The organism is Pseudomonas frederiksbergensis (assembly GCF_003732705.1).
In the GTDB taxonomy this organism is placed as follows: Bacteria; Pseudomonadota; Gammaproteobacteria; order Pseudomonadales; family Pseudomonadaceae; genus Aquipseudomonas; species Aquipseudomonas frederiksbergensis_F.
On the sequence record NZ_MOBR01000006.1, the window covers coordinates 466499 to 521052 of the forward strand.

Consider the following 54554-nt stretch of genomic DNA (forward strand, 5'->3'; position numbering starts at 1 on the left):
GCTTACGCCGGGCAACGTCGCCAGCAGGCTGGGGATGTTGCTCGGTTGATGGCGGTCGATGTCGGCCTGGGTCAGGGTCGAGCGGCCGACGGTGCTGGAATCGACCTCGGTGCCGCTGCCGATCACGCTCAAGGCGTCGAGCTGAATCCCGTCGCTGCTGCTGGTGACCGGTTCTTCGGGGCGTACCACGTAGGTTTGGTTGACCTTGATCAGGCCAAACTGACTGTTGTCGAGCAACTGGCGGATCGCCGCTTCGGCGCTGTAATCGCCATCGATGGCCGGGGCCTTGAGGTTGCGCAATTGCGCTTCGTCGAACAGCAACTGGATGTTCGCCTGCCGGGCAATCTGGCTCAGGGACGTGGCCAGCGACTGCGCCGGCAGGTGCAGGTTGATGGACTCGGCGTGGGCTTGCAGGCTGAACGACAGGCAGGCGGCGAGCAGGGTCGGGCGAAGGCAAACGAGCGGATAAGGCGAAGACGCGCGAAACATTGAATCCCCCAGGGCGGCGAAAAAGGCCAAAAAGGCCTGCATACAACGCAGACCGGAGGAAGACGCGGCAGGCAAAAAAAACCTCACATGCGAATGCAAAATATTCTCATGTGAGGTTTTTTCAGCGCGCTTCGATCCGTATTTGGCCGTCGGCGAGTGCGACGGTTTTCACCGGAATCAGCGCCGGGAGCGCGTTAAGCAATGCATCGGGATCATTCACGTCGAGGTTGCCGGATACCCTGAAACGCCCCAGTTTCCCATCGGCCAATAGCACCGGACGGGGGCGATAGAGGTTCAATTCGTCGATCAGGCTGGCCAGTTCGCGATTGCGAAACGACAAGTGACCGCTGCGCCAGTCCGCCACTTGCGCGTCAGTCAATGTCTGCTGTTGCAGGGTGCCGCTGGCCAGGTCGAACGCGGCTTGCTGCTGCGCGCCGAGCAGGGTTTGCGTCTTGCGGTCGGGGGCAAACGCGACCTGGCCGTGGGCGACGGTCACCACCACTTGCTTGTCATTGCGCCGCACATCAAAACCGGTGCCGACCACCCGTACCGTGGCTTCGCCGGTATGCACCCACAGTGGGCGCTCTTTATCCGGCGCCACGTCGAGATAGAACTGGCCCTGATCGAGGTAAATCTGCCGTTGCTGACCGTCGAAAGCGATGCGTAGCCGGGTGTTGGCGTTGACCGACAAGGTGCTGCCGTCGGGCAAATTGAAGGTGCGCGCGCCTTTGGCCTGGGCTGCGATCTGTTGCTGATAGACGCCGTGGGGCGTGCCGAGATTGAACGCCAGCACCGCACAGACCAGCGCCGCCGCAATCGCCAGGGCCGGACGCCAGGCATTCGGTTTGCGCTTCACAACGAGCAGCACCGGTTTGTTCTGTTGCTGGAGTTCGGCCAGATCGGCCCACAGTTCTTCGAACGCCCGGTAGGCCTTGGCCTGTTCGGGCACGCTCATCCACAGCTCGAATGCCTTGCGGTCGGCGCTGCCCTGATCCTGGCGGTTGCGCACAAACCAGCTCGCGGCCTGGGCGTCGATGCCGTCATCCGGCCGATCAATGTCGCGATTCATTCTGGCTGCTCCATGCCGGTCTCGTGGTCCAGGCGTTGCTTGCAATGCAACAGGGCGAAGGCGATGTGTTTTTCCACCATGCTCAGGGAAATGCCCATGCGCTCGGCAATCTGTGCCTGACTCAGGCCTTCAAAGCGGTGCAGCATAAGGGCTTCTCGACGGCGCGGCGAGAGTTCGGCGAGAACACCTTTAAGTTGCTCCAGACGTTGCAGGCGTTGGGCGCCCGCCAACGGGTCATGCTGATCGTCGGTGAGCGGTTCCGGGGCGGTGTCGTGATTGGGCTGCACGATGTGCCGCACCTTCTGCCGACGCCAGTGATCGCGTAGCAGATTGCGCGCCATCTGGAATAGAAATGCCCGCGGCTGTTCGACTTTGGCGCGCTCTCCATAGTCGAGCCATTGGGTGAACACGTCCTGGGTCATGTCCGCTGCGTCGCTGGGGTTATCCGTGCGTTTGCGCAGGTAATGCAGGATGTCCCCGTAGAACCGGCGAAAGGAGTCAGCCGACAACGGGTCGGGCGTGAGACGAGGCATGGATATCCTTCTTGACGAAGCGTATGCAGAAAGGTCGCGAATGATATCGAGAATTATTGCTATTTGTCTGCCGGCACGTGAGGTCTATTCTTTGACAGTGGATAAACCGTGTGGAGGGTCTTTACTGTCAGGCAACGTTGGCGGGATCAATCGACAGGAGAAGCACCATGTCTGGATGGTATGAATTGAGCAAAACCAGCACCGGTCAGTTTCGCTTTGTGCTCAAAGCAGCCAATGCCGAAACCATTCTGAACAGCGAGCACTACACCACCCGTGCCGCCGCCGATGGCGGCATCGCCTCGGTGCAGAAAAACAGCCCGCTGGATGAACGCTACGAAAAAAAGACTACCAAGGATGGTCATCCTTACTTCAACCTCAAGGCCGGTAATCACGAAATCATTGGCAGCAGTGAGGCGTACTCCAACGATGCCGCGCGGGAGAAGGGGATTGCCAGTGTGAAGGCGAACGGACCGACGACCGTGATCAAGGACAAGACGTTGCCGGTGCTTTGAACCCCAACACAAATCCCCCTGTGGGAGCGAGCCTGCTCGCGAAGGCTGCTTAACATTCGATAAATATGCTGAATGTCAGATTGCTTTCGCGAGCAGGCTCGCTCCCACATGGGTTTTGTGTGTATCTGATGATCAGCGCAATGCTTTCAGCAGTCCCTGCAACTGGTTGCAACCCGCTTCGCTCAACGGAAACACCGGCAACCTTGGATCCCCCACTTCCAGCCCGGTCGCACGCAACCCGGCCTTGATGGTTGCCGGCAAGCCACCCTTGAGGATGAAGTCCAGCAGCGGCAACTGGCGATAGAACAATTCCCGCGCCTTACCCAAATCGTTGGCCAACACCGCTTCATACAAATCCAGATTGAGCTGCGGGATCAGGTTCGGCGCCGCCGTGCACCAACCTTTCGCTCCCGCCGCAAACGCTTCCAGCGCCAACGGATTGCAACCGTTATAGAACGGCACTTGCCCTTCACCGAGCAGTTGCAGCTTGTGCATGCGCTGGATGTCGCCGGTGCTTTCCTTGACCATCGTGACGTTGTCCACGGCGTTGAATATCCGCAGGATCAACTCCACCGACATGTCCGTGCCGCTGGTGGCCGGGTTGTTGTAGAGCATGATCGGCACGCCGATGCTTTCGCCGATGGCGCGGTAGTGGGCGAGGATTTCCGCTTCGCTGAGTTTCCAGTAGGACGCCGGCAATACCATCACCACATCGGCGCCATGGGCTTCAGCGAAACGCGCGCGGCGCACGGCTTTGGCGGTGGTCAGGTCGGAGACGCTGACGATGGTCGGCACTCGTTTCGCCACGTGCTTGATGCTGAACTCGCTGACCTGATCCCACTCAGCGTCGCTCAGATAAGCGCCTTCACCTGTACTGCCCAGCGGCGCGATGGCGTGGACGCCGCTGTCGATCAGGCGATCGATGGAGCGTCCGAGGGCTTCAAGATCGACGCCATTGGCGCTGAACGGGGTGATGGTGTAGCCGATGATGCCGTGAATATTTGGGGTCGACATGGGGTCGCTCCTTTTGAAAATGAGTAGGGTCAGTTCAGGCAATCGGCGTGTTGGCGCAGGTTCTGCCGAGCGTAGTAGTTGAACGCGGCGGCGTGGCGTTTCGGTTTGGAAATCCAGTCATGGGCTTCGCGGCCCAGCTCCGGCAGGATCGGTTTGATCGTCCCGGCGCTCATGGCCAGCAACTGCAACTTCGCCGCGCGCTCGATCAATTGCGCAATCACACAGGCTTCCTCGATGCTCGCGCCGGTGGACAACTGACCGTGGTGGGAAAGCAGGATCGCGCGTTTGTCGCCCAATGCGGCGGAGATGATTTCGCCTTCTTCATTGCCCACCGGCACCCCCGGCCAGGCTTCAAGAAACGCACAATCTTCATAGAGCGGGCACAGGTCCATGTGCGACACCTGCAGCGGCACTTCGAGCATCGACAGCGCGGCCACGTGGGTCGGATGCGTATGAATGATGCAGTTCACATCCGGCCGGGCGCGGTACACCCAACTGTGAAAACGGTTGGCCGGGTTCGGCATGCCGTGGCCTTCGAGCACTTCCAGGTCTTCGTTGACCAGCAGTAGATTGCCGGCAGTGATTTCATCGAAACCCAGGCCCAATTGTTGGGTGTAATAAGTCCCTGGCTGCGGGCCGCGAGCGGTGATTTGCCCGGCCAGGCCTGAGTCGTGGCCGTTCTCGAACAGGATGCGGCAGGTCAGGGCCAGCTTTTGCCGGTCGGTCCACGTATTATCCGCCAGGGTGTTTTGCATCTGGATCAGCGCTTGCTTGACCAGTTGGTCTTTGGGTAGTGCTAAGGTCTTGGCCATATCGGTGTCCTTTGGCTGGTTCAATGGACGTCGGGTTTGCGGTTTACCCGTTGCTTGCAAGGTCGTGGGTGAGTGCAAATGACACTAAAGAGGCTATATGACACTTTGTGTCATTAGCAAGGACAAATCGTCGGCTCCTTGATGGATTAATCGCTGCACATGTCTATCCGTTTGAAATTACTCAGAAAAAAACTTGGCGTGACCCTGGAAGCCCTGGCCGAAAAATCCGGCATGACCAAGAGTTATCTGTCGAAAGTCGAGCGCGGGCTGAACACCCCGTCGATTGCCGCTGCCTTGAAACTGGCCAAGGCGCTGAACGTGAAGGTCGAGGAGTTGTTCTCCGAAGACAACGTCAGCCTCGACAGCTACAGCCTGGTGCGCAGCGACGAGCGCCAGTCCCTGGCCGCCAATGATCACAGCCCCGGTTATGCGGTGCTGGCCCATCAGGTCAGTGAACGCAGCCTGTTGCCGTTCATCATCTACCCGCCGAGGGAATTCACCGACAAGACCTTCAAGGAGCATCTGGGGGAAGAGTTTCTGTTCGTCCACGAAGGACAGGTGGAAGTGGACTTCATGAACGAGCGGGTGCTGCTCAATCGCGGGGATGCGCTGCACTTCAACGCGCAGAAGCCGCATCGGATCCGGTCAGTGGGGGAGGTTCAGGCGCAGTTGTTGGTGGTGGTGCATAGCAGCGAAGAAAGCTGACCCCGATCGTTCCCACGCTCTGCGTGGAAATGCCTCTAGGGACGCTCCGCGTTCCAATGGGACGCGGAGCGTCCCGGGCTGCATTCCCACGCAGAGCGTGGGAACGATCCTTACAGGTTCGGTGTTCTCTTCAGACCTCAACCGGAACCCTAAGCTTCGTGCTCCCCAACGCATGGGTCTTCGAATCAAAAAACTTCAGCTCAACCCCCGTCCCCTCAAACACCTTCGCGTAATGCCGCTTCTGATGCTGGATAAACGCCTTGCTGCGCGGATAAATCGACACCGCCACCACCTTCGGTTTCGCCTGGCGCAACGCATGGATGATGTGGCTGTCCTGCTCACCCAACGCATGCCCGAAAATACATAACCCCTCGCCATGTCCCAATAGCTGGTCATAGCAAAACGACAAATAATCCGAACTGCGAATGGTCTTGAGCTTGTCCTGGGCCGGCCCTTCGTTGACGAACAGCGGCACGTCATCCAGGGTTTTGATCGTGTTGTTGATGGCAAAACTGCCGAGCAACGTGCCTTCGGTGGACATCAATTTGCGCGCCGTACCGTCCTGATTGCGCACCAGGTGCAGACCACCGTGCAGGTACAGCAAACGGGTTTTGTCGGTAGCGCTGGCGCTCAAGTCGAAGCTCGGCTCGGTGCCGTGGAACAGGTCGGTAAGCGCCTCAGGCTGGTGCTGGATCGCCCAGTTGCCGAGCAAATCGTAGTTGGTGGTGAACACCGTTTGATAGCGGCCCATCTCTTGATTGATCGTCGCCAGGGTCGCAGGTACCACCAGCCGCCACGGGATATGCACCGCGTGCACGGTGTTGATCAGCGCTTCCTTGATCGCGTAGTAGCGATTGCGCGGCGCGGCGGAGCTGACGGCCAGGGCCTTGTTGACGCGGCTGGTGATTTTCAGCGCGCTCAGGGCCTGCTCGAAACTGCGGGTTTGCAGCGCATCGAACACGCTCAACTCGGATTGGCTCAGGGGTTTTTCTTCGACGGTGCGCGCATTTTCGAACAGCGAGTCGTAGCCGAAGTCGTCCCACACCGCGCGGCTGGCGCCGTTGCCCAGTAGCAGGCCGCTGAACGAAGCGGTGGTGCGCAAGGCGTTCCAGTCTTCAAGTTGGGCATCAACATCCTGGAAATCGGTCATTGCGTTGGTCGTCTCAAAAGCGAAAGGTCTGATGGGCGGCGACTTTATCACGACCGGGGGTTGAGCCAGATCAACATGCGCCGTGACTGATGGGTCGATCCTGTGCTCATCCGCTGAATCGACGCTGTCGATTCGCCCCCGTCAGGAGATTCGCTCATGAGCAGCACGTTTTTCATTCCCGCCGTGAACATCATGGGCACCGGTTGCCTCGACGAAGCCATGGACGCCATTCGCAAGTACGGTTTCCGCAAGGCGCTGATCGTCACCGACGCCGGGCTGGCCAAGGCCGGCGTGGCGGCGATGATTGCCGAGAAACTGGCGATGCAGGACATCGACTCGGTGATTTTCGACGGTGCCAAGCCGAACCCGAGCATCGCCAACGTTGAACGTGGCCTGGGCCTGCTCAAGGAAAGTCGCTGTGATTTTGTCGTGTCCCTGGGCGGCGGTTCGCCCCACGACTGCGCCAAAGGTATCGCTCTGTGCGCGACCAACGGCGGACATATCCGCGACTACGAAGGCGTCGATCAATCCGAAAAGCCCCAACTGCCACTGATCGCGATCAACACCACCGCCGGCACTGCCAGCGAAATGACCCGGTTTTGCATCATCACCGACGAATCGCGCCACGTGAAAATGGCCATCGTCGATCGCAACGTCACGCCGCTGCTGTCGGTCAATGACCCGGCACTGATGGTCGCGATGCCCAAGGGCCTGACCGCCGCCACCGGCATGGACGCGCTGACCCATGCCATCGAAGCCTACGTCTCCACCGCCGCCAACCCGATCACCGATGCCTGCGCGCTGAAAGCCATGACCTTGATCAGCAACAACCTGCGCCTGGCCGTGCGCGATGGCAGCGACATGGCCGCCCGGGAAAACATGGCGTATGCGCAGTTCCTCGCCGGCATGGCCTTCAACAACGCGTCCCTCGGTTACGTCCACGCCATGGCCCACCAATTGGGCGGTTTCTACGACTTGCCCCACGGCGTGTGTAACGCGGTGCTGTTGCCCCACGTGCAAAGTTTTAATGCGCTGGTGTGCGCCGATCGCCTCACCGACGTGGCCCACGCCATGGGTGCCGACATTCGCGGTTTCAGCCAGGAAGAGGGCGCACAAGCGGCCATCACGGCGATCCGCAGCCTGGCCAGGGACGTGGAAATCCCCGGCGGCTTGCGCGACCTCGGCGCCAAGCTCAACGACATCCCGATCCTCGCCACCAATGCCCTGAAAGACGCCTGCGGCCTGACCAACCCGCGTGCGGCGGATCAGCGGCAGATCGAGGAGATTTTCCGCAGCGCGTTCTAAACCGTTTTGCGGCCCGGCGCGAACCTCACGCAGAGCATCGCGCCCAAGGCCAGCAAGGTGCACAACAACGATAACGGCCAGGCCTGCTGACTGGCGATCAGACTGGCAATGCCACCAATCATCGCGGCCATCAGTTGATGGATGAAGCCGCTCAGCGCCATCGCGTAAGCCCCGCTGACCGGCGACCCTTCGTTGGCCAGCGACAGGCTGATCGGATAATTCAACGACTGGCCGAACACCGCAAAGCAGTAGGGCAGCCAGAACAGCAACGCCACCGACGTCGCCGCGACACTCCCCAGCCACATCACCGCGCTGCCGGCCAGCACCAGCCCAACGCCCAACGCCATCAGCCGATGCTGGCCGGTGCGCACCACAAAGCGATTAACCGCCAATGCGCCGAGAAAATACGCCGCGCTGATCGGCCAGCCCAACAATCCGTATTCCACAGCCGACCAGTTGAACGGCCCTTGCAGGATCAACGGCGCCGCCGTGTTGAACGCGATGATCACGCCGTAACCGAGGCCGCCAGCGAGGGCCGGCAGCAGGAAGGCGCGATGTCGCAGGATGCGCCCATAGCTCGACCAACTGGAGGCTGGACTGCTCTCGTCGGTCAGCACCGGGAACGCGACCCGCGCCACAATCCCGGCCATCACCAGGCTCACGGCCCCCAACATATAAAAGATCGAGGGCCAGCCAAACGCGACCTGAATAATCGACCCCAGGTACTGGCCAATCCCCAGCGCCACGACGAAGGAAATCGAAATCCACGACAACGCCTTGGCCAGCAACTCACCACGGAAACTGTCGCGAATCAGCACCCGGGCCATCACCGAAATCCCGCTGGCGCCAATCCCCTGAAGCAACCGAAAAAACAGGAATGACTCCAGGGTTTGGCCCAAGGGCAAGGCCAGGTTGCCCACGCCATAAATGCCGAGCGCCGCCAGCAACACCGGTTTACGCCCGATGCGCTGGCCAAGGCTGCCCCAGAACAACATCGGCAGCGCCATGCCGATCAGGTACACCGCCAACCCCCAGGACACCTGCGACGCATCAGCAGACAAATGCCGGGCAATCTCCGGCAATGCCGGCAAGTAAATGCTCATGCCCAATTGCGCGAGAAAAACCGTGCTGCAGGTAACGAGGAGGGTGGTGCGGTTTTTCATCGAATCTTTCCTTGGGTTCAGCGGCCGACGTCCCGGTCGTGAGTGCGCAAAAGCTCGGTGACGAGTTCGCAAAAGTGCCGAATCAGCGCGGGCTCCATGTCGGCTCGCAGAGTAATCCTGATGGCCGCCTGACCTTGGGCGACCACCGGGAAAAACACCGCCGAGGTGAAGAAACCGAGGGTGGCTAACTCGGTCGCCACGCTGTTGGCCAGCGCCGCTTCACCGCAACGGATCAAGCGAATCGCCATGGTGCTGCCGTGCTGATCGGTCTGGATCAGGCTGTCAAAGAGCTGGATATTAACCTGAAGTTTTTCCTGCAATCCGACGAATTCCGGGGTCAGGTGCAACTTGATCGAGGCCCTGCCGGCGCCGATGGCTGCACTGTTGAGGCTTTGCGACCAATTGCTCGGGCCGCCGTAACGCTGAATCAGCTTCCTTTGCCGTTCATTGCCGAGCATCACCAGGCCTCCGCTGGCACCAAACGACTTGGCCAGTGACGCGACGATCAGGCAATCATCCTCCAGGGCTTGCAACCGGGGCCGCACCAGGCCGGCACCAAGTGTTCCGACGGCAGAGAGTGCATGGGAATCGTCCAGGTAGAGAAACAGCCCATAGCGATCCTTCAGGTACAACAGACTGTCCAGGTCCGCCACCCCGCCCATGCTGTAGGCGCCGTCGGCGACATAGGCGACCGTGCTGTTTTGCTGACACTGGGTTTCCAGAAAATCCATGTCGTTGTGGGGACTGGTCACCACCCGGGTTTCATCCGCGCACGCGGCTTTGAGGTGATTCATCGAATAATGCGCCAATCGGTCGAACACCATCACCGGCGGGCGGTTTTCGGTAAATATTCCGCTGGCCAGCAGCGGCAGGATCCCGGCACTCGCCGCGCTGCACGACAAAGTGCTGAGGCAATGGGCGCCGAACAACTCGGACAGTTCACTTTCGTACTGTTCCAGGATCGCCAGTTTGCAGCGGTTTTTCGAGTTGGCGATACGCAGGGTGCCGGTTTCCCATAACGTGGTCATGGCGCCTTTGAGCAGGTCGGGATGGTGGTCAAGGCCCAGGTACGACGTGGTGCAAAAGTGATGAAACGCTCGCCCGTGTTGATCGACCATGCGGTTGGCGCTGCGGATGACGACATTCAAGTCGGCGACTTTCCCGGCTTCGGCGGTTTCCCAGTCGTGATCGGCCAGGGCGATCAGTTTTCGATAATTGGTGAAGGTGTTTGCTGTGCGGGCTGTCTGGTCCATATAAACGTGTTGCTCCTTGTGTGGTTGTGGCTGTCCTTGTGTGTCGAGATTTTACGGAGCGCGGTGTCGGCGTTGAATCGGCCGATTCCTGCATGCTTGAGTGTTACAAGAGATTTATGTGTAGGAAGGTGTCGTGTGAGGCTGTGGGCCAAAACCGGCTATCCTGCCGACTCAGCCGAACCCGAGCATCGAGCCCCCCATGCTGCAAAAAAGCCTGATCCGCCGCCTCGACCTAATCACCCTCCAACTCTTCGTCGCCGTCCACGAAGAAGGCACGCTGACCCGTGCGGCCACGCGGGAAGCGATCGCGGTGTCGGCGGCGAGCAAGCGCTTGATGGAGCTGGAGGAAGCGTTCGGCATCAGCCTGTTCGTGCGTCAGGCCAAGGGCATGACCCTGACGCCGGCCGGGGAAACCCTGCTGCACCATGCCCGACAAATGCTGTTCAACGTCGAGAAAATGGGGCTGGAACTGGGCGAGCACAGCCACGGCATTCGCGGCTATGTGCGGATGCTGGCGAACCTGTCGGCGATCATTCAGTTCTTGCCCGAAGACCTGCGGGACTTTTCCGAGCGTCATCCGCAAGTCAAAACCGATCTTGAAGAACGGCCCAGCAGCGGCGTGATTCAAGGGGTGCTGGATGGCGTGGCGGACCTCGGGATTTGCTCCAGTGACAGCGACGTCAAGGGGCTACACCGCGTGCTGTATCGCCAGGACAAACTGGTGGTGTTGATGCCGCCGGACCATCCGTTGGCCAGTCGCCAAACCCTGGCCTTCGCCGATACGTTGGGCAGCGACTACGTCGGCCTGCATGCGGCCAGCTCGATCAACATGCGCACCCACGCAGCCGCGCGCAAGGCCGGGAAGGTGCTGCGGTTGCGGATTCATGTGCCGGGGTTCGATGCGATGTGCCGGATGGTCCAGGCCAACATGGGCATCGGCATCTTGCCGCAAAAAGCCTATGAGCTGTTTGGCCGGGCGCTGGGGTTACACGCGGTGCCGTTGACGGATGACTGGTCGGATCGGGCGTTGATTCTGGTGGTGCGCGATGAAGTGGGGTTGTCGCCGGTAAGCCGGATGTTGTTTGAGCAGTTGCGCGGGGCGGTCTGATAAATTTTTGTTGAATGGGCTGGCGTCTTCGCGAGCAGGCTCGCTCCCACAATGGATCTTCAGTGGACGTGAATGTTGTGCACGCAAGAGATCCCCTGTGGGAGCGAGCCTGCTCGCGAAGGCTGACCTGAGGTCGCGGTAATTTCGGCCGAGCATTCGCGTTTCACGAACGCCCCTTGCCAACTGAAGGTTGGATTCCCCACCCCTCGCTCCTCTAGCCTTGGCCACATATTCCAAGAACAAGAGGTACCCCGCGATGACTGCCCCCCTGAGTGCAATCAAGGTGATCGAGATCGGTACGCTGATCGCCGCGCCGTTTGCCGCGCGCATGCTTGCTGAATTCGGCGCCGAGGTGATCAAGATCGAAGCCATGGGCCAGGGCGATCCCCTGCGTAAATGGCGCAAGCTGCACGAGGGCACCTCGCTGTGGTGGTACCTGCAATCGCGCAACAAGAAATCCCTGGCGCTCAATCTCAAATCCCCTGAAGGCATCGAACTGGTCAAGCAACTGGCGACCAGCGCTGACGTGCTGATCGAAAACCTGCGCCCCGGCGCCCTGGAAAAACTCGGCCTTGGCTGGGACGTGTTGCACGCCCTTAACCCCAACCTGACACTGGTGCGAATTTCCGGTTACGGCCAGACCGGCCCGTACCGCGACCGTCCGGGCTTCGGCGCCATCGGCGAGGCCATGGGCGGGATTCGCTACACCACCGGCACCCCCGGTTCGCCACCGGCCCGGGTCGGGGTCAGCCTCGGCGATTCCCTGGCGTCGTTGCACGCAGTGATCGGCGCGCTGATGTCGTTGCTGCGGGTCAAGACCGGGCAGGGCGGCGGGCAAGTGGTGGATGTGTCACTGGCCGAAAGCGTGTTCAACGTCATGGAAAGCCTGGTGCCGGAATACGACATGCAGGGCCACATCCGCGAACGCAGCGGCGGCGCGCTGCCGGGCATCGCGCCGTCGAATACCTACCTGACCGCCGACGGCGCTTATGTGGTGATTGCCGGTAACAGCGATCCGATCTACAAGCGCTTGATGAATGTGATCGGTCGCAGCGATCTGGCCGACGCGCCGGAATTCGCCCACAACGACGGCCGCGCCTTGAAAAGCAATGTGCTCGACGCCGCCATCACCCACTGGACCAGCAGCCTGCCCATCGATGACGTGCTGGCCGCGCTCGAAGCCGCCGAAGTCCCGGCCGGGCGCATCTATTCGGTAGCCGACATCGTCGCCGATCCGCACTACCAGGCGCGGGACATGCTGCTCAACGCCGACCTGCCCGGCGGCGCCACGGTGAAAATGCCGGGCATCGTGCCCAAACTCTCCGAAACCCCCGGTGGCGTGAACTGGTCGGGGCCGCAATTGGGTCAGCACACCGACGGCATCCTCGCCGGGCTGGGCCTGACCGGTTCCGACATCGAACGGCTGAAAGCCGCAGGAGTGGTGCAATGATCACTGACTTTTCCCAGACGCTGATCGTGCAGGAAGTCTCGCCTCGGGACGGTTTGCAGATTGAGCCAACGTGGGTGGAAACCACCGACAAGATTGCCCTGATCGATCAACTGTCGTTGGCCGGGTTCAGCCGCATCGAGGCGGGTTCGTTCGTCTCTCCGAAAGCCATTCCGGCGTTGCGCGACGGCGAGTTGGTGTTCAAGGGCATCACCCGGCAACCGAGCGTGATTTACGTTGCACTGATCCCCAACCTCAAAGGCGCGCAACGGGCGCTGGCGACCGGGGCCGACGAGTTGAATCTGGTGATGTCCGCCAGCCAGACCCACAACCTGGCCAACATGCGTATGCGTTGTGAAGCGTCATTGGCCGCGTTCGGCGAAATCGTGCAATACGTTGGCGGCACGCAGGTGCGACTCAACGGCAGCATCGCCACCACGTTCGGTTGCCCGTTCGAAGGCAAGATCGATGAGGATCGCGTGCTGCAAATCGTCGAGGCGTATCAGGAACTCGGGATTCAAGGCATCACCCTGGCCGACACCACCGGCATGGCCAATCCACGACAGGTGGATCGGCTGGTGCGGCGAGTGTTGCAGCGGGTTTCGCCCGCGGACCTGACCCTGCATTTCCATAACACCCGCGGCCTCGGCTTGTGCAACGTACTCGCTGCCTATGAGGCCGGCGCCCGGCGTTTCGACGCGGCGCTCGGCGGGCTCGGTGGTTGCCCGTTTGCCCCAGGAGCCTCGGGCAATATCTGCACGGAAGACCTGGTCAACCTGTGCGATGAAATCGGCATTCACACCGGCATCGATCTGCCGCTGCTGCTGAAACTGTCCCGAGGCTTGCCGGCGCTGCTGGGCCACGAAGTGCCCGGACAACTGGCCAAGGCCGGGCGCAATTGCGATTTGCATCCATCGCCCTCCTGACCACCACACACCGCCTGTAGGAGCAAAGCTTGCTCGCGATGACGGCCTCCCATCCAACATCGATGTCGACTGAACGACCGCTATCGCGGGCAAGCCTTGCTCCTACAGAACAAGCGTATTAACGAACGCACACCAGACAACAAAAACAATCGGACACCCACGGGAAGTCCGCCTGGAGGAAACACATGAGCCTTAATGTACTGGAGGCGGGCGCGAGCCCGTCCGTAAGCCTCGACGCCGAAAAAGCCCTGGTCAGCAAAGTAGCCTGGCGCCTGATGCCGCTGATCATGGTCTGCTACCTGTTCGCGTTTTTCGACCGCATCAACATCAGCTTCGCCAAGTTCCAGTTGCAAACCGACCTGAGCCTGAGCGATACCGCCTACGGCCTCGGCGCCGGGCTGTTCGTGGTCGGTTACGTGCTGTTCGAAGTGCCGAGCAACATGATGCTGTACAAGGTCGGCGCCCGGCGCTGGATCGCCCGGATCATGATGTCCTGGGGCGTCGCCACCGCCGCCATGGTCTTCGTCAACAGCGAATGGCAGTTCTATGCGCTGCGCTTTGTGATCGGCGCGATGGAGGCCGGTTTCGCACCGGGCGTGCTGTATTACCTGACGCTGTGGTTCCCGCAGCACTATCGCGGGCGCATCACCTCGATGCTGTTTTTGTCGTCGGCGTTTGCCGGTCTGGTGGGGGCACCGTTTTCCGGTCTGGTGCTGCAACACCTCGACGGCGTGATGGACATGCGCGGCTGGCACTGGCTGTTCCTGCTTGGCGGCGTACCCTGCGTCGGCCTCGGTTTTCTGGTGTTGAAGCTGCTTAAAGATCGTATTGAAGATGCCCATTGGCTGACCGCTTCGGAGAAAACCTTGCTGGCCAGCCGCATTGCTCACCATGAACCGCACAAGGGCGGCGGCTCGCTGCTCGCGGCGCTGAAGATTCCGGGGTTCCTGACCTTGGGGCTGATCTACTTCCTGATCCAGGTCGCGTCCTACGGCTTGAATTTCTGGGCGCCACAATTGATCCGCAGCGCCGGCACGGAAAGCCCGGTGATGATTGGTTTGCTGACGGCGATTCCTTACATCTGCGGCGCGATCAGCATGGTGGTGATCGGGCGCTTGTCCGACTCCACCGGTGAACGCCGCAAGTTTGTCGCCGGCCTGGTGACGTTGGGCGCGGTCGGATTCTTCTGCGCCGGGATCTTCGCCAACCACACAACCTTCCTGATTGTCGCGCTGGGCTTGCTCGGTGCCGGGATCATTGCCTGCATCCCGAGCTTCTGGACCCTGCCGCCGAAACTGCTGGCCGGCGCGGGTGCCGGTGCAGCGGGCGGGATCGCGGTGATCAACACCCTCGGGCAGTTTGGCGGCATCGTCAGCCCGGTGATGGTGGGGCGGATCAAGGACCTCACCGGCAGCACCACTCCGGCGCTGTACGTCATCGGCGTCGCCGCGTTGATTGCTGCTGCGCTGTTGCTGTGGGGCTTGCCGCAGAAGTTGCGCACCCTCGATAAGTTCTGATACCTGCGCGCATAACCTGTGGGAGCGAGCCTGCTCGCGAAGGGGGCCTGACAGTCAACATTGATGTGACTGACAGACCGCTTTCGCGAGCAGGCTCGCTCCCACAAGTTTCTGCTTCGGCCCCCAGCATCTTCATCCTGGCGCCACCAGGCTCTTGCCCGGCACCGCACTCATCTGAATCAACACCACCCCAGCCACTACCAGCAACGCACCCGCCAACCGGGGCAAGGTCACCTCCCGCTCCACCAACCCAAACAACCCAAAATGGTCGAGCACCATCGAGGCCATCACTTGCCCGGTCAGGGCCAGCACCACAAACCCCGACGCGCCGAGTTTCGGCAGCAACATCACCGCCAGCGCCACAAAGCACACACCGAAAACGCCACCGGCCCACATCCACAGCGGTGCCTTGCTGAAAAACGCCAACGACGGCAACGGCAGGCGCAGGGCAATGATGATCGGCAGCAGCACCAGCAAACTCACCAATAACGAAGCCAGGGTCGCCCATAACGGATGCCCGAGGCCTCGGCTCAAATTGGCGTTGATCGCACTCTGAAATGGCACCACCGCCCCGGCAATCACCGCCAGTAGTAACAGACCGCTCCACTGCAATGTATTCATGATCATGACTCCAACAGGTTTTGCTGGACTGTAGGGTATTCGTCGCGCAGATTTAAATTCCGTTTTGCTATCTGGAACATGCATCAGATGAATGATCTTCGGCGCATCGACCTCAACCTGTTGGTGATCCTCGACGCTTTGCTCAGTGAGCAACACGTGACCCGCGCCGCCGAGCGCCTGCACCTGAGTCAACCGGCGGTCAGTCATGCGTTGGGACGCTTGCGCGATCTGCTCGGTGATCCATTGCTGGTCCGCGCGGGAGCCACGCTCGTGCCGACACCGAGGGCGCTGGAGTTGATCGCGCCGCTGGCCGAAGCCCTGGCCCAGGTGCAATCGCTGCTGGCGCCCAACACCTTCGATCCCGCCACCGCCAAGCGCACCTTTCGTCTGGCCATGTCCGACTACGGCGCGGCCATCGTCCTGCCGGGGCTGATTCGCACCTTGCGCCGGGAAGCGCCGGGCATCGACCTGCAAATCAGCCACGCCAGCCGCGAAGGCATGCTCGACGGCGTGCTCAACGGCGACATCGACGTCGCGGCGGGGGTGTTTCCCGAATTGCCAAACGAATTGCGCAGCACGCCCCTGTTCGACGAGCGCTACGCCTGCCTCGTCGACCGCCACAGCCTGCCCGCCGACGGCACCCTCGACCTGCCGACCTACCTGGCCCGCCCCCACGTCCTGCTGGAAATGCGCGGCAGCGGCACCCCGGAAATCGAACGGGCGCTAACGGCGTTAAGGGAGCGCCGACGCGTGGCGATCAGCCTGCCGCACTGGAGCGTTGCGCCGGAATTTATCGCCGGGACGGATTTGATCCTGACGGTGGCCTCGCGTGGGTTGCGGGGTATTGATGAACAATCATTGATCGTCGTGGCGCCGCCGTTTCATATTCCATCGTTTACCTTTGTGCTGGTCTGGCATAAACGGCGGGGCGGGGATCAGGCGTTGAATTGGTTGAATGGGCGGATTGAGCAGGGGATAAATCCAGTCATTAATTAATTTCCGGCACTGGGCGTAATGCCAGTCAGTTAAGCCGATGAGTCACTTGTGGCGAGGGAGCTTGCTCCCGCTGGACTGCACAGCAGTCCCCTTCTTTTTAGGTAAAGAGAGGGCCGCTTCGCAGCCCAGCGCGAGCAAGCTCCCTCGCCACAGGTTCGGTGTCAGGCCTGAATGATCGGTATTAGGCACTGGGCGCCATTTTTCGGCGATTGCGTTCAACTCCTCGGTTGTAGCGAAGTCACCTGCATCGGCTTCTTTGATCGCGGCCCGTATCTCCTCTACTTCCCAGGCATGGTTCGTTGAAATATAGGTGGTGTTAAGTGGTAGATGCTCTGAAAGGTTAGGCATGGAGGTCTCGATTTCACGGCTTGTAGCACGAACATACAGCGTGGCCGCGTCGAGTAGCGGTCCGGTCCGTTTCTCTTGTCGTAACAATTTGTTGAGCGGACGCCGCGTACCGGGGATAGTGCGCCGCAGAATTTGACTGGCTTGAAACTCACAAGGAACAGGGAATGACATTGAAGTCTGGCTGGATGGGTTGTGCAGCGCTGTGCAGTTTGGCGATGACGACCCAGGCATTTGCGCAGTGTGAGAAGCCGCCGTTTTATGGGGATTTCGGGTATTCGGTGTGCAAGGACTGGCCGGCTTATCCGGGGCTGACGATTACGGCGTTGTCGCAGTTTGAATCGGGGTATTCGGCGAGTGATTCTGGCCCCGAGGGGAAGTATGATCTTGACCTGGCCGTTGTCTCGGCGGGTGCTTCGCAGCCGCTGGCGACGTATCGCAAGTCAGCTGCTTTTGAGTCGGATGCCATTGAATATAAAGACCTGCAACTCGATACCGCGCGCTACAAGCTCACGCCAGAGCTGCGAGCCTTTGGTGTGCTCGTCACCTTTAGTGGATCGTCACGGGTTAATCCTGTCAGTGAAAAGATGCTCTCGCTCTTCGTCAAAGAAGGCGACAAACTGCGGCCGGTTCTGGATAAGCTCCTGATCGATGAGTACGGTGGCGAATGGGATGGCAGTTGCGCCGGTGAGCTTTATCACCACACCCGAACCGTCGACATCGGTAAGACCAGCTCACATGGATACGCGGATTTGATCGTCAAAACGGTCACCACCCGTGATGTCGGAAAAGGTGAGGGGGACGCTTGTGAATCCAAGTCCACTACGGCCAAACCGGTGCTCACGACGCTTCGATACGACGGTAAAAGCTACGTACTGCCACAAGGCTTCAAGGGACTTCAATAGTTGGTGCGTTCAACTATCAAACCATACGTCGTGCCTGAAGCACTCAAAGGTTAATCACCCATGCTCACCGGCCTCAACCACCTGACCCTCGCGGTTACCGACCTGAACCGCAGCGTGGCGTTCTATCAAGGCCTGTTGCAGCTGCGCCTCGACGCGACCTGGGACAGCGGCGCCTATCTCTCGCTGCCGGGCCTGTGGTTGTGTCTTTCCCTGGATCCATTACGCCAATCCGGGCCTGCCGCCGACTACACCCATTACGCCTTCACCCTCAGCGCTGTGGATTTCCCGCCGTTCGTCGAGCACCTGCGCTCTGCCGGCGTGAGGGAATGGCGCGACAACCGCAGCGAAGGCGCGTCGTTCTACTTCCTCGACCCGGACGGCCACAAACTCGAAGTCCATGTCGGGGATCTGGCTTCGCGGCTGGAGGCCTGTCGGCAAAAGCCCTATGCAGGCATGAAGTTCTTCGACGATCAGTCCGTTGAGCCCCAGGACCTGAGATAGACTTGCGACCCATCGCCTCAAACAGGACTTCCCCATGACCCCATCGCTGCTAATGGCCGTGCTCGCCTCCGGCTTCATCTACGGCATCACACCCGGCCCGGGCGTGCTGGCGGTGTTCGGGATTGGCGCGGCTCGCGGTCGGCGCGCTGGGGCGGGTTTCCTGTGCGGGCATTTGCTCGGGGATGTGGTCTGGTGCAGCACGGCGTTGATCGCGATTGTCGGTGCTCGGGAAATCGGCAGTACGGCGTTCGATGTGTTGGGCATGCTCAGCGGGCTCTATCTGTTCTGGCTCGGCCTGCGGGCGATTCGTGCTCGCCGCAGTAGCGCCGATGCGCCGCAAGGACCGGCGCGGCAGCCGTTCTGGCACGGCATTCTGTTCGGTTTGACCAACCCGAAAGCCTATCCGGTGGCCGTGGCGACATTCACTGCGCTGCTGTCCAGCCGCGCCGAATTGCTCCATTGGTCGATGCTGCCCTGGCTGATTGCCCTGAGCTTCGTGGGCGGATTGCTGGCGTACGCTATTCTGATTGGCATCGTCGGTGCGCGGCGGGTACGCACCTTGTATCAGCGCCATGAATTGTTGATCACCCGGTTGTGCGGAGTGATGTTTATCGGTTTTGCCATTAATGCCCTGGCCCATGCCTTGCCGGGGTTGGTGACGAACAAGGCTTGAGGCTGATCGCAAGGACGCGTCAGCGGCACCGGTCAGGGACGGTTTTTTATCGCTGCATTGTCCGGACACGCGCCCTGCACCATGGCCACCAGAAATTCCGCGCCTTTGGCGAGCTACATCGACCTATTGCTGGACGCCGTCTGTGCGGTGGACAAACAAGGCCGCTTTGTATTTGTCAGTGCAGCATGCGAGCGTATTTTCGGCTACACCCCGGATGAGTTGGTCGGCCAGCCGATGATCGACCTGGTACACCCCGCCGACCGCCAGCGCACCCTCGATGCCGCGCGAGAAATCATGGGTGGCGAGCCCAAGCTCAACTTCGAAAACCGCTACCTGCGCAAGGACGGCGGGGTGGTGCATATCCTCTGGTCGGCGCGCTGGTCGGAAGTCGATCAACTGCGCATCGCCGTGGCCCGGGACATCACCGAACGCAAACAGGCCGAGTCGCGACAAGCGGCGCTGTATGCGATCTCCGAAGCGGCCCATGCGGCGGAAGATTTGCTGGCACTGTTCAAGCGCATCCACACAATCATCGGCGAATGGCTGCCGGCGCTGAATTTTTCCGTGGCGCTGTACGACGAACACTGCGCGCAGCTGAATTTCCCCTATCACGTCGATGACCGCGAGCATCAACCAGAACTGCCCGGCACCGTCACCGGACGTTTGTGCGCCGAGGTCATTCGCAGCGGTCAGCCGATCTTGCTGACCCCGGACCAGGACGAACTGCCTGAAGGTTTCGAAGTGCTGGTGGCCGGGCAAGACTCGCCCTGTTGGCTCGGCGTGCCGCTGAATTCGCAAAACGGCACCATCGGCGCGCTGATCGTCAAAAGCGAGGCCGGCGGCGAGCGCTACACCGAGCAGGACAAAGAACTGCTGCAATACGTCTGCGCCCAAGTCGCGACCGCCATCGAGCGCAAGCAATTGCACGCGCGGCTGCAACACATGGCCCAATACGATCAACTGACCCAACTGCCCAACCGCGAATTGCTACGTGACCGGCTCAAGGCATCGCTGGCGCTGGCGCGGTCAGAGGGCGGACGCATGGCGTTGCTGTATGTCGATCTCGACCGTTTCAAACAGGTCAACGACACCCACGGCCATGCGGTCGGCGACATGTTGCTGCAGGCAGTGGCCAATCGCATCAAGGGGTGCGTGCGCGATACCGACACGGTGGCGCGCATTGGCGGCGACGAGTTCGTGGTGCTGCTGCACAGCATTCAAGCCGCAGAAGATGCCGACAGCGTCGCCGGAAAAATCCGTCAGGTACTGGTGCAGCCATTACGCCTGGATGGCCACAGCCTGAACATCGAACCGAGCATCGGTGCTGCGCTCTACCCTGAGCACGGCACGGAAGAAAAGCAGTTGTTTCGCTATGCCGACGAGGCGATGTACGCGGTCAAACGCCTTCGTCACCGACCGCTTGAAGCCTGAGTTTTCACCACCGTTCGTCGCAATTTCCCCGATTTTTTCTAAACCTTTGGCCGGATCTGAATTCTGATCCTATGCGGGCGTTTGCTCGCCGCAATCATCACCAAGAGGATGAGAATCATGCCTAATTCAAGAAACTCGAACTCGGGAAACTTCGCCAACGATCGAACGAAGGCGTCTGAAGCGGGTCGCAAAGGTGGGAAAACTACCACCACGACTGTCGACAAAGACCCTGCGAAACCCGATATGGGCCGCAAAGGTGGGCAGAAATCCAAGTAGTGGATGAAGGTGGTTTTGATTGAGAGGCGGGAGCGAAAGCTCCCGTTTGAATTTTATTTCGAGGAGGGCGCGACCATGAGCCGGATGGCCACCCGTTTACGCAATGCCAGTTTTGCCACGTTACTGGGCCTGTGCGCCAGCAGCGCCTTTGCCCAGTCGCCTGCCGACTTCATCAACGAGGCGTCCGCCAAAGGCATGGCCGACATCGAAGCCAGTCGCCTGGCGCACCAGAAAACCGAATCCAAAGAGGTCAAGGACTACACCGTCGTGGTCATCAACGACCTGACCACCGCCAACCAGCACCTGGCGAAAATCGCCAAGAAGCTCGACTTGCCGGTCGCGCCTCGGGAAGAAGTGATCGATAAGTCCAAAACGATGATCCCCGAAGTGAAGGATGGCCCGACGTTCGACCAGGCCTACGCGGCCAGTCAGGTGCAAAACACCCAGGCTGCTATCGACCAGATCCAGCAGGAAGCGCAGACCACCGACGTTCCGGAAATCAAAGCGTTTGCCGAGGAAACCTTGCCCAAACTGCAAAACCATCTGCAGATGGCCAAGGCCTTGCAAGCCAGCCGCTAACCGTTATCGCGCGCGGGTGACCTCAGTCACCCGCAGAGGTTTTTTAGCATTGATCCAGGTTTGATTTCGGCTTGTCGCCGCTGGGGGCGACGTCCATGGAAATCGTCTCGCCTTCGCCGATCTTGCGGTACTGCTTGCGCAACTCCTCCAACTGCTTCAAATCCAGCGACTCCAGCCCCAGCATCGCGTTCTGCGCCTCTTTCGTCACCCGCAGCAACTCATCGATCTTCAAATGCAAAATATCCGTATCGCGGTTCTGGGTGTTCTGGATCAGGAACACCATCAGGAAGGTGATGATGGTGGTCGAGGTATTGATGATCAGCTGCCAGGTGTCGTTGTAATGAAAAATCGGCCCGGTTAACCCCCACACAGCAATCAGAATGATCGCGATCAAAAACGTCGTGGGACTGCCGGCCCACAGCGCGAGTTTCTGCGAGACTTTTGCGAATTTCATTGCCGTGTTCCTTATAGGGATGCGCCTGAAGTTCAGACAGCGACGGCTTGCTGAAAATTCTATTGATCTATCGACACAGCAACCATTGTGGGAGCGAGCTTGCTCGCGATAGCTGACTGGCAGACAACACACGTGTTGAATGTAAGACCGCTATCGCGAGCAAGCTCGCTCCCACAGGGTTTTGCGTTTTTTTTGTGGGATCTATTCAAGCCGAAAGCTTCACCTCAACCTCCCACCTGAAATACCCCACCACTTCACAATTCTGATTAACCAGCATGAAACTCAACTCGCAGGCTGCAACGCCTGGGGTCAGGTGCGTGCATTCCCAATAATGATCATCGGCCTGGTGGCTGCCGGGTTGGGTCGGGTTTTCCGGGTTGGGGGCGGGCACGGTGAGGTCGCTGCTGACTTGCAGTTTTGGCGGCGAAAGCACTTTGGTATCGCCCACGGCCATGTCGTAGAAAACCACGCTGTGTTCGGCGATCAGGCTCACGGTTCTACCGCGAATGTGGAAGGTTTTTCCGTTGCTTGCGGTTAATGTCAATTTACTGTCATTTTTAGCATTTTTTTCGGAAGACGATCCGCTGGCGACAAAGATAAACCCATCGCTGATAGTCGTCGGTTTTTCGGCTTCCATGCTGGGTGTCGGATACTTTTCGAGCAGCGATTCCGCATCGACGATCAGCAGCACATTGTTGGCCGCCGCGACACTGGATGAAGGCGATTTGATCGGTTCGGAAGTCATCATGGATTCCTTTCATGATGTTGGCACGAGACGACAGCCGCTTCGGTTCATGCAAGACATCCTGTTCCTGCCGAAACGGCAACGAACGGGGAAGGCCCCTTGTTACCAAGGGGCCAGCCTTCGTCAGTTGCTGATGGTGATGAACGGATCCCATGAGCAGCAGCCGACAACTTTGCAGTCGCGATCGACAATCAGGAAATGGAAGTGATAGGTCACGCTGCCGGTCTTGAGTGTTTCCGAGGACCAGTAATGGTTAGTGACCTTCTGGCAGCTCGGCACCGACGGGTTTTCAGGGTTGGGCACGGCAACGCAGGCTTCAGCCTCGCGCGGGGTAGGGGTGGAGATCAGGTTGTTGCCCTGGTTGGCGATAAATTTGTAGAAAATCACCGCGGTCTCGAAGCTCTGCGACAGGCTGGTTTCACGCCAGCGAACCAGGTCGCCCACCCGGGCCTTCAAGTTGAGTTCGCCACCGGCCTGGCCATTGATCACGTTGTCGCGGTTGGTCACCATGTACACATGGTTGACGTCGATCAGCGTTGGCGACGCGGGGTTTTTGCTGATGTTCGGGTAGTTTTTCAGAATGGTTTCGGTGTCGATAGAGACCAGCACATCCGTGACTCGAGACATAGTAAAGCTCCTTGTTCATAGTGATTGCCCGGACTTTCCAGGCATGACAACGCTTGCTTGCCTTACGGCCGTTGCTGAAACACTACGGGCGGAACCCTGCTTGCACGAGGCACGAGTTGGCCTTGCTCCTTGCGTGCAAATTAACAGGTCGGGTTCCTTCCGACTGGCCGCGATTAGGACTATAGATGCGATATGTAGGCTGTCAAAATTGCTTGGCTGTTCCCAAGACGAACGGTCGATTTGGTTATGATTCGCGATCATTTGGCGATAAGAAAATCCCGCTTCAGATCCACCGTGTTACATAAGTCGAATAGGGCTGGCGCGTGGGTCGGGGTATCGTAGCGAACCGGTTGTCCGGCCATGCCAGGGCACCCCTTCGACAGGAGAACGCAATGAGTTGGTCCGCCAAGCAATACGTCGCTTTTGAAGATGAACGCACCCGTCCGGCCCGGGATCTGCTCGCAGCGATCCCGCCGGTGGACGCGCGCTCGGCCATCGACATCGGCTGCGGCCCCGGCAATTCCACAGAGTTGCTGGTGGAACGCTTCGACAATGCATGGGTGCGCGGCGTGGACAGTTCGCCCGACATGATTGAAGCCGCCCGCAAGCGCCTGCCACAAGTGAAGTTCGACACCGTTGACATCGGAACCTGGAACGATAGCGGCCCGTTCGACGTGATCTTCGCCAACGCGGTGTTGCAGTGGTTGCCCGATCACGCGACGTTATTGCCCTCACTGGCCGGCAGATTGACCAAGGGTGGCAGCCTCGCTATTCAAATGCCGGATAACCTCAACGAACCGTCCCATCGTCTGATGCGCGAAGTCGCCGCCAATGGCCCGTGGGCCAGCAAACTGGCGGACGCCGCCGGGCAACGGACGGAAATGGCCAGCGCCAGCGCTTACTATTCGATGCTGCGACCGCACTGTAAGCGCGTCGATGTGTGGCGCACGACTTACCATCATCCGCTGGCGGGTGGGGCTTCGGGCGTGGTGGAGTGGTTCAAGGGGAGCGGGTTGCGGCCGTTTCTCGATCCGCTGGATGAGGGCGAGCGGGCGGAGTATCTGAAGCGGTATTTGACTGAGATTGAACAGGCTTATCCGGCGTTGGAGGATGGGACGGTGTTGCTTCCGTTTCCTCGGTTGTTCATCGTCGCAACGCGGTAAAAAAGCCAATGAGCTAGTCATCTGAAACACTGAACCTGTGGGAGCGAGCTTGCTCGCGATAGCGGTCCAACATTCAACAATGTGTTGTCTGGCAGTCCGCCATCGCGAGCAAGCTCGCTCCCACAATGGATTGTGGTGTTCTTTAACTAATTGGCATCAAGCAGATAATTTCAACGCTCAACCGCCACCAACATCATCATCGGCCGCTCACGCTCCTCCGCCAGCGCTGGCTGCGCTGCAACCTGCGCATCGCTCGGCCCCCATTCATTGACGTGCCGAATCGTGAATCCCGCCGCAATCAGCGTATTCAGCAACGTCCCCATCGTCCGGTGCTGTTTGATCACACCCTCCGCCAGCCAATTCGTCACCCGCTCACCTTCCAGCTGATAACTGTCCAGTGGCCAACGCTTGTGACCTTCGCCATCAATCAACCAACCCGGATTACGCGGCGCCATGAAAATCGGGTGTTCGATGGAAAATACAAAACGCGAACCGGGTTTCAGTGCTGCGTAAATGTTGGCAAACAGGCCGGGCAGATCCTTGATGTAGTGCAGCGCCAGAGAGCTGTAGGCCAAATCGAAACTGCCTGCGGGCAGGTCAAGTTGCTCCAGATCAGCGCGGGCATATTGGATATTGGCAGCGGAGGTCGTCTTGCGCGCCTGCTCCAGCATCTTCTCCGACACATCGAGACCGAGCACGCTGTCGGCACCTTGCTCACTGGCCCAGCGGCTGAACCAGCCGTAACCGCAGCCCAGGTCCACCACTTTCAGACCTTTCATCGGCGGCAGCATGGATTGAAGCGCCGGCCATTCAGGCGCGGCATCCAGTCCACCGATGGAACGGCCCATCTGGCTATAGCCCTGGAAAAATTCCGGATCGTCGTAAATGTTTTGCGTCATGTTCAAATTGCTCTGTTGAGTTCGTCACGGGCGGCACCGGTGGTGCGGCCGATTGGTTTCCCTCGAAGAGTTGTGGCGCGTATTCGTTGATGGCCGCGCAGGGGGAGGGTGGTTGTAGATGGAAGAGATGCTAGCGGGGGCAGCGGAGAAGGGAAATGGTATGTGCGTTGGGGATTTGTAAGCACTGCGGCGGTTAACGCCGATCAGTTAAGGCGTGAACACCAAAATCCCTGTGGGAGCGAGCTTGCTCGCGATGACGGTTTAACATTCAACAGAAGTATTGCCAGGCAGTCCGCTATCGCGAGCAAGCTCGCTCCCACAGGTTTGACCTTTGGCTGATCGGGATTAGCCATTCGTGGGCGGTCAATGCCAACGAAAAGGGCGCCCCAAAAGGCGCCCGATCTAACCGTCAGAACTATTCCGCATCCATGCGTCGAGCGATCACGTCCAGCACATCGCAACCGTCGCGCAAGGGCACGCAGCAGAGCAATGCAAAGTCGCTGAGGACCACCGAATCAGACGTGATGTCACCGCGCATCGCGAGGTTTTCCAGGAGCTGCGTCACGGCCCGGATTCTGTAACTGGCCGTACTGAGCAGTGAGTGCAGCGGTTGAGTGGTGTTGACGAACAGGGAAGGTAGGTCGTCGGCGTTGCTGGTTAGAGCCATGTATTCGTTCATGAGTGATTACCGGTTGTAGGTTAAAGACCTACCACTCAATCGTCGCCAAACAATAGGGTGGTAGCTGTACGCGGGTTGGCGAACCGGACAACGGTAAAACCGGCAGACCCGAAGATCTCCCACGCACAGCCACCAAAAAAAGCGCAGCAAAGTGCAGTCAGAAAACTCCGCAAAATCTCGAAGCTCTCTGGGTCGTTGTCATCAAGTCGCCAAACTCGATACGCCATTTGGGCGCGGATCGACTATAGGCCTCGTGACAAAGACACAGCAATCCGCAAGTCTACGGACAATTCCTAGAGTAGTGTAGGACGTTGCTTTTTTGAAAAATCGACTGATAAAGAGAGAGCTGAGTAGGGGGAGGAGGATGTGAACCGTGAGTAAAAAATTACAGCGTTTTATAAAGACCTGAGCATTTTATTCACTGGCGTCGAGAGCTCTCAAACGCTTCACCCATCTAGGTCCAGCTATGGTGCATATTCAGGATTCAATTGAGTAACGCTATGAAGATTGAATTTCGAACAAAAATCTACCTTGGTGTGGCCCTGCTGATGTTTTCCACGGCAGTCCTTGCCGAGTCCTGTGAAACGATCCTTGCTGCACTCAAGGAGGAGCGTCACTTAACGCAAATAAAACAGGCAGTAGATAAACAAAATACTGAATATCGAGATGGCCCGAATATCACGCTGTCCGTAAATTGCGCGCTCGGTAAGCCTAATGTGTACGTATTGTGGGACGGCCCAAATCCCGATCAGCAGTTCTATGAGTTGCTCGGTCGTGTTGGCGTTCTGGTTTCGTCGCGATCTGCGGCTGACGTTGTTAAGTTTTCGAAGCAATGCCGTCAGCAGGCAATTGAGGATAGCGGCGAAATCGCAACGGTTGAGGACAAAGGATTAGCTATTGAATGTCAGGCGTTTGCCCGAGAGGGTGGTGGAACTAGCATTTCTCTGTTTGCTGAGTGACCCTACACTCTGATCCCCCAGAACTATGATCAAGCCCAGCTCGTTGAGCTGTTAACAGAGGCATGAAATTGATGTGTACAGCCAAGCTTGAGAAGACCAGTGCTTTGACAGAGTTTTTCTCTAAAACCTCCCCTGAGACCCGGCGTGACATTTTGATGGACGTCATCAGCAAGGCTAACGCCTCTCAACGAGAAGTCGTACAGAAAGCTGAGGCAATCAAAGCCGCAAGGAATGAATCTCCGGCGATTTAATTTTTCGTATTGCCTAAACTCCAGACACAAAAAAACCGGCCACCTGGACCGGTTTTTTTCTATCTCTACATCCCCCGCCAAAAACCTTCAACGTGAGACCAAAATTCGATTGGAGCGGGTGAAGGGAATCGAACCCTCGTTATCAGCTTGGGAAGCTGGAGTAATGCCATTATACGACACCCGCTCAGAGCGGCTGACTTTGTACCAGATGTGCGCGCGGATTTGAAGTTTTTCTTTGTGTGCGATGCGTTTAGCGTGAGTGGCACGAAGGCATGGACCGTGTGATGGCCATTCGCGGGCAAGCCTCGCTCCTACAGGATTGCGTTAGCAGTGCAGGAGTGGGCTGCTCGCGATGACTCTGTTTCAGATTGCCAGTGCATGGTGGTCCTGGACGTAGTGGTAACGCGGTCGGCTGGCGTATTGCTCGGGTTTCAGGAAGCCCAGCAGTGCGTTTTGGCTGTCTCGGCAGGCGGCTTTGTGTTCCATGTCGAGAAAGTGACCGGTGGCTTGCAGGGTGCTGAAAGTGGCGTGTTGCACGTGGTTGGCGAATAGCCGGGCGCCGTCGGCGGCGGTGTATTCGTCCCATTCTCCGTTCATGAACAACACCGGCACGTTGATTTTTTCGGCAGCCTTGAGGAAGCACTGGCGATCGCTGTGCAGCAGGTCGCTGATGTGGAAGTGCATCTGCCCGTATTCGTGCTCGGCCAGGTTGCTCACGTGGCGATAGTTGAAGCGCTTGAACAGCGACGGCAGGTGTTTGCCGATGGTGCTGTTGACCAGCGTGCCCACCCGGTCACCGTCCCGGCTGCCGAGGTAGTCGACGCCGCGTTCAAGGTAGTCGCGCATGTGCTCGTTGATCTCCGGGGAGAACGAGCTGATCACGGCTTTTTCGATGCGCCGTGGCCGTTGGGCGAGGGCGACCAGGGTGGCGGCGCCGCCCCAGGAAAACGACAGCACGTGTTCGGCGGCGAAGTGGTCGATCAGCTCCAGCAGGATCTGTCCTTCGACTTCCTTTGTCAGCAATTTCTCATGCCGGTTGTGGGCTTTTGACTTGCCCGCGTAGGGCTGGTCGTAGCACACCACATTGAACTGCGGATGGAGGTTTTTCACGGTCTGAGCAAACGACGCAGTCGTGGCCATCGAGCCGTTGACCAGAATAATGGTCTTCTCTGCGGCGTCTGCGCGATAGAACTCCGTGTAAACCCGATACTGACCCTGTATATCCAGCACAGCGATTTCTGGCCTCATGTCATAAGACTCCTGGGCAAGCGGGTATGCGCGCAAATGAGATTGCACGAGCTTTGTGACAGGTAGGCATACGCCTGGAATTTGGAGCCCATGTCGATCCATTGAAGGCCGGTCGACGGGTTTTATTATTGGCGGGCAATCTGCCGGGGGAAGGCGGAACCTGAGGGTTCTCTGCCGGCAAAAAGTTTCTTAGAAGTATGTTGTGACTCATCGGTCACAATCTGGCCGACGTCCTGATTCAAGCAGGGGCGGTGGCATCGCGCAAGTGTCATTCGTAAATTGTTCGACAACTTCTGCTGAGCGGTCGCCTGCTTAGATCAATTGAATCTCTTCGGTGCGCAAGGCGCGGTACTCGCCCGGTTTTAGCGCGTTATCGAGCCGCAGCGGGCCCATGCTTTCGCGGTGCAGGCGCAGGACCTTGTTGTCGAAATGGCCGAACATGCGCTTCACCTGGTGGTAACGGCCTTCGACGATGCTCAACCGCGCCGCCTTCGCCCCGAGCAACACCAGCTCGGCGGGTTGAGTCGTCAGGTCTTCGAAAGCGAAGTACAGCCCTTCGTTGAAGGTCACTGCATACTCCGGGCCGATGTCCTGTTCGGTCTCGACGTAATACACCTTGGGCAGTTTGGTCTGCGGTTGGGTCAGGCGACGCGACCAGCTGCCATCGTTGGTGATGATCATCAGTCCGGTGGTGTTGAAATCCAGGCGCCCGGCGATGTGCAAGTCGTCCTTGTCCGGCTCGTGGATCAGGTCGAGCACGGTCGGGTGTTGCGGATCGCGGGTGGCGCTGACGCAGCCGGACGGCTTGTTCAGCATGAAGTAGCGCGCGGGTTTGCCGACTTGCAGTACTTCATCGTCGACTTCGACGCGGCTGAATTCCAACACTTCACTGTGAGGATCGCTGACGACTTTTCCGTCGATGCGCACACGTTTTTCCACCAGCAACAGACGAACCTGCTTACGGTTGAAGCGCGGCAGGTTGCTGAGGAAACGGTCTACACGCATGGGTTAAAAATCGGACGGCAAAGGGGCGCGCATCTTATGTGATCGGCCGGGCGGCTGCTTGCAGCTGCGCCTCGACCTGAGCGCATCGCGGGCACAGGCAGGAGAGGTCACGCAGTTCCGCCGGCAGCGCTTCAAGCACCGCCGGGTCGATGCTGACGCCAAAGCACCAGCAGGCGCGGTCGGCGGTTCGTGGGTCGGCCAGGCTGCAGTCGTTGGGGGCGCCGCAGGCCGGGCAGGTTTCAGGCTTGGTCATCAAGGTTATTCATAAACGGAGTGAGGCATTTCCACGCAGGTGCGGTTGCGGCCGGCTTGCTTGGCCCGATACATCGCATGATCGGCCCGGGACAGCAGGGTATGCAAGGTTTCATCCGGTTGCAGGGTGGTCAGGCCGATGCTGACTGTCAGCCGCAGCTCCTTGCCGTTGTAGGCATAACGCTGTTTTTCCACATGCTGGCGAATTTTCTCAGCGATTTTCTGACCGGTTTCACCGTCGGTGTCCTTGAGCAGCACGATAAATTCCTCGCCGCCCCAACGGCAGACAATGTCGGAATGGCGCAGGCAGCTTTCCAGGTCCCGGGCGAAACCGATCAGCACCTGATCACCGGCCAAGTGGCCGTAGGTGTCGTTCAACACCTTGAAGTGGTCCAGATCGAGCAGCAACGCGGTCAGAGGTTTCGGTTCGCGTCGGGCTTCGTGCATGGCTTGCGCGGCCAACAGGTCGAAACCACGGCGGTTGGGCAATTCGGTCAGACTGTCGAGGGTGGCCTGGGCCTGGATCTTACTCTGATAGCGTTTGATCACCCGGTTGAGCAGGGCCAGCACAATCAAGGTGACGAGCAGGCAGATCAGCAGGTTGAGGTACAGCGACTGGCGGATTTCACTGAGGGCGCCGTCTTCGCGTTTATCCACGAACAGGTACCAATTCAGCTCCGGAATAAACCGCACGTTGAGGAAATGTCCCTGGCCGTGGACGGAATATTCGTAGCTGCCGCTGTGGGGTTTGGGCAACTGGCTGACCAGGCCTTTCATGCTGTCGAGCTCGCCCAGGCTCCGGCCGGCCCGCGCACCTTCGGGGCCGCCCTCGGCGCCGGTTAGCACCAGCCGGCCGAAAGTGTCGACGAAGTACACGCTGCGTTGATAACGCTGCTGATACTTGTCGATCAACTTGATCACCGCATCCACCGTCAGCCCGACGCCGGCCGCGCCGATGAAGCGTTTGTTGTAGTCGTAGACCTTGTAGTTGATGAAGAACGTCAGGTTGTCCTTGTTGGCCAGGTCCGGGTCGACGTTGATCTCGTAGGGTTCTTTCATGTCGCGAACGCGGAAGTACCAGGCGTCCCGCGGTTCGTCGATCTTGACCTGCTTGAGCACGCCTTTGGCGTGGTAGTAGGTCAGGCTGCTGTTGGAGATGAAAAACGCGGTGTAGGCGCCGTAGTGGGTCATGACCTCGTTGAGGTAGCGGGTCATCTGGTCGGGGTCGTGCTCGCCGTTGACCACCCAGTCGCGCATGAAGGTGTCGCGGGACATCATCGAGGAAATCAGGATCGGTCTGACGAGGTCTTTCTGGATTTCCGAGTAGACCGTGTCGGACGTCAGCGGCAGCTCGGTGTTGACGATGTTGTCACGGATCGACGCTCGCGAGGCGTAGTAACTGAGAAACGAGGTGGCGAGGAAACCGGCGCCCAGCAACGCAATCAGCGTGAGGACCAACGAACGTTGGGAATACAGCGGCGAGCGAAGTGGCATGGTGGTTCCGTTGGCAGTGACCCGATGGCATGCATTCTAGTGGCCCCGAGCGGAAATAACCGCTGCATTTACGCGGGGTGATCGTTCCCACGCTCCGCGTGGGAATGCATCCAGTGACGCTCTGCGTCACACTTGCGAAGGGACGCGGAGCGTCCCGGGCGGCATTCCCACGCGGAGCGTGGGAACGATCAGACTGGTGTCAGCCGAGACTTTTCAGGTATGCCCGCCACCCGCCGAAGTGGCTGATATCCACCGCGCCCTCAAGCCCGTAAGCCTCACAAATAAACCCACTCTCCCAACGCCCATCCGCCAGTTGCACCTTGCCCAACCCCAGCGGCGCCGGAATCCCGGTCAAAAACGAGCCCAATTCACTGCTCGGCAATTCCCAAACCTCCACCGCAATCGCCACGCCACCGTCCTTCACCCGCACCATTCCCGGACGAAACGGCGGACCACCGGCCAATGCAAACAACTGATAATCCGGCGAACTGAACGTCGTCTCCACCAGCCGCGCCCCGCGCTGCTTCAGTTGCCAGTTCAACGCCAGCCCCTCCAGGTGCGCGCCACACACCACCAGCCGTGCACGGTCATGGCGGGCAACGGTTGTCGGCGCAGGCGAAGCGTGTTGCCGTTGAAACGCATCCGCCACGCTCAACAAATACTGATCGGTAAACGCCCGGCCAAACAGCGTCACGCCCCACGGCAAACCGTTACCCATGAAACCGCTGGGCACAGCGACGGCGGCGTAGTCCAGCAGGTTCATGAAGTTGGTGTAGTAGCCCAGTTCCGAATTGCGCAGCACCGGTTCCACCGCCAATTCCGCCAACGTCACGGGACGGCCGATGGTCGGCGTGAGCACACAATCGAGGCCTTCCAGCGCCTGATCGCACAGCGCCTTCAATTCTTGCAATCGATACTGCGCGCGGAAGGTCTGCACGCCAGTCACCGCTGGAGCCTTGGCCAGCACAGCGCGGATCACCGGCAGTACCGCTTGCGGATTTTGCTCCATCAACTCGCCGGCCACGCTATAGCGCTCGGCCACCCACGGGCCTTCATACAGCAACTGCGCGGCTTCGAGGAACGGTGACAGATCCAGCTCCACCGCATCACCGCCCATGGCTTTGAGCTGGTCGATGGCATCGCCAAACAACAACGGGCCTTCAGGGCAGCCGAAAAATTCCAGGTCCTGGGCCCGCGGCACGCCGAAACGGAAGGGGCGAGGCGCACCGAATGCCGAGCCGTCATTCCACAACGGATTGCGGCGGCTGTAGGCGTCCCGTGGGTCGAGATGCGCCGTCAACGCCAGCAATTGACTGGCTTCGCGAGCCGTGGCGGTGAAGGTCGTAACGCAATCAAGCGTGCGACACGCCGGCACCACACCACCCGTGGAAATCAATCCTTTGGTGGCTTTCAACCCCACCAGGTTATTCAACGCCGCCGGCACCCGACCGGAACCCGCCGTGTCCGTCCCCAGGGAAAAACTCGCCACGCCCAGCGCCACCGCCAACGAAGACCCGGCACTGGAACCGCCCGCCGGATACTCCGATAACACGCTGTTCGGGCACGCACCATACGGCGAGCGACTGCCGTTCAATCCCGTGGCGAACTGGTCAAGATTGGTCTTGCCCAACGGAATCGCCCCCAGCGCCAGCAATTGCTCGACGATGGTCGCCGAACGTTCCGGTACATAGGCAAACGCCGGGCACGCTGCCGTGGTGGGAATGCCCGCCAGGTCAATGTTGTCCTTGATCGCAAACGGCACGCCGTACAGCGGCAAGCTATCGAGGTCGCGGCCGTCGAGCGCGGCGAGGTACGGTTCCAGTTCCTCGACACTGAGCAAATGAATGAACAAGTGATAGTCGGGGTTCAGCGCCGCGGCTTTGTCCCGCAGGCTCAGCAGCAGTTGCCGAGGCGTGGTGTGACCGTCGCGATAAGCGCTGCGCAGGGCGTCGAGTTGCAGATTGAAATTCATGACTTGATCCTTTTCAAAATGAGTTCAGTCGAGGTCCAGCACCACGACCCGCTGCCCGGCGCGCACCGCCGAACCCGGTTGCACGCGAATTTCCCGCACCACCCCGGCCATCGGCGCCAGCAGCGGGATTTCCATCTTCATCGACTCCAGAATCACCAGCACATCCCCGGCCTCAACCCGTGCGCCGGTTTCAACCTGAACCTGCCAGAGGTTGCCGGCGATGTGGCTGTCGACACTCTGTTGACCGGCGGCCAGCGGCGCGTCTTCGGTGGTTTCCGGGATCAGTTCTTCACTGTCGAAATGTGCCTGGCCGCTGGCGATCCAGCGTTCGCGCTCGGCGTTGAATGCGCCTTTTTGCTGATCGCGAAACGCCGCAATGCTCTGGGCTTCTTTCGCCAAAAACGTCTGGTAATCCGCCAGATTCAACTGACTGTGCTCGATGTTCAGTTCGAAGCGCCCGAGAGGGAAATCCCGGCGAATGCGCAGCAGCTCATCGGCGCTTACCGGGTAGAAACGAATCTGATCAAAGAACCTTAGCAGCCACGGTTTGCCGTCGAACGCCGCCACTTCGCGGTAGCGATTCCACATCTGCAACGTGCGCCCGACAAACTGATAACCACCGGGGCCTTCCATGCCGTACACGCACATGTAGGCACCGCCGATACCCACCGAGTTCTCGGCGGTCCAGGTGCGCGCCGGGTTGTACTTGGTGGTCACCAGACGATGGCGCGGATCGAGCGGGGTGGCGACCGGTGCGCCGAGGTAAACATCGCCCAGGCCCATCACCAGATAACTGGCGTCGAACACCGTGCGCTGCACTTCGTCGAGGTTCGGCAGGTCGTTGATGCGGCGGATGAACTCCAGGTTGCTCGGGCACCACGGCGCGTCTTTGCGCACGGTGGTCATGTATTTTTCGATGGCCAATTGGCAGGCCGGGTCATCCCAGGACAGCGGCAGATGGACGATGCGCGACGGCACTTGCAAGTCCTTGGCGGCGCACACTGCGTCCCATTCACCGGCGATGATGCCGAGCAGATCGGTCAGCGGTAGTTGCTCGGGTTGGTAGTGGATTTGCAGGGAGCGGATGCCTGGGGTCAGGTCGATCACGCCGTGCAGGTGTTTGGACTCCAGGGCTTGCATCAACGCGTGGGCGCGGAAGCGCAGGACCAGGTCGAGTTCGGGGGCGCCGATCTCCAGCAGCAGGTGAGTGTCCCCCGACAGCCGGGCAACCAACCGCGTATCTGACTGACCGATATCCAACACCACAGGCGACACAACCCCTTGTGGGAGCGAGCCTGCTCGCGAAGAAGTTGATGCGGTGTCTGATCTGGCCCCTTCGCGAGCAGGCTCGCTCCCACAGGGGTTATTCCATTTCAGGGCTAGATTTCGGGCGGTTTTGAGATCGACCGGGAGGAACTGCACTTTGTCCCCGGCCTTAAGCTGCCCCAACTGCCAAAGATCCGCCTCGATCACCGTCACCGGGCACACAAACCCGCCCAGGCTCGGCCCGTCCGGCCCGAGGATCACCGGCATGTCCCCGGTAAAATCCACCGCACCAATCGCATATGGATTGTCATGAATATTCGACGGATGCAATCCAGCCTCACCGCCATCGGCCCGCACCCATTCCGGCTTCGGCCCGATCAACCGCACACCGGTGCGACTGGAGTTGAAATGCACTTCCCACTGGGTGGCAAAGAAAGTCCCGATATAGTTTTCGGTGAAATATTCCGGTGCACCGTGGGGGCCGTAAATCACCCGAACCTGCCGCACAGCCGGCAACTCAGCGATTTCAGACAGTTGCCCACCAACGCTGCGGTCGCTCAGCGCCGGCACATGCAACACATCCCCGGCCCGCAACGCCCGACCGCCATGCCCACCAAACTGGCCGAGGGTAAAAGTGCTTTTGCTGCCCAGATAATCCGGCACTTGCAGCCCACCGCGCAGGCTCAGATAGCTACGGGCGCCCGCACCCGCGATGGTGCCGAGACTTAACGTAGAATCTGCGGGAATCAGCAGGGCGGTATTCATCGGCACCGCTTCACCGTTCAACGTCAGCGGAATCACCGCCCCGGTCACCGCCACCACCGCCTCGCAATTGAAGCGCAGCAACGGTCCGCTCATGGTGATTTCCAGTGCCGCAAAACCCTCGTCATTTCCCAGCAATCGGTTGCCCAAACGCAGCGCCCGACTGTCCATCGGTCCCGACGGCGGCACGCCCACGGCCCAATAACCGAGACGACCGGGATAATCCTGAACACTGGTTTGCGTGCCGGCACTGAGCACTTCAAAGGTGTTGGCCTGATACACCAGATGTTCCAGGCAGCGCGTCCATGGCTGGCCGCTGGCGAACGGTGCGTCGAGCAAAATCTGCCGCAAATAATCGCGATTGGTTTCCACCCCGTAGAGCAAGCTGTCGCCCAGGGCCTGATGCAAATCTTTAAGCGCCTGCTCCCGGCTAGGCGCCCAACTGATGACTTTGGCAATCATCGGATCGAAGTACGGCGGGATCTCGCAACCGGCCTCGACCCACGTATCGATGCGCAATTTTTCGCCATCGGCAGCGGGGAAATTCACCGCCGTCAGCAGGCCCGGACTCGGCTGGAAATCCCGGCCCGGATCTTCCGCGTAAAGCCGCGCCTGAATCGCATGACCCTCGGCTTTTAAACCCCGGCTCAACTCGCTCAGCGGCGGCAAATCACCGGCCGCCAATTCCACCATCCAGCGCACCAGGTCCACGCCCCATACCTGTTCGGTGACGCCGTGCTCTACCTGCAATCGCGTGTTCACTTCCAGAAAGTAGAAGCGCTGATCTTCACTGTCGAAGACAAACTCCACCGTCCCGGCGCTGCGGTAATTCACCGCTTTCGCCAGTTTGATTGCCGCCGCACACAACTCATCCGCCATACCCTCCGGCAGGTTCGGTGCCGGGGTTTCTTCGAGGACTTTCTGATTGCGCCGCTGCACCGAACAGTCGCGCACGCCGAGGGCGATCACCTCGCCCAAGCCATCGCCAAACACCTGAACTTCCAGATGCCGGGCGCGCTGGATGTACTTCTCGATGAACACCCCGGCGTCGCTGAAATTGTTCTGGCCCAGGCGTTTGACGGCTTCGAAGGATTCACTTAGTTCGGCAGCGCTGCGGCACACGCGCATGCCGATGCCGCCACCGCCGGCGGTGCTTTTGAGCATCACCGGGTAACCGACCTGTTCGCCGGCAATCAGCGCCGCGTCTAGGCTGTCGAGCAGCTCGGTGCCTTCGAGCATCGGCACGCCGTGCTGTTTGGCCAAGGCGCGGGCGGTGTGCTTGAGGCCGAACACTCGCAGCTGTTCTGGCGTCGGGCCGATGAAGGCAATGTTGACCGCTTCACAGGCTTCGGCGAAGGCAGCGTTTTCCGAAAGAAAACCGTAACCGGGATGGATCGCCGTGGCGCCGGTGACCTGGGCGATGGCGAGGATTTTATCCACCGCCAGATAGGTGCCGGCGGCAGCACCTTCACCGAGGCTGTGGGCTTCATCGGCCTGCAGAATGTGCAGGCTTGCGGCATCGGCTTCGGAGTACACGGCAACGCCCTTGACCTGCAAATCACCCAAGGTGCGCAGGATGCGGCAGGCAATGGCGCCACGGTTGGCAATCAGGACTTTTTCGAACATGGCAAAACCCCCGGAGGCGATAACGCATCAGCCTCGACCTGGGATGCGGGCCGTCCCGCAGTTTTTCGATAGGCGCCGAGGTCGTCCCCGACTGCAAAATCAATGGCCTTGCAAACACTGGAGACCCCTTGTGGGAGCGAGCCTGCTCGCGAAAGCGGTGTATCAGTCGACATCAAGGGTGAATGTGCTGATGCCTTCGCGAGCAGGCTCGCTCCCACAGGGTGGGTTTAGTGGTGTTTGGAGGGTTTTAGGCACTGCCCGGAGCGCGCCTGGCACAGAGCAAACAACCACCGCCGCAACCGCGTCAATTTCAGTTCCATACCAATAACTCCGCTGGTGTCGGGTTGTACGCGTTGCACGGGTTATTCAATTGCGGGCAGTTGGAAATCAACACAATCACATCCATCTCCGCCCGCAAATCCACGTATTTCCCCGGCGCTGAAATCCCGTCTTCAAAGGTCAATCCACCGTCGGCGGTAACCGGCACATTCATGAAGAAATTGATGTTCGGCCCGATGTCGCCCTTGCCCAGTCGTCCGTCGTGAACACAGGCTCGCAGGTAGTTGTCGCGGCAGCTGTGCATGTAGCGTTTTTCCAACGCGTAACGCACGGTGTTGCTCTCTTGCGCGCAGGCGCCGCCGAGGGTGTCGTGACGCCCGCAGGTGTCGGCGACGATGGTCAACATCGCGTGGCCAAGGTTGGAATAGAGCACGCTGCCGGTGCTCAGGTACACACTGTTCTGCCGGCGCAAGGTGCGTTGCACGTCGTAGCGTTCCTTCGGGTTGGCGACGCTGAAAAACAAGGTGTCCACGGCTTGATTGCCTTCCAGGTCGAGGATGCGCAAGGTCTGGCCGGCCTTGACCTCCATCAGCCAGGGTTCGCCGGCGGGGATGGTGGCGCGGTAGATCGCGGTTTCTGGCTGCTGGTGAGCAGTAGCGATGGCGAGTGACATGGCAGCAATCCTCAGGCGAACAAACGGTCGGTGTTGATAAAGCCGCGCTCGTTTTCCGGGCGCGAAGTACGGCAGTGTTCGGCAACGCTCGGGTCGGCGTTCATCCAGCTCAGTTTCAGCGGTTTCGGTGCGTATTCGGACGACGGATCCATCGGATGTTGCAGCGCGGTGAGCACCACCAGCGTGTCCATCGGCGCGTACAACTCGATGTAGTCGCCCGCCTTGGAGTTGCCCTCGACAAAGTGGAAGTGGCCGGCCTCATCGACGTTCACGCGGCTGAACAGGTTGAGGGTCATCAGCAAATCCGACAGGCCCAAACCCCACTTGCCCAGTTCCACCAACAGGTTGTCGGTGCCGTTGCGAAAGAAGCCGTTGCGCAGTTCCTGATAGCGGCCGGCGCCGTATTTCTCTGCGACTTCTTCAGCGCAGAGCACACCGCCGAGGCTGTCGCTCCAGCCGCAAGTGTCGGCGGTGATCGCCGCCAACACGCGGCCCATGTCCGAGTACAAACAATGGCCGGCGGTGAGCTTGGCGGTGTGTTGGCATTTGAGGCTGTCGGGCAGGTTCAGGCGTTCGGTTTTTTCGTTGGCGTTGAGCAGCGTCAGGCTCACATTGGCGCCGCCGCGCAGGTCGGTCAGGCGCAGCAGTTGGCCGCGTTTCAATACGAAGGAACGATGGCCGCCGCCGGGGAGCATTTCTTCGGAGAAGGGCGGGAACAGTTGGGTTGAATCAGTCATTTTCAGATTCCTCTAAGCGATACGAAGCGTGCCTGCCAGCTCAGCCGGCAAGGCATCGACGGCGGCGCGAGTGGCGCGGCGGTCGCTGTTCAAAGGGATGTCGTAGGTGATGCGTGCGCCATAGGCGCCGGGGGCGTGCGGGTCGACGCGGACCTTGTCGAACACCAGCAAACGGGTGCCGAGGCTGAAACCTTCGGACAAGTCGTGGGTAACCATGAACACCGTCAGTCGGGTCTCGCGCCACAGCTCCAGCAGCAGAACGTGCATGTCTTTGCGGATGCCCGGATCAAGGGCGCCAAACGGTTCGTCGAGCAGCAACACTCGCGGCTTCATGATCAACGCCTGGGCGATGGCCAGCCGTTGTTGCATGCCGCCGGAGAGCTGCGCCGGGTACTTGTCCCGCGAGTGGCCGAGGCCGACTTTGTGCAACAGCACCGAAGCCTGTTCCCGGGCGTCTTTTTTCGCGCTGCCGAACAAGCGGCCGAGCAGCGGCGAACGGGGCAGTTCGAGGCCGAGAGCAACGTTGTCGAGCACGGTTAAATGCGGGAACACCGAGTAGCGCTGGAACACTACGCCACGACTTGAATCCGGTTCGCCGGCCAGGGCTTGGCCGTCCAACAGGATCTCACCGCGACTGGCTTTTTCCTGTCCCAGCAGCAGGCGCAGGAAGGTCGATTTGCCGCAACCCGAGGCGCCGACCAACGTGCAGAACTCACCTTCGTTGACGTTCAGATTCAGACCTTCGAGTACCACCTGATCGGCGTACTGCTGCCAGACGTTTTTCACCGTGATGAAGCTCATGCTCGCGCTCCTTCATACCAAGGAAACGCACGTTGAGTCAGGCGCTTCAAACCCCAATCCATCAGCCAGGCGAGCAGGGTGATCCACACCACGTAAGGCAAGATCACGTCCATCGCCAGGTAGCGCCGCACCAGGAAAATCCGGTAGCCGAGGCCGTCAGTGGAGGCGATGGCTTCGGCAGCGATCAGAAACAACCACGCCGAGCCGAGCATCAGCCGCAGGGAAATCAACAGCCGTGGCAGCAATTGCGGCAGCACCACCCGCAGCATCAGCGTCCAGGTCGAAGCGCCCAACGTTTGGGCCTTGATCAGCAACTCCACGGGAATCTCTCGGGCGCGTTGTTCCAAATCACGGGCCAGCGCCGGGGTGATGCCGATCACGATCAGCATCACTTTCGACAACTCCCCCAAGCCGAAAACGATGAACAGAATCGGCAGGATCGCCAGGGGCGGCACCATCGACAGCACCGTCAATAACGGCGACAACGGCGCGCCGAATAACGGCAAAGTCCCGGCCGCCATGCCCAGGCACAACCCGGCCAAGGCGCTGATGCCGAGGCCGATGGCCAGGCGTCGCAGACTGGACGCGCTGTCTTGCCAAAGTACGTATTCGCCGGTGCGGCTGTCGGCGACGAAGGCCAGGCGTTTCACCGCGTCGGTCATCTGCGCCGCGCTGGGCAGCAGTTTGTCGTTGGGGTTGTCCGTCAGCCGCTCGGCCGAGCCCATGAAATAGGCGAACAGCACCAGGGCGAACGGCAGGATCACCAACAGCAAGCGACTCGGGCGATCCGGGTGGCGATTGATCAGGCGCATGGCCAGGTCCTCCAGTCTTACAACTTGGCGTCAGCAGCCATCTGCACGTAGCTCGGATCGAAGCGCAGCTTGAGGTTGCCTTTGTCGCCGCTGGTCACGCCGTTAGCGAAGGCCATGCCGACGGCGCTGGTGTCTTTGGCGCCTTCACCGAGCAAACCGTGCTGGAAGGAAAACTCGGCGACCTTGCGCATGGTTTCCGGCAATTGCTTGCTGGTGGAGAACGCCAGGGCTTCTTTGGGCGTGGCAAACAATTTGGTGGTGTCGAGTTGCGACTGGAAACCCGCCAGATCGGTGCCCGAGGCCTTGGCCATGTGTTCGAGAGCGGCTTTGCTCGCGGCGTTTTTCGCGTTCATCAACTCCACCACTTCGAACCAGGCGCCGGTCAGCGCTTTACCGAGCGCCGGGTTGTCTTTGAGGGTGGCGCTGTTGACCACCATCATGTCCATGATTTCGCCGGGGATCTGGCTGGAATTGAACACCTCGGTCACCGCAGGCTTGGCCTTGATGTCCGAGAGCATCGGGTTCCAGGTGGTGACGGCGTTGACCTGATCGGTGTTGAAAGCCGCCGAGATGTCGGCGTCGGAGGTGTTGACCACTTTCAGGTCTTTCTCGGTGAGGTCCACCGAATCCAGGGCCCGGGCCAACAGGTAGTGGGACACCGAGAGTTCGACCAGATTGACGTCCATGCCCTTGAGGTCGGTGACTTTCTTGCCTTCACCCTTGAGCACAATGCCGTCGTTGCCGTTGGAGAAATCGCTGACGATCAGCGCGGTGCTGTCGACGCCACCGGCGGCCGGAATGGTCAGTGCGTCCATGTTGGTCATGGTGCAGCCATCGAATTGACCGGCGGTGTACTGATTGATCGATTCGACGTAGTCGTTGAGCTGCACCACATCAATCTTGATCCCGTACTTCTTCGCCCATTTGTCGACGATGCCTTGGCTGCCGGCGTATTCCCACGGCATCCAACCGGCGTAGATGGTCCAGCAGACGCTGAAGTGGTCTTTCTGGGCGGCGTGGGACGAGACGCTGACGAGGGCGGCGAATGCGGCGGCGAGCAGGGTGGGTATACGGAATCGGGTCATGGGATGGTTCTCCAGTTGATCAAGGGCGGGCAGGAGTCAACGCGGCACCGCGAACGGTGGCTTGTCTCCCGGGCTTTTGTCCCGCCGTGTAACCTCAACTGGAGGTCGCCAACTCTCGGACCAGCCACTCGCCTAAGCGAGCCGGAACCCTAGTCAGCCATTGCAAATTGTGGTGCCGCGAACCTGTGATGACTCCTGCACGCTTTTACTAAAGCGAGAGCCGTGCCAAGTCGCTGCGAGGCCTCTGGACGGGGGGATGACGCCGATTGGCTGAGGGAGGAGGTCGCGTGATTGCCTTGTGATGGTGCATCAGCGCACCGCAATGGGCCGCTTATCCGAAGGTTTCAGCCTGCGCGCACTGGGTGCCGGTTTTACAGTCAAAACAGGTGTGAGTCGGCCTGTGCCGGCTGCTGTCGCGGGTCTTTCAGGAGGCCGCCATGGTTTATCAAAAATTGCTTCGTCGATTGTTGCTGGGCGCGGTGTTGGGCTTGGGTCTGTCGGGTTGCTATTACTACGCCGGCACCGCTGATGTTTACTCAACGCCGTATTACTACCCCGGTTATTACTACTCGCCTTATTACTACGGCTATTCCTACCCCCGGTATTACGGACGCTATCGCTACTATTACTACGGCGGCCACGGGTATTACGGCGGTCACGGACCGGCTTATTACCACGGTGGCGGCCGTTACGGTCGCCATTGATCAGCACGGCGCTTCCATTGACGGACGCGCCGTTTTTTATGGCGAGGATGAAAAACCTTTCATCGGGGACTTGTTTCAATGTGTTTCAGAAACGCACCAGATTCCGAAATCGATGTCTGATCTTTCGACAGTCGCCAACAATTGGCTGTCGCCTGCCAGCGTCGCTGGTGTGGCTACTCGCGGTCCAGGAGGCCGCCATGTATCGCCGAATTCTTCTGCTGGTCGTGTTGAGTTTTTCCCTTGGTGCATGCGTTCCCTATTCCTACGGAGATGGAGGCAGCTACTACAGTTCTGAGGTCTACTCGTCCCCCGCGCCGGCTTATTACTCGGGCGGTGGCAGCTATTACTCGGCTCCGCGCTATTACCAACCGGCGCCGCGTTACTACCAACCAGCGCCGCGTTATTACCAGGCGCAACCGCGCTACTACCAGTCCTACAACCGTGGCTGGCAAGGCCATGACCGAGGCGGTTGGGATGGCCGCAATCGGGGCAACTGGGACAATGATCGCCGGGGTCACGATGGACGGGATCACCGGGGTGGACGTGGCGATCACGACGGTCGTGATGGCCGGGGCGGTCGCCGCTAACTTTTCCGACAGGCAGCTATAAAAAAGCGGCGCATTAAGCGCCGCTTTTTTTGTGCCCGGATTTCAGTACTCCGACAAATCCGCCAATGGATGCCGACCTTCCCAAACCTTATGAAAATGCGCCTCCACCACCGCATCCGGCACGTTATTGATGTCCGGCCAATGCCAATGCGGCTTCTGATCCTTGTCGATCAACCGCGCCCGCACCCCTTCACTGAATTCGGGGTGACGGCAGCAGTTGAGGCTCAGGGTGTATTCCATCTGAAAGACTTCAGCCAATGACAGATGCCGGGCCCGGGCGATTTGCTCCCAGACCAGATGAGCGGTCACGGGTGAGCCTTCGGTCATGGTCTTCGCCGCGCGGCTGAGCTGCGGATCGGTGGAGTCGCGCAGATGGCTGATGGCTTTCCAGGCGCAGCGCACATCGCTGACATCCAGCAGTTCGTCGATTTGCTGGCGGCGTGGCAGCCATTGCGCCTCGGGCATCTGCGCGACGGCTTCCTGCTGCAAGGCCTTGAGCAGGCTGTTGAGCTGCATCGGCGTCTGTTCCTGCCAGTTCAATTGCAGCAGGCCTTCGACCAGTTCTTCCTGTTGTTCTTCGAGCAGGAAGCGGTCGGCAAGATCCAGGTCGATCGCATCCCGCGCGTTCATGTGCGCGCCGGTCAGGCCGAGGAACAACCCAAGCTTGCCGGGCAGTCGCGACAGAAACCAACTGGCGCCGACGTCCGGGTACAAGCCGATGCTGATCTCCGGCATCGCCAGACGGCTGCTTGGCGTGACGATTCGAATGCTCGCGCCTTGCAGCAGGCCCATACCGCCGCCGAGCACGTAGCCATGACCCCAGCAGATCAGCGGTTTGGGGTAGGTATGCAGTTTGAAGTCCAGGCGATATTCCGCCGCAAAGAACTGCGCGGCCAGGGGCGGTACTTCCCCCGGATGGTTGCGGCAGGCTTCGACCAGGCTGCGCACTTCGCCACCGGCACAGAAGGCTTTGGCGCCATTACCGCGGAGCAAAACACAAACGATTTGCGGATCCTTGGCCCAGGCGTCCATCTGATCGCGCAGGGCGTTGATCATCGGCAAGGAGAGGGCGTTCAACGACTTTTCGGCATCCAGGCTGGCGATGCCGATGCGGGCGCCGTCGGTGCCGGTGAGTTCTTCGAAGTGCAAATTCATCGTGACCTCGATCGGGAATTTGAGCGTTCAGTATGATCGCATTGCAGGAAAGTGCCGGTTCTGTGTCAGATCAATTGACAAGCCTGCCCAGCTTTCCTAGGGTTCGCCCCATTGTTTTTGCCGGGTATGACCATGACTGCTGACGACCGTATCAAACTCGAACCGAGCTGGAAGGAAGCACTGCGTGCTGAGTTCGACCAGCCCTACATGGCAGAGTTGCGTTCATTCCTGCAACAGGAGCGTGCGGCGGGCAAGGAAATCTACCCGCCAGGACCGATGATTTTCAATGCGCTCAACTCGACGCCGCTGGACAAGGTCAAGGTTGTCATCCTTGGCCAGGATCCGTATCACGGCCCGGGCCAGGCCCATGGCTTGTGTTTCTCGGTGCAGCCGGGCGTGCCGGCGCCGCCGTCGCTGGTGAACATCTATAAAGAGTTGAAACGCGACCTGAACATCGACATCCCGAGCCACGGTTGCCTGCAGAGCTGGGCCGATCAGGGCGTGCTGATGATCAACACCACCATGACCGTCGAGCGCGCCAACGCCAATGCGCACAAGGACAAGGGCTGGCAGTTTTTCACCGATCGGATCATTGAAGTGGTCAGTGAAAAGCAACCGCACCTGGTGTTCATGCTGTGGGGGGCGCATGCCCAGAGTAAGCAGAAGCTGATCGATGCGACCAAGCATTTGGTGTTGACCTCGGTGCATCCGTCGCCGTTGTCTGCCTATCGTGGATTTCTTGGGTGCGGGCATTTCAGCCGGACTAACAAGTTTCTGGAACAGAATGGCGAAACGCCGATTGAGTGGCGGTTGCCGCCGGTGGCGTAATGCTCGTTCCCACGCTCTGCGTGGGAATGCCTCAATGGACGCTCTGCGTCCGCTTTGGGACGCGGAGCGTCCCGGGCTGCATTCCCACGCAGAGCGTGGGAACGATCAGCACCTCGGTCTATCAGACTGAATCGGGCACCCGATTCCAATACTTGAACAACGGCTCCGCCAGAAACAACACAAACAGCAACCGCATCACCTGCATCGCCGTCACCAGCGGTACGGACAATTGCAGTGTCTCCGCCGTCAGACTCATCTCCGCAATCCCGCCAGGCATCATGCCCAATGTCAGCGAACGCAGATCCAGATGGGTCAGCGCACTTAAACCCAGCGCCGCCGCCGTGGCGATCAACATGGTCAGCACCGTTCCAATCAACGTCCGCCCCATAAACGACGGTGCACGGCGGAAGAACTGCCGATTGAAATGACACCCCAAGCCGCTGCCAATCAGCCATTGGCCAATCTGACTGCCGCCGTTGGGCAAGCCGATGTGCAAGTCCCAACCAATGCTCACCGCCGCGCTCACCAGCAACGGCCCGAACAGCCATGGGTTGGGCTGGCGCAAACGCTGCCAGATCCAGGCGAGCAGTGCGCCCGCCGGAAATAGAATCGCCAACCAACGCCAATCGACGACTGTGGAATGGCCAATCGGCGTACCATCCCCGAGCAAATACTTGAACGCCGCCGGCACACACAGCACCACCACCAGCACCCGCAGGCTTTGCCCCGCCGCAACCCGGCTGAGCACCGCGCCATTACGGGCGCCGAGGTTGACCATCTCCCCGGAACCGCCCGGCATGCTGGAAAAGAACGCTGTCGCGCGATCCTCCCCGGTGCGCCGCATCAACCAGACCCCGACCACACTGGACAGGCTGGTGACCAACGCACCGAAGAAAATCAAACCGAAATGGCTCAACACCTGCTCCATCACCACCGGGGTGAAGTGCAGGCCGATGCCGATGCCGACGATCCACTGCCCGCACTTGCGCCCGCCAGGGATTTCCGCCAATTGCCAAGGCGTGAGGCAGCGCACCAGGATGATCGCCAGCAACGAGCCGACCATCCACGGCAGCGGCCAGCCGACCTGGCTGGCGAGGTAGCCGCCGAGCAGGCCGACCAGCGGTGTTCCCCACCAGGTTTTGAAGGGACGATCAGACATCAGCAATGACGCGCCTCGCAATCGAACGTTTGCGCCAGATTCGCAGGATCGGTACCAGCAGCATGATGGCCGTGAGCACCCACACGCCAAAGGTGATCGGGCTCGACCAGAGGATTTCCAGCGCACCGTTGGAAATCGACAGGGCGCGCCGCAGGTTCTGCTCCATCAAGCCGCCAAGGATGAAGCCCAGCAGCACCGGCGACAATGGGAAATCCAGTTTGCGCAGGATGTAGCCGAAGATCCCGATGCCGACCATCAAAAACAGATCGAAGGTGGTGGCGTGTACGGCGTAGACGCCGATCCCGGTAATGATCGCGATCACCGGCACCAGTGCCCAGTTCGGCACGGCGAGGATGCGGGTGAAGATGCGGATCATCGGGATGTTGAGGATTACCAACATGATGTTGGCAATGAACAACGAAGCGATCAGGCCCCAGACGATGTCCGGTTGCTGTTGGAACAACAGCGGGCCTGGGGTGATGTTGTACAGCGACAGCGCGCCGATCATCACCGCCGTGGTGCCCGAACCGGGAACGCCGAGGGTCAGCATCGGCACCAGGGCGCCACAGGCCGAAGCACCGATAGCCGTTTCCGGGGCAGCAAGGCCGCGCATGTCGCCCTGGCCGAACGTGCCTTTGGCGCCGGCGATGCGTTTTTCGGTCATGTAGGCCACAGCGCTGGCCAGCGTCGCGCCCGCACCCGGCAACACGCCCATGATGAAACCCAGCAAGCCGCAACGGATGTTCACCACGAACACCGACGACGCTTCCTTGAAGTTGAACATCATGCGCCCGGTGGCTTTCACCGCTTCCTGACCGCGATGGGTTTTCTCCAGCAGCAGGAGAATTTCGCTGATGGAGAACAGGCCCAGCACCAACACGACGAACTGAATGCCGTCGGTCAAATGGATGTTGTCCCCGGTGAAGCGGTACACGCCGCTGTTGGCATCGATGCCGACGCTCGACAGAAACAGGCCGATCAGCGCCGCGATAAAAGTCTTCAGCGGACGATCACCGGCCATGCCGCCGAGGCAGACAATCGCGAACACCATCAACACGAAGTATTCCGCCGGGCCGAAAGCGATCGCCCATTTCGCCAGCAGCGGGGCGAACAGCACCATGCCGCAAGTGGCGATGAACGCGCCGATGAACGAACTCCACGCCGACAGCGACAACGCCACGCCGGCCAGGCCTTTGCGGGCCATCGGGTAACCGTCGAGGGTGGTCATCACGGTGGACGCTTCGCCCGGAATGTTCAGCAGGATCGAACTGATTCGTCCGCCGTATTCGCAACCCAGGTACACCGCCGCCAGCAGGATCAGCGCCGATTCCGGCGGCAGACCCAGGGCGAAGGCAATCGGGATCAACAGCGCCACACCGTTGATCGGGCCCAGGCCCGGCAACAGGCCAACCACGGTGCCGATCAATGTGCCGCACAGTGCGGTCACCAGGTTGTACGGGCTCAGCGCGACGCCGAAACCCTGGCCCAAATAGCCAAACGTATCCATATCAGTTCTCCAGAACGTCGAGCAGCCCGAGGGGCAGCGGCACGTCCATCAACTTGTCGAACAGCAGGTAGAGGCCAACGCTCATCAGCGTGGTGACGACGATGCTGGGCAGCCAGCGCCCGCCGTACAGGCGCGCCATCGGGATGCCGATCAGGATGCTGCTGAGAATGAAGCCCAAGGGTTCGAACAGCCCGGCGAAGATCAGCAACAGGACGATGCAGATGCCGATCTTGTTCAGGGTTTCGCGGTCGAGTTTCGGATCGTCTTCGCTGTGCACGATGGGCGTCGGGCGAAACAGCATGTACAACAAACCGAGGCCCATCAGGCCCAACATCAACAGCGGAAAGGCCCGGGGTCCTACAGGTTCATAGGAAAAAGCCGCTTGATACGGCCACGCCATCAGCGCCAGGCCTATACAGACCGCCAGCAGCACCGAAGCAAAAATGCGTTGTACGAGCATGGAAAACTCCTGTGCCGCGACCCCGCACAAGCGAGGCCGCAGCCGCTAGACAGAGGCGATCACTGGATCAGGCCGAATTCTTTGGCCAGCACTTTGTAGTCCGCGACTTGCTTCTTCACGTAGGTGTCCAGCTCCGGGCCGGTCATGGCGAACGGGAACAGTTCACGCTGATCACGCAGCTTGGCGAAGTCGTCGGACGCCAGCAGTTTGTCGAAGGCGTCTTTCCACCAGGCGTAGTCTTCGTCGCTGACTTTTGGCCCAAGGTAGAAGCCGCGAACCACCGGCCAGACGATGTCGTAGCCTTGCTCCTTGGCGGTCGGGATGTCCTTCATTTCCGGCTCGTCCAGACGCTTCTCGGAGAACACCGCCAACAGGCGCATGTCACCGCTCTGGATGTGCGGCATGGAGTCGGAAATGTCGGTGCTTCCGACCTGGATATGACCGCCGAGCAGGGCAGTGGCGATTTCACCGCCACCTTCGAGGGCGACATAACGCAGGTCACGCGGGTTGATCCCGGCAGCCTTGGCGATCAGCGCGGTTTGCATCCAGTCCTGGCTGCCCACGGTGCCGCCGGAGCCGATCACCACTTTGCTCGGATCTTTCTTCAGCGCCTGAACGAGATCGTCGAGGGTCTTGTAGGGCGAATCGCTTTTCACTGCGATAGCGCCGTAGCTGGTGCCGACCGCAGCCAACCAACGCACGTTGGTTTCATCGAAACGCCCGAATTTGCCTTGGGCCAGGTTCAGCAACGAGCCGCTGGACCACGCCACCAGCGTTCCGGCATCGGCCGGACGCTGGGCAACCACCGCGTTGTACGCCACCGCGCCGACACCGCCGGGCATGTAGGTCACGCGCATCGGTTTGGTCAGCAGTTTTTCATTCAGCAGCGCGCTTTGCGCCAGTTTGCAGGTCAGGTCAAAACCACCGCCGGGGGAGGCCGGGGCGATGCATTCCGGGCGCTTGGGCTCAGCCATCAATTGGCCGGCGAACAGCAGGGCGCTGGCGGTGAGAGCAACTTTACGCAGTGATAAGTTCATTCAAGTCTCCTTGGGAGTTGTTGTTATGGACGTACTGAATTACCAAAGGGCAACGCTATAGCTCACCAGCAGACGCACTTCATCGGCATCGCGAGCGGAGTAGTTGGAGCGGTAGGTGGCATTACGCAGGCGCACGGCGACGTCCTTGAGTGCGCCGCTTTGTACTACATATTTGATCTCGGTATTGCGTTCCCACTCCTTGCCTTCGTCACCGTTCTTGAGCTTGATGTTGTCGCCGCTCAGGTAACGGCTCATGAAACTCAGGCCGGGGATGCCGAGTTTGGCGAAGTCGTAGTCGTAGCGCGCTTGCCAGGAGTGTTCTTCGGCGCCGGCAAAGTCGTTGATCTGCACAAAGTTGACCAGGTACGGGTCGGCGCCATCGACATACGGAAACGCGCTGTCGCCAGACATGTGCTGGTAACCGGCGCTGAATTTATGCCCGCTCAAGGCATAGCTCACCAGACCGTTCAGGGAATTGTTGTCGATCTTGCCGCCACGGGCCGCGCCCTGGTCATCACTGATGGCCAGTCGCAGGTCGGTGCCGAAGGTGCCCGGGCCGAACGGCTGCGAGGCGATCACGCCGAGGAAGTGCTGGTTATAGACCTCATCGAGTTGCGCGAAGTGGTAGCTGCCGGTGATCTTGTCGGTGAACTTGTAATCCACGCCGCCAAAATCGAAGTGCTTGCCAGCGGCCGTGCCGGCAAAGCGACTGTTCTTGTTGTTGAGGGCAATGTCCTCGAAATCGGTGCTGTCGCGGTCCTTGGCTTTCTCCAGTCGGCCACCGGTGAAGGTCAGGTTCTTGATCTCTTTGGAGGTGAGCAGGCCGCCTTCAAAAGTCTGCGGCAAAGTGCGTCCGTCGTTGGGCTTGAGGATCGGCAGTTCCGGAATCAGGCTGCCGATTTTCAGTTCGGTGGCGGAGATTTTTATTTTGCCGGTCAAGCCCAGCTTGGAGTACTCGTCGGCGGCGCGGCCGTCATCGTGGGTCGGCAGCAGGCCGGTGCCGGTACGATCGGGACTCGAATCGAGCTTGACCCCCAGCATGCCCAACGCATCGACACCGAACCCCACGGTGCCGTCGGTATAACCCGATTGCAGATTGAGCAGAAACCCCTGGGCCCATTCGTCACGCTTGGATTGCTGGGCGCTGGTGCCGTCGCGAAAGTCGCGGTTGAAATACATGTTGCGGGTTTCGAGGGTTGCCGTACTGTCTTCGAAGAAGGCAGCCTGGCTCAACGGCGAAAAGCCGGCGAAGGCGGCGGCACTGGCAAGGGCGGTGTGGCTGAGGCGGGGAAAACGAACAGGCGGGCGAGCCTGAAGCTGCATGGACAGCATCGTGAAGTACTCCGTTATTGTTCTTATTGGCGAAAACGCTTCGTGGCGTTTTTCGTATTCGCTAGTGCGCTAGCGACGGGCAGCCGGAACTGTCCGTGGCCGGACTCTAACCGGCTAACCTTTCGCTAACCTTTCAGCTGACTTTCACGGTTTTCGGGCTTCACAGCGGCGGATGCGGCTGTAAACTCCGCGCCAAAGAATGGCGTCGACCATCCCTGAACGAGGTAAGTATCCATGCGTGTCCTGCTCGTCGAAGACCATCTGCAGCTCGCCGAAAGTGTTGCCCAGGCGCTTAAGAGCACCGGGTTGACCGTGGATGTCTTGCACGACGGCGTGGCGGCCGACCTGGCCCTGAGCAGCGAGGAATACGCCATGGCGATCCTCGACGTCGGCCTGCCGCGCATGGATGGTTTCGAAGTGCTGGCGCGGCTGCGGGCCCGGGGCAAGAACCTGCCGGTGTTGATGCTGACCGCTCGCAGCGACGTCAAGGATCGGGTCCACGGCCTGAATCTGGGCGCCGACGATTACCTGGCCAAACCGTTCGAACTGACTGAACTCGAAGCTCGGGTCAAAGCCCTGTTGCGCCGCAGCGTGCTGGGGGGTGAACGTCAGCAGACCTGCGGCGTGCTGGCTTATGACCTGGACACCCGGCGCTTCACCCTCGGCGAAGAATTGCTGACCCTGACGTCTCGCGAGCAGGCAGTGCTTGAAGCGTTGATCGCTCGTCCCGGTCGGGTGATGAGCAAGGAGCAATTGGCTTCTCAGGTGTTTGGCCTGGACGAAGAGGCCAGCCCCGACGCCATCGAAATCTACGTCCACCGCTTGCGCAAGAAACTCGACGGCCAACCGGTGGCGATCGTGACCTTCCGCGGCCTCGGCTATTTGCTGGAAAGCCGCGATGCATAAGCCCAGCAGCCTGCGTTGGCGGTTGCTGTGGAACCTGGCGTTGTTGCTGGTGGTGTTGATGCTGGCCAGTGGTTTGAGCGCTTATTGGAATGGTCGCGAAGCGGCGGACACCGCTTACGATCGCACCTTGCTGGCCTCGGCGCGGACCATTGCCGCCGGGGTTTCCCAGCGTGACGGCACCCTCAGCGCCGATGTCCCTTATGTCGCTCTCGACACGTTTGCCTACGACAGTGCCGGGCGCATCTTTTATCTGGTCAACGACATCCACCAGAACCTGATCTCCGGTTACGAAAACCTTCCGCCGCCACCGCCGGGTACGCCGCGCACCGATGACTATCCGGCGCTGGCACGTTTCTATAACGCCGTTTATCGCGGGCAGAACGTCCGTGTGGTGAGTTTGCTCAAACCGGTGAGCGAACCGAACATGAATGGCATGGCGGAAATCCGCGTCGCTGAAACCGACGAGGCACGGGTCAGCATGGCGCGCAGCCTGGCGGCGGATACGTTGCTGCGCCTGGGGATGTTGGCGATTGGTGCATTGTTGTTGGTCTGGTTCGCGGTCAGTGCGGCGCTGCGCCCGCTGGAGCGTTTGCGCACGGCGGTGGAGGAGCGGCAATCGGATGACCTGCGTCCTTTGCCGCTGGTGGAAGTGCAGCGTGAATTGTGGCCGTTGGTGCGGGCGCTCAATCACTTTACCGAGCGTCTGCGCGGGCAGTTCGAGCGTCAGGCGCAATTCATTGCCGACGCCGCGCATGAATTACGTACGCCGCTGGCGGCGCTCAAGGCGCGACTCGAACTGGGGCTGCGTGCCAGCGAACCGCAAACCTGGCGTAGCACCCTGGAAACCGCCGCCCAGGGCACTGATCGCCTGACACATTTGGCTAATCAGTTGCTGTCCCTGGCACGGGTCGAAAACGGCGCGCGGGCGATTGCCGAGGGCGGCGCGCAATTGCTGGACCTTAGCCAGTTGGCCCGAGAGTTGGGCATGGCGATGGCGCCGCTGGCCCACGCACGGGGCGTGGCGCTGGCGCTGGAGGCGGAGGAACCGGTGTGGCTGCGCGGCGAGCCGACGCTGTTGAACGAATTGCTGAGCAATCTAGTGGACAACGCCCTGGCCCACACGCCGCCGGGTGGCAATGTGATTCTGCGGGTGACGGCACCAGCGGTGCTGGAGGTCGAGGACGATGGGCCGGGCATTCCCCTGGAAGAGCGTGATCGGGTGTTCGAGCGCTTTTATCGACGCAACCAGCAGGTCGCGGGTTCGGGGTTGGGGTTGGCGATTGTGGGGGAGATTTGTCGTGCGCATTTGGCGCAGATCAGCCTTCACGATGGCGAGAAGGCAGGGTTGAAGGTTCGGGTGAGTTTTATTGCCGGGGAGTGAGGGCGTTTTCGATGGCCTCTTCGCGGGCAAGCCTCGCTCCTACAGGAATCGTTCGAAACCTGTAGGAGCGAGGCTTGCCCGCGAAGCTTTTAATAAAACATCGACCGCGACTCTTCCAGATCCCGGCACATCGCCTCATTCTCCGGATCAATCCCCAGCTTCTTGAACGCCGGCACATTGAACGCATCGATCCGAGCCAGCGGATGGTCGGTGTCCTTGTGGCAATACAGGCTCGCGACCTGCACCACGTCGACATAATCGACACGTTTGGAATCACGCTTGAAGTCCAGGTACTGCCCCGGCAATTTCACCAGCATTTCCGGAAACTCCCAGACGCTGAGCAATTTGTCGCCCAGCAGCGGGTGAATGCGGTCGATCACATGGTTGAGGCTGACCGGGTCCGAGAGCAGCTCATAGTGATCCTCGGCGTAGGTCAGGATCGGCAGTACGCCAATCTGATGCACCAGGCCGCCGAGCGCCGCCTGATCGGGTTTGAGTTGGGTGTAGCTGCGGCACAGCGCGTAGCTGATCCCGGCGATTTCCAGGCTTTTGCGCCAGACATCGCGCATTTTCTGTTCCACGACTTCGGAGCGGGCGTGGAAAATCTGCTCCATGACCAGACCAATCGCCAGGTTACTGCTGTAGTTCACGCCTAACCGGGTGATGGCCGTGTGCAGGTCGGTGACTTCCTGGGTCGCACGCAACAACGGGCTGTTGACCACTTTGATCAGGCGCGCCGACAACGCGGTATCGCGACCGATCACTTTACTCAGGGTGCTAACGCTGATCTCCGGATCTTCAGCGGCCTTGCGAATCTGCAGGGCCACTTCCGGTAATGTTGGCAGAACCAGGTCATCGTTATCGATGGCCTCAACCAAATCCTGTTGGACCTTATCCGCCAGCTCACTCATTTCTGTTCTCTAGGGTCTTGCATAAAAATACTGCTGTCAGCGCTGGATTTCTTTATCGCGATCCAGGGCGTAAGGCAGGTCGAGCAAGTGCAGGGCAGGGCCTTCGAGCGCCGCCAGGTGGATGTCACCGGCCTCTGCTGCTTCGGCTTGCAGCACGGCCAGGAGTTCAATGTTTTGCTCGCTGCGGGCGGCAATCACGACTTCGCCGATCGAACTGCCGTGACTCGGCGCAAACAGCTGGGTGCCGGGCTCGGGCAAGTCACTGGCGTCCAGTTGCAGGCGATACAAGCGACGCTTGAGTTTGCCCAGGTATTGCATCCGCGCGACGATTTCCTGGCCGGTGTAGCAGCCTTTCTTGAAACTAACGCCGCCGACGGCTTGCAGGTTGAGCATCTGCGGGATGAACAGCTCGCGGGTACTCGGCATGACCTGGCCGATCCCAGCGCGAACCTGACCCAGCAGCCACTGATTCAGCTCGCCTTCGGCCAGCAGAGCGGACAGCTTGCCCTTGATGGCGTCCGCTTGATCGGCGGCAACCCAGAGTTCGGCGCGTTCCGGTGAGACGCGAATGGCGATCAAGCCGTCATTGCGCGCAACGCTGTCGGTGTCTGCCGGCAACTCAAGACCCAGGCTGCTCAGTGCCGCATCGCCGTGGTCGAGGCCGAAGCGAACCCAGGCGGCGCTTTCGTCGGTCAGTTTGGATTTGGAGAACACAGCATACTTTTTCAGGTCTGCCAGTTGTGGCTCCAGCAGCTCGGTGGCCATGGCCAGGAGCACGCCGTCGCCTTCCAGCAGAATGCGGAAACTCGACTGCATCCGGCCCTTCTGGGTGCAGCGGGCACCGAGACTGGCCTGGGTGTCGCTCAGGTAGTTGAGGTTGCAGGTCAGTTGGCCCTGCAGGAATTTGCCGGCATCCGCGCCGCGGACCGCGAGAATGCCTTCGTGTGACAGGGTGCAGAAAAAAGCAGAATCGGCCATGGGTCATCGCAGGGTAAAGAGTCTGGAGGACATCATAAGGGTGCGCCCTTGAAATGGGTAGTTCACAAAAGGACAGGAGGCCCGACCAAAGCCGACTGTTCGCTCAAGCTTTGGGCTGTATACTTGCCGCCTATTTGAGGAGCGCTCCATGGTCGAAGATGTTGAACTGAATCGCCTCTACTGGCACAGCCGCCGCGGCATGCTTGAGCTTGACGTGTTGCTGGTGCCGTTCGTGAAAGAGGTCTATCCGCACCTCAATGATGTCGACCGCGATTGCTACCGCAAGCTGCTCGAATGCGAAGATCAGGACATGTTCGGCTGGTTCATGGAACGTGCCGAATCGGAAGATCCGGAGCTTCAGCGCATGGTTCGCATGATCCTGGATCGTGTCCAGCCCAAGTAATGCGTTCGAATGCCGCTGGCATGCCTCACGGCAGTTGCTGGCGGCTTATGGTTTGGCCCAGCTATT

At 59.9% G+C, this 54554-nt stretch carries 57 protein-coding genes, 1 tRNA gene and 1 riboswitch (2 of these 59 running past the window's edge); of the genes, 23 read left to right on the forward strand and 35 right to left on the reverse strand.

The annotated features are described in order from the left end of the window. The 3 genes from BK667_RS07075 to BK667_RS07085 all read right to left on the reverse strand — a co-directional run. On the reverse strand, window positions 1–489 hold the start of the coding sequence (locus tag BK667_RS07075; RefSeq protein WP_123597233.1) for a TonB-dependent receptor. The gene continues 2070 nt to the left of window position 1, outside the view; only the first 489 of its 2559 coding nucleotides appear in the window; it begins with the start codon at window positions 487–489; the stop codon falls past the left edge of the window. A gap of 121 nt (window positions 490–610) precedes the next feature. Beyond that, complete coding sequence (locus BK667_RS07080; protein WP_123507488.1) at window positions 611–1558, reverse strand: FecR family protein; 948 nt, start codon at window positions 1556–1558, stop codon at window positions 611–613. Beyond that, window positions 1555–2091, reverse strand: coding sequence for an RNA polymerase sigma factor (locus BK667_RS07085; protein WP_123597167.1), 537 nt, complete (start codon window positions 2089–2091; stop codon window positions 1555–1557). The genes BK667_RS07080 and BK667_RS07085 overlap by 4 nt, the downstream gene beginning before the upstream one ends. A 167-nt stretch (window positions 2092–2258) precedes the next feature. Between BK667_RS07085 and BK667_RS07090 the strand changes: the two genes are divergently transcribed. After that, window positions 2259–2603, forward strand: coding sequence for a YegP family protein (locus BK667_RS07090; RefSeq protein WP_123597168.1), 345 nt, complete (start codon window positions 2259–2261; stop codon window positions 2601–2603). A 132-nt stretch (window positions 2604–2735) separates the two neighbouring features. Here BK667_RS07090 and BK667_RS07095 read toward each other — a convergent pair whose 3' ends face one another. Together BK667_RS07095 and BK667_RS07100 are read right to left on the reverse strand one after the other, a co-directional pair. Then, on the reverse strand, window positions 2736–3617 hold the full coding sequence (locus BK667_RS07095; RefSeq protein ID WP_123597169.1) for a dihydrodipicolinate synthase family protein: 882 nt from the start codon (window positions 3615–3617) through the stop codon (window positions 2736–2738). A gap of 29 nt (window positions 3618–3646) precedes the next feature. Continuing rightward, window positions 3647–4429, reverse strand: a complete 783-nt coding sequence (locus BK667_RS07100) for an aldolase (protein WP_123507497.1) — start codon at window positions 4427–4429, stop codon at window positions 3647–3649. A 159-nt stretch (window positions 4430–4588) separates the two neighbouring features. On the opposite strand from BK667_RS07100, the gene BK667_RS07105 reads away from it, so the two are divergent. Then, complete coding sequence (locus BK667_RS07105; protein ID WP_123597170.1) at window positions 4589–5134, forward strand: helix-turn-helix domain-containing protein; 546 nt, start codon at window positions 4589–4591, stop codon at window positions 5132–5134. A gap of 130 nt (window positions 5135–5264) precedes the next feature. On the opposite strand, the gene BK667_RS07110 is transcribed toward BK667_RS07105, so the two are convergent. Then, window positions 5265–6284, reverse strand: coding sequence for a DUF4917 family protein (locus BK667_RS07110; RefSeq protein WP_123597171.1), 1020 nt, complete (start codon window positions 6282–6284; stop codon window positions 5265–5267). 156 nt (window positions 6285–6440) lie between these two features. On the opposite strand from BK667_RS07110, the gene yiaY reads away from it, so the two are divergent. Then, window positions 6441–7589: an L-threonine dehydrogenase gene (gene yiaY / locus BK667_RS07115; protein WP_123507503.1), complete on the forward strand. Its 1149-nt coding sequence runs from the start codon at window positions 6441–6443 to the stop codon at window positions 7587–7589. On the opposite strand, the gene BK667_RS07120 is transcribed toward yiaY, so the two are convergent. Together BK667_RS07120 and BK667_RS07125 are read right to left on the reverse strand one after the other, a co-directional pair. Then, complete coding sequence (locus tag BK667_RS07120; protein ID WP_123597172.1) at window positions 7586–8752, reverse strand: MFS transporter; 1167 nt, start codon at window positions 8750–8752, stop codon at window positions 7586–7588. The genes yiaY and BK667_RS07120 overlap by 4 nt on opposite strands. Window positions 8753–8769: 17 nt before the next feature. Continuing rightward, complete coding sequence (locus tag BK667_RS07125; protein ID WP_123597173.1) at window positions 8770–10005, reverse strand: aminotransferase class I/II-fold pyridoxal phosphate-dependent enzyme; 1236 nt, start codon at window positions 10003–10005, stop codon at window positions 8770–8772. 199 nt (window positions 10006–10204) lie between these two features. Here BK667_RS07125 and BK667_RS07130 point away from each other — a divergent pair, with 199 nt between their 5' ends. The 4 genes from BK667_RS07130 (at window position 10205) to BK667_RS07145 (ending at window position 15003) form a co-directional block, all read left to right on the forward strand. Continuing rightward, window positions 10205–11113 (forward strand): LysR family transcriptional regulator, encoded by a 909-nt coding sequence (locus BK667_RS07130; protein ID WP_123597174.1) that lies wholly within the window; start codon window positions 10205–10207, stop codon window positions 11111–11113. Window positions 11114–11369: 256 nt separating this feature from the next. Beyond that, the gene (locus tag BK667_RS07135) at window positions 11370–12563 is read left to right on the forward strand and encodes a CaiB/BaiF CoA transferase family protein (protein ID WP_123597175.1); all 1194 of its coding nucleotides are present in this window, start codon (window positions 11370–11372) and stop codon (window positions 12561–12563) included. Continuing rightward, window positions 12560–13486, forward strand: a complete 927-nt coding sequence (locus BK667_RS07140; RefSeq protein WP_123597176.1) for a hydroxymethylglutaryl-CoA lyase — start codon at window positions 12560–12562, stop codon at window positions 13484–13486. The genes BK667_RS07135 and BK667_RS07140 overlap by 4 nt, the downstream gene beginning before the upstream one ends. 185 nt (window positions 13487–13671) lie before the next feature. After that, a complete protein-coding gene (locus BK667_RS07145; RefSeq protein ID WP_123507515.1) occupies window positions 13672–15003 on the forward strand; it encodes an MFS transporter in 1332 nt (443 codons plus the stop codon). A gap of 132 nt (window positions 15004–15135) precedes the next feature. Here the strand turns inward: BK667_RS07145 and BK667_RS07150 are convergent, their stop codons facing one another. Continuing rightward, window positions 15136–15624, reverse strand: coding sequence for a DMT family transporter (locus BK667_RS07150; RefSeq protein WP_123597177.1), 489 nt, complete (start codon window positions 15622–15624; stop codon window positions 15136–15138). Window positions 15625–15702: 78 nt separating this feature from the next. On the opposite strand from BK667_RS07150, the gene BK667_RS07155 reads away from it, so the two are divergent. Next, on the forward strand, window positions 15703–16620 hold the full coding sequence (locus BK667_RS07155) for a LysR substrate-binding domain-containing protein (RefSeq protein WP_123597178.1): 918 nt from the start codon (window positions 15703–15705) through the stop codon (window positions 16618–16620). A 42-nt stretch (window positions 16621–16662) separates the two neighbouring features. On the opposite strand, the gene BK667_RS07160 is transcribed toward BK667_RS07155, so the two are convergent. Continuing rightward, window positions 16663–16968, reverse strand: coding sequence for a hypothetical protein (locus tag BK667_RS07160; RefSeq protein WP_123597179.1), 306 nt, complete (start codon window positions 16966–16968; stop codon window positions 16663–16665). A gap of 164 nt (window positions 16969–17132) precedes the next feature. Between BK667_RS07160 and BK667_RS07165 the strand changes: the two genes are divergently transcribed. The 6 genes from BK667_RS07165 (at window position 17133) to BK667_RS07190 (ending at window position 21330) form a co-directional block, all read left to right on the forward strand. After that, window positions 17133–17870 carry a PA3715 family protein gene (locus BK667_RS07165; RefSeq protein WP_123597180.1) on the forward strand — a complete coding sequence of 246 codons (738 nt, stop codon included), beginning with the start codon at window positions 17133–17135 and terminating at the stop codon, window positions 17868–17870. A gap of 60 nt (window positions 17871–17930) precedes the next feature. After that, window positions 17931–18371 (forward strand): fosfomycin resistance glutathione transferase, encoded by a 441-nt coding sequence (fos, locus tag BK667_RS07170; RefSeq protein ID WP_123597181.1) that lies wholly within the window; start codon window positions 17931–17933, stop codon window positions 18369–18371. Window positions 18372–18405: 34 nt separating this feature from the next. Further along, a complete protein-coding gene (locus BK667_RS07175; RefSeq protein WP_123597182.1) occupies window positions 18406–19044 on the forward strand; it encodes a LysE family translocator in 639 nt (212 codons plus the stop codon). A gap of 81 nt (window positions 19045–19125) precedes the next feature. Next, window positions 19126–20475 carry a sensor domain-containing protein gene (locus BK667_RS07180; protein WP_123597183.1) on the forward strand — a complete coding sequence of 450 codons (1350 nt, stop codon included), beginning with the start codon at window positions 19126–19128 and terminating at the stop codon, window positions 20473–20475. Between the two features lie 117 nt (window positions 20476–20592). Then, window positions 20593–20751 (forward strand): KGG domain-containing protein, encoded by a 159-nt coding sequence (locus BK667_RS07185; protein ID WP_010462447.1) that lies wholly within the window; start codon window positions 20593–20595, stop codon window positions 20749–20751. Window positions 20752–20826: 75 nt separating this feature from the next. Next, window positions 20827–21330 carry a DUF4142 domain-containing protein gene (locus BK667_RS07190; RefSeq protein ID WP_123406144.1) on the forward strand — a complete coding sequence of 168 codons (504 nt, stop codon included), beginning with the start codon at window positions 20827–20829 and terminating at the stop codon, window positions 21328–21330. A gap of 43 nt (window positions 21331–21373) precedes the next feature. Here BK667_RS07190 and BK667_RS07195 read toward each other — a convergent pair whose 3' ends face one another. The 3 genes from BK667_RS07195 to BK667_RS07205 all read right to left on the reverse strand — a co-directional run bounded on the left by BK667_RS07195 (window position 21374) and on the right by BK667_RS07205 (window position 23156). Then, window positions 21374–21784, reverse strand: a complete 411-nt coding sequence (locus tag BK667_RS07195; RefSeq protein WP_123507535.1) for a low affinity iron permease family protein — start codon at window positions 21782–21784, stop codon at window positions 21374–21376. 205 nt (window positions 21785–21989) lie between these two features. Further along, window positions 21990–22529 (reverse strand): AidA/PixA family protein, encoded by a 540-nt coding sequence (locus BK667_RS07200; RefSeq protein WP_123597184.1) that lies wholly within the window; start codon window positions 22527–22529, stop codon window positions 21990–21992. A 123-nt stretch (window positions 22530–22652) separates the two neighbouring features. After that, a complete protein-coding gene (locus BK667_RS07205) occupies window positions 22653–23156 on the reverse strand; it encodes an inclusion body family protein (RefSeq protein WP_123507539.1) in 504 nt (167 codons plus the stop codon). Between the two features lie 392 nt (window positions 23157–23548). Here BK667_RS07205 and tam point away from each other — a divergent pair, with 392 nt between their 5' ends. Then, window positions 23549–24319 (forward strand): trans-aconitate 2-methyltransferase, encoded by a 771-nt coding sequence (gene tam, locus BK667_RS07210; protein WP_123597185.1) that lies wholly within the window; start codon window positions 23549–23551, stop codon window positions 24317–24319. A gap of 170 nt (window positions 24320–24489) precedes the next feature. Here the strand turns inward: tam and BK667_RS07215 are convergent, their stop codons facing one another. After that, window positions 24490–25218, reverse strand: coding sequence for a class I SAM-dependent methyltransferase (locus BK667_RS07215; protein WP_123597186.1), 729 nt, complete (start codon window positions 25216–25218; stop codon window positions 24490–24492). A 415-nt stretch (window positions 25219–25633) separates the two neighbouring features. Continuing rightward, window positions 25634–25897 (reverse strand): short-chain dehydrogenase, encoded by a 264-nt coding sequence (locus BK667_RS07225; protein WP_123507545.1) that lies wholly within the window; start codon window positions 25895–25897, stop codon window positions 25634–25636. Between the two features lie 500 nt (window positions 25898–26397). On the opposite strand from BK667_RS07225, the gene BK667_RS07235 reads away from it, so the two are divergent. Further along, entirely contained in the window at window positions 26398–26856 is a 459-nt protein-coding gene (locus BK667_RS07235; protein WP_123406160.1) for a hypothetical protein, read from the forward strand. A gap of 361 nt (window positions 26857–27217) precedes the next feature. Here the strand turns inward: BK667_RS07235 and BK667_RS07245 are convergent. From BK667_RS07245 to BK667_RS07305, 12 genes are all read right to left on the reverse strand, one after another. Beyond that, window positions 27218–27291 (reverse strand) — tRNA-Gly (locus BK667_RS07245). A gap of 179 nt (window positions 27292–27470) precedes the next feature. After that, entirely contained in the window at window positions 27471–28355 is an 885-nt protein-coding gene (locus tag BK667_RS07250) for an alpha/beta fold hydrolase (protein WP_123507549.1), read from the reverse strand. Between the two features lie 312 nt (window positions 28356–28667). Further along, window positions 28668–29360: a pseudouridine synthase gene (locus BK667_RS07255; protein WP_123597188.1), complete on the reverse strand. Its 693-nt coding sequence runs from the start codon at window positions 29358–29360 to the stop codon at window positions 28668–28670. Window positions 29361–29394: 34 nt separating this feature from the next. Further along, entirely contained in the window at window positions 29395–29613 is a 219-nt protein-coding gene (locus tag BK667_RS07260) for a cysteine-rich CWC family protein (RefSeq protein WP_123507553.1), read from the reverse strand. Between the two features lie 5 nt (window positions 29614–29618). Further along, window positions 29619–31106, reverse strand: a complete 1488-nt coding sequence (locus tag BK667_RS07265; RefSeq protein ID WP_123507555.1) for a sensor domain-containing diguanylate cyclase — start codon at window positions 31104–31106, stop codon at window positions 29619–29621. 199 nt (window positions 31107–31305) lie between these two features. Then, window positions 31306–33078 (reverse strand): allophanate hydrolase, encoded by a 1773-nt coding sequence (gene atzF / locus BK667_RS07270; protein ID WP_123597189.1) that lies wholly within the window; start codon window positions 33076–33078, stop codon window positions 31306–31308. Between the two features lie 24 nt (window positions 33079–33102). Next, the gene (uca, locus tag BK667_RS07275; protein WP_123597190.1) at window positions 33103–36732 is read right to left on the reverse strand and encodes an urea carboxylase; all 3630 of its coding nucleotides are present in this window, start codon (window positions 36730–36732) and stop codon (window positions 33103–33105) included. A 310-nt stretch (window positions 36733–37042) separates the two neighbouring features. Continuing rightward, the gene (locus tag BK667_RS07285; RefSeq protein ID WP_123507562.1) at window positions 37043–37684 is read right to left on the reverse strand and encodes an urea amidolyase associated protein UAAP2; all 642 of its coding nucleotides are present in this window, start codon (window positions 37682–37684) and stop codon (window positions 37043–37045) included. A gap of 11 nt (window positions 37685–37695) precedes the next feature. Then, window positions 37696–38421, reverse strand: a complete 726-nt coding sequence (locus BK667_RS07290) for an urea amidolyase associated protein UAAP1 (RefSeq protein WP_123597191.1) — start codon at window positions 38419–38421, stop codon at window positions 37696–37698. 12 nt (window positions 38422–38433) lie between these two features. Next, window positions 38434–39222, reverse strand: a complete 789-nt coding sequence (locus BK667_RS07295) for an ABC transporter ATP-binding protein (protein ID WP_123597192.1) — start codon at window positions 39220–39222, stop codon at window positions 38434–38436. Next, the gene (locus tag BK667_RS07300; RefSeq protein ID WP_123597193.1) at window positions 39219–40034 is read right to left on the reverse strand and encodes an ABC transporter permease; all 816 of its coding nucleotides are present in this window, start codon (window positions 40032–40034) and stop codon (window positions 39219–39221) included. The genes BK667_RS07295 and BK667_RS07300 overlap by 4 nt, the downstream gene beginning before the upstream one ends. 17 nt (window positions 40035–40051) lie before the next feature. After that, window positions 40052–41119 carry a putative urea ABC transporter substrate-binding protein gene (locus BK667_RS07305; RefSeq protein ID WP_123597194.1) on the reverse strand — a complete coding sequence of 356 codons (1068 nt, stop codon included), beginning with the start codon at window positions 41117–41119 and terminating at the stop codon, window positions 40052–40054. A 63-nt stretch (window positions 41120–41182) separates the two neighbouring features. Beyond that, a riboswitch (guanidine-I (ykkC/yxkD leader) is annotated at window positions 41183–41283 on the reverse strand. 273 nt (window positions 41284–41556) lie between these two features. Between BK667_RS07305 and BK667_RS07315 the strand changes: the two genes are divergently transcribed. Both BK667_RS07315 and BK667_RS07320 read left to right on the forward strand, forming a co-directional pair. Next, window positions 41557–41823, forward strand: a complete 267-nt coding sequence (locus tag BK667_RS07315; protein WP_123507572.1) for a hypothetical protein — start codon at window positions 41557–41559, stop codon at window positions 41821–41823. Between the two features lie 197 nt (window positions 41824–42020). After that, window positions 42021–42410, forward strand: coding sequence for a hypothetical protein (locus BK667_RS07320; protein WP_123507573.1), 390 nt, complete (start codon window positions 42021–42023; stop codon window positions 42408–42410). Window positions 42411–42473: 63 nt separating this feature from the next. Here BK667_RS07320 and dspII read toward each other — a convergent pair whose 3' ends face one another. Next, window positions 42474–43586 carry an enoyl-CoA hydratase/isomerase DspII gene (gene dspII, locus BK667_RS07325; RefSeq protein WP_123597195.1) on the reverse strand — a complete coding sequence of 371 codons (1113 nt, stop codon included), beginning with the start codon at window positions 43584–43586 and terminating at the stop codon, window positions 42474–42476. A 132-nt stretch (window positions 43587–43718) separates the two neighbouring features. Between dspII and ung the strand changes: the two genes are divergently transcribed. Continuing rightward, window positions 43719–44414 carry a uracil-DNA glycosylase gene (gene ung, locus BK667_RS07330; RefSeq protein WP_123507783.1) on the forward strand — a complete coding sequence of 232 codons (696 nt, stop codon included), beginning with the start codon at window positions 43719–43721 and terminating at the stop codon, window positions 44412–44414. 121 nt (window positions 44415–44535) lie between these two features. Here ung and BK667_RS07335 read toward each other — a convergent pair whose 3' ends face one another. From BK667_RS07335 to BK667_RS07355, 5 genes are read right to left on the reverse strand one after another with little or no spacing between them, the layout of a single operon-like run. Beyond that, complete coding sequence (locus BK667_RS07335) at window positions 44536–45573, reverse strand: AbrB family protein (RefSeq protein ID WP_123507576.1); 1038 nt, start codon at window positions 45571–45573, stop codon at window positions 44536–44538. Then, window positions 45566–47080 (reverse strand): tripartite tricarboxylate transporter permease, encoded by a 1515-nt coding sequence (locus BK667_RS07340; RefSeq protein ID WP_123507578.1) that lies wholly within the window; start codon window positions 47078–47080, stop codon window positions 45566–45568. Before BK667_RS07340 ends, BK667_RS07335 begins: the two co-directional genes overlap by 8 nt. A 1-nt stretch (window position 47081) precedes the next feature. Then, window positions 47082–47540: a tripartite tricarboxylate transporter TctB family protein gene (locus BK667_RS07345; protein WP_123507580.1), complete on the reverse strand. Its 459-nt coding sequence runs from the start codon at window positions 47538–47540 to the stop codon at window positions 47082–47084. Window positions 47541–47599: 59 nt separating this feature from the next. After that, window positions 47600–48577, reverse strand: a complete 978-nt coding sequence (locus BK667_RS07350; RefSeq protein ID WP_123597196.1) for a Bug family tripartite tricarboxylate transporter substrate binding protein — start codon at window positions 48575–48577, stop codon at window positions 47600–47602. A gap of 39 nt (window positions 48578–48616) precedes the next feature. Further along, window positions 48617–49909 (reverse strand): OprD family porin, encoded by a 1293-nt coding sequence (locus tag BK667_RS07355; RefSeq protein WP_123597197.1) that lies wholly within the window; start codon window positions 49907–49909, stop codon window positions 48617–48619. A gap of 234 nt (window positions 49910–50143) precedes the next feature. Between BK667_RS07355 and tctD the strand changes: the two genes are divergently transcribed. Then, window positions 50144–50815, forward strand: a complete 672-nt coding sequence (gene tctD, locus BK667_RS07360; RefSeq protein ID WP_123406211.1) for a two-component system response regulator TctD — start codon at window positions 50144–50146, stop codon at window positions 50813–50815. Continuing rightward, window positions 50808–52196: a two-component system sensor histidine kinase TctE gene (tctE, locus tag BK667_RS07365; protein WP_123507586.1), complete on the forward strand. Its 1389-nt coding sequence runs from the start codon at window positions 50808–50810 to the stop codon at window positions 52194–52196. Before tctD ends, tctE begins: the two co-directional genes overlap by 8 nt. Window positions 52197–52285: 89 nt before the next feature. Here tctE and BK667_RS07375 read toward each other — a convergent pair whose 3' ends face one another. Then, on the reverse strand, window positions 52286–53107 hold the full coding sequence (locus tag BK667_RS07375) for an HDOD domain-containing protein (protein WP_123597199.1): 822 nt from the start codon (window positions 53105–53107) through the stop codon (window positions 52286–52288). Between the two features lie 36 nt (window positions 53108–53143). Continuing rightward, on the reverse strand, window positions 53144–54085 hold the full coding sequence (gene ygfZ, locus BK667_RS07380) for a CAF17-like 4Fe-4S cluster assembly/insertion protein YgfZ (RefSeq protein WP_123597200.1): 942 nt from the start codon (window positions 54083–54085) through the stop codon (window positions 53144–53146). 148 nt (window positions 54086–54233) lie between these two features. Here ygfZ and BK667_RS07385 point away from each other — a divergent pair, with 148 nt between their 5' ends. Beyond that, window positions 54234–54488: an FAD assembly factor SdhE gene (locus BK667_RS07385; protein WP_007944081.1), complete on the forward strand. Its 255-nt coding sequence runs from the start codon at window positions 54234–54236 to the stop codon at window positions 54486–54488. Then, window positions 54472–54554, forward strand: partial view of a protein YgfX gene (locus tag BK667_RS07390; protein ID WP_123597201.1) — the start only. It continues 370 nt past the right edge of the window; 83 of the gene's 453 nt are visible here — the first part of the coding sequence; its start codon is at window positions 54472–54474; its stop codon lies beyond the right edge, outside the window. Before BK667_RS07385 ends, BK667_RS07390 begins: the two co-directional genes overlap by 17 nt.

What these genes read in the sequence shown, in the direction of transcription:
- BK667_RS07080 (WP_123507488.1), bottom strand. Translation starts at nt 1,558, where the DNA reads ATGAATCGCGACATTGATCGGCCGGATGACGGCATCGACGCCCAGGCC.
- BK667_RS07085 (WP_123597167.1), bottom strand. Translation starts at nt 2,091, where the DNA reads ATGCCTCGTCTCACGCCCGACCCGTTGTCGGCTGACTCCTTTCGCCGG.
- BK667_RS07090 (WP_123597168.1), top strand. Translation starts at nt 2,259, where the DNA reads ATGTCTGGATGGTATGAATTGAGCAAAACCAGCACCGGTCAGTTTCGC.
- BK667_RS07095 (WP_123597169.1), bottom strand. Translation starts at nt 3,617, where the DNA reads ATGTCGACCCCAAATATTCACGGCATCATCGGCTACACCATCACCCCG.
- BK667_RS07100 (WP_123507497.1), bottom strand. Translation starts at nt 4,429, where the DNA reads ATGGCCAAGACCTTAGCACTACCCAAAGACCAACTGGTCAAGCAAGCG.
- BK667_RS07105 (WP_123597170.1), top strand. Translation starts at nt 4,589, where the DNA reads ATGTCTATCCGTTTGAAATTACTCAGAAAAAAACTTGGCGTGACCCTG.
- BK667_RS07110 (WP_123597171.1), bottom strand. Translation starts at nt 6,284, where the DNA reads ATGACCGATTTCCAGGATGTTGATGCCCAACTTGAAGACTGGAACGCC.
- yiaY (WP_123507503.1), top strand. Translation starts at nt 6,441, where the DNA reads ATGAGCAGCACGTTTTTCATTCCCGCCGTGAACATCATGGGCACCGGT.
- BK667_RS07120 (WP_123597172.1), bottom strand. Translation starts at nt 8,752, where the DNA reads ATGAAAAACCGCACCACCCTCCTCGTTACCTGCAGCACGGTTTTTCTC.
- BK667_RS07125 (WP_123597173.1), bottom strand. Translation starts at nt 10,005, where the DNA reads ATGGACCAGACAGCCCGCACAGCAAACACCTTCACCAATTATCGAAAA.
- BK667_RS07130 (WP_123597174.1), top strand. Translation starts at nt 10,205, where the DNA reads ATGCTGCAAAAAAGCCTGATCCGCCGCCTCGACCTAATCACCCTCCAA.
- BK667_RS07135 (WP_123597175.1), top strand. Translation starts at nt 11,370, where the DNA reads ATGACTGCCCCCCTGAGTGCAATCAAGGTGATCGAGATCGGTACGCTG.
- BK667_RS07140 (WP_123597176.1), top strand. Translation starts at nt 12,560, where the DNA reads ATGATCACTGACTTTTCCCAGACGCTGATCGTGCAGGAAGTCTCGCCT.
- BK667_RS07145 (WP_123507515.1), top strand. Translation starts at nt 13,672, where the DNA reads ATGAGCCTTAATGTACTGGAGGCGGGCGCGAGCCCGTCCGTAAGCCTC.
- BK667_RS07150 (WP_123597177.1), bottom strand. Translation starts at nt 15,624, where the DNA reads ATGAATACATTGCAGTGGAGCGGTCTGTTACTACTGGCGGTGATTGCC.
- BK667_RS07155 (WP_123597178.1), top strand. Translation starts at nt 15,703, where the DNA reads ATGCATCAGATGAATGATCTTCGGCGCATCGACCTCAACCTGTTGGTG.
- BK667_RS07160 (WP_123597179.1), bottom strand. Translation starts at nt 16,968, where the DNA reads ATGCCTAACCTTTCAGAGCATCTACCACTTAACACCACCTATATTTCA.
- BK667_RS07165 (WP_123597180.1), top strand. Translation starts at nt 17,133, where the DNA reads ATGACATTGAAGTCTGGCTGGATGGGTTGTGCAGCGCTGTGCAGTTTG.
- fos (WP_123597181.1), top strand. Translation starts at nt 17,931, where the DNA reads ATGCTCACCGGCCTCAACCACCTGACCCTCGCGGTTACCGACCTGAAC.
- BK667_RS07175 (WP_123597182.1), top strand. Translation starts at nt 18,406, where the DNA reads ATGACCCCATCGCTGCTAATGGCCGTGCTCGCCTCCGGCTTCATCTAC.
- BK667_RS07180 (WP_123597183.1), top strand. Translation starts at nt 19,126, where the DNA reads ATGGCCACCAGAAATTCCGCGCCTTTGGCGAGCTACATCGACCTATTG.
- BK667_RS07185 (WP_010462447.1), top strand. Translation starts at nt 20,593, where the DNA reads ATGCCTAATTCAAGAAACTCGAACTCGGGAAACTTCGCCAACGATCGA.
- BK667_RS07190 (WP_123406144.1), top strand. Translation starts at nt 20,827, where the DNA reads ATGAGCCGGATGGCCACCCGTTTACGCAATGCCAGTTTTGCCACGTTA.
- BK667_RS07195 (WP_123507535.1), bottom strand. Translation starts at nt 21,784, where the DNA reads ATGAAATTCGCAAAAGTCTCGCAGAAACTCGCGCTGTGGGCCGGCAGT.
- BK667_RS07200 (WP_123597184.1), bottom strand. Translation starts at nt 22,529, where the DNA reads ATGACTTCCGAACCGATCAAATCGCCTTCATCCAGTGTCGCGGCGGCC.
- BK667_RS07205 (WP_123507539.1), bottom strand. Translation starts at nt 23,156, where the DNA reads ATGTCTCGAGTCACGGATGTGCTGGTCTCTATCGACACCGAAACCATT.
- tam (WP_123597185.1), top strand. Translation starts at nt 23,549, where the DNA reads ATGAGTTGGTCCGCCAAGCAATACGTCGCTTTTGAAGATGAACGCACC.
- BK667_RS07215 (WP_123597186.1), bottom strand. Translation starts at nt 25,218, where the DNA reads ATGACGCAAAACATTTACGACGATCCGGAATTTTTCCAGGGCTATAGC.
- BK667_RS07225 (WP_123507545.1), bottom strand. Translation starts at nt 25,897, where the DNA reads ATGAACGAATACATGGCTCTAACCAGCAACGCCGACGACCTACCTTCC.
- BK667_RS07235 (WP_123406160.1), top strand. Translation starts at nt 26,398, where the DNA reads ATGAAGATTGAATTTCGAACAAAAATCTACCTTGGTGTGGCCCTGCTG.
- BK667_RS07250 (WP_123507549.1), bottom strand. Translation starts at nt 28,355, where the DNA reads ATGAGGCCAGAAATCGCTGTGCTGGATATACAGGGTCAGTATCGGGTT.
- BK667_RS07255 (WP_123597188.1), bottom strand. Translation starts at nt 29,360, where the DNA reads ATGCGTGTAGACCGTTTCCTCAGCAACCTGCCGCGCTTCAACCGTAAG.
- BK667_RS07260 (WP_123507553.1), bottom strand. Translation starts at nt 29,613, where the DNA reads ATGACCAAGCCTGAAACCTGCCCGGCCTGCGGCGCCCCCAACGACTGC.
- BK667_RS07265 (WP_123507555.1), bottom strand. Translation starts at nt 31,106, where the DNA reads ATGCCACTTCGCTCGCCGCTGTATTCCCAACGTTCGTTGGTCCTCACG.
- atzF (WP_123597189.1), bottom strand. Translation starts at nt 33,078, where the DNA reads ATGAATTTCAATCTGCAACTCGACGCCCTGCGCAGCGCTTATCGCGAC.
- uca (WP_123597190.1), bottom strand. Translation starts at nt 36,732, where the DNA reads ATGTTCGAAAAAGTCCTGATTGCCAACCGTGGCGCCATTGCCTGCCGC.
- BK667_RS07285 (WP_123507562.1), bottom strand. Translation starts at nt 37,684, where the DNA reads ATGTCACTCGCCATCGCTACTGCTCACCAGCAGCCAGAAACCGCGATC.
- BK667_RS07290 (WP_123597191.1), bottom strand. Translation starts at nt 38,421, where the DNA reads ATGACTGATTCAACCCAACTGTTCCCGCCCTTCTCCGAAGAAATGCTC.
- BK667_RS07295 (WP_123597192.1), bottom strand. Translation starts at nt 39,222, where the DNA reads ATGAGCTTCATCACGGTGAAAAACGTCTGGCAGCAGTACGCCGATCAG.
- BK667_RS07300 (WP_123597193.1), bottom strand. Translation starts at nt 40,034, where the DNA reads ATGCGCCTGATCAATCGCCACCCGGATCGCCCGAGTCGCTTGCTGTTG.
- BK667_RS07305 (WP_123597194.1), bottom strand. Translation starts at nt 41,119, where the DNA reads ATGACCCGATTCCGTATACCCACCCTGCTCGCCGCCGCATTCGCCGCC.
- BK667_RS07315 (WP_123507572.1), top strand. Translation starts at nt 41,557, where the DNA reads ATGGTTTATCAAAAATTGCTTCGTCGATTGTTGCTGGGCGCGGTGTTG.
- BK667_RS07320 (WP_123507573.1), top strand. Translation starts at nt 42,021, where the DNA reads ATGTATCGCCGAATTCTTCTGCTGGTCGTGTTGAGTTTTTCCCTTGGT.
- dspII (WP_123597195.1), bottom strand. Translation starts at nt 43,586, where the DNA reads ATGAATTTGCACTTCGAAGAACTCACCGGCACCGACGGCGCCCGCATC.
- ung (WP_123507783.1), top strand. Translation starts at nt 43,719, where the DNA reads ATGACTGCTGACGACCGTATCAAACTCGAACCGAGCTGGAAGGAAGCA.
- BK667_RS07335 (WP_123507576.1), bottom strand. Translation starts at nt 45,573, where the DNA reads ATGTCTGATCGTCCCTTCAAAACCTGGTGGGGAACACCGCTGGTCGGC.
- BK667_RS07340 (WP_123507578.1), bottom strand. Translation starts at nt 47,080, where the DNA reads ATGGATACGTTTGGCTATTTGGGCCAGGGTTTCGGCGTCGCGCTGAGC.
- BK667_RS07345 (WP_123507580.1), bottom strand. Translation starts at nt 47,540, where the DNA reads ATGCTCGTACAACGCATTTTTGCTTCGGTGCTGCTGGCGGTCTGTATA.
- BK667_RS07350 (WP_123597196.1), bottom strand. Translation starts at nt 48,577, where the DNA reads ATGAACTTATCACTGCGTAAAGTTGCTCTCACCGCCAGCGCCCTGCTG.
- BK667_RS07355 (WP_123597197.1), bottom strand. Translation starts at nt 49,909, where the DNA reads ATGCTGTCCATGCAGCTTCAGGCTCGCCCGCCTGTTCGTTTTCCCCGC.
- tctD (WP_123406211.1), top strand. Translation starts at nt 50,144, where the DNA reads ATGCGTGTCCTGCTCGTCGAAGACCATCTGCAGCTCGCCGAAAGTGTT.
- tctE (WP_123507586.1), top strand. Translation starts at nt 50,808, where the DNA reads ATGCATAAGCCCAGCAGCCTGCGTTGGCGGTTGCTGTGGAACCTGGCG.
- BK667_RS07375 (WP_123597199.1), bottom strand. Translation starts at nt 53,107, where the DNA reads ATGAGTGAGCTGGCGGATAAGGTCCAACAGGATTTGGTTGAGGCCATC.
- ygfZ (WP_123597200.1), bottom strand. Translation starts at nt 54,085, where the DNA reads ATGGCCGATTCTGCTTTTTTCTGCACCCTGTCACACGAAGGCATTCTC.
- BK667_RS07385 (WP_007944081.1), top strand. Translation starts at nt 54,234, where the DNA reads ATGGTCGAAGATGTTGAACTGAATCGCCTCTACTGGCACAGCCGCCGC.